This is a genomic window from Mesotoga sp. BH458_6_3_2_1 (assembly GCF_003664995.1).
Taxonomy (GTDB): domain Bacteria; phylum Thermotogota; class Thermotogae; order Petrotogales; family Kosmotogaceae; genus Mesotoga.
Genome location: NZ_JFHL01000009.1, coordinates 57,672 through 115,342 on the forward strand (window position 1 = coordinate 57,672; position 57,671 = coordinate 115,342).

Genomic DNA, 57,671 nt, shown 5'->3' on the forward strand with positions numbered 1-57,671 from the left:
CAAGCTCGTAGTAATAAGCCCAACTTACGCTTGTAATCTAAACTGTGTCGGTTGTTATGCTGGTCTCTACGGTAGAAAGTACCAGCTTTCAAAGGAAGAGGTCAGTTCTATAATCCGGCAGGCAAATGAACTGGGGATTTACTTCTTCATCATCACCGGCGGTGAGCCGTTTGTATGGCCGCATCTTCTCGAGATCTTCGAGGAGTTCAACGATTCTTACTTCCAGGTCTACACCAATGGTACTCTAATTACAAAAGAAGTGGCACAGAAATTGGCTGAACTCGGCAATGCCACTTTTGCAGTCTCCGTTGAAGGTTTCGAAGGCGAGACCGACTGGAGAAGAGGACGCGGTGTTTTCCAGAAAATTAAGCAGGCTTGGGCAAATCTGCGAGAAGCCGGAGTCATTTACGGTACTTCGGTTACCGCAACCAGACTGAATCACGAAGTAATGATGAAGGACGAGTTCTGGCAGTTCTTGAAGGATGAAGGCGTATCTTACGCCTGGGTCTTCCAGTTTATGCCAGTGGGCATGAATCCTTCGATGGATCTCGTACCGACGCCTGAACAGAGGTACGAGCGATTCTTCAAGACTGAGCAAGAGAGGCTTGGCGGAGACTTTGCATTCGTTGCAGATTTCTGGAATCACGGATTCCTTACGAATGGCTGTCTTGCAGCCGGCGCAAAGTATTTACACGTTAATGCAAAGGGTTACGTTGAACCTTGTGTCTTCCAGCAGTTTGCGGTTGACAGTATAAGAGAGAAGAGTCTTCTAGAGATTTTGAAGTCTCCGTTCTTCACGGCATACAAGAGAATGGTGCCCTACAGCAATAATCTCTTCAGACCCTGTCCGATCATTGACAATCCCAAGGTTCTCAGAGCCATGGTGAACAAGTTCAATGCGATCCCACAGCATGATGGAAGCGAAAACGTTGTCACAGAGCTTGCCGGACAGCTTGATGAACTTGCAGCCGGCTGGAAGGAATACGCCGATAAACTGTACTACGAGGAAGGCTTTGCCGAGACCCACCCGGCCCACAGAGGGGTTTACGATTTCGATGTTAGAATGAGAAAGTACGCTAACAACGAAGAAAAGCTTGCTATAGACAAAAAACCTTGAGGGGACGGTGGATCCGGTGCGAGCGAAATTGTCTTCTAGAGAGAGGATTATAAAAGCCGCCCGGAAGGCCTTTGCGGAAAGAGGTCACGACGGCGTAAGCATGTCTGAGATTGCCCAGATGGCTGGGGTGAAAAAGGCCTTAATATACTATTACTTCCCCAGCAAAGAGGACTTATTTTATGAAGTCTGGCAATACTCGATAGACGAACTTGAAGATCATGTCTTTTCGGAAACCAGAAATGAAAATGTTTATGTGTCGAAGCTCAAGAGGATTCTCAGATCGTACATTGATTTCATAACCAATAAGAATGAGATCAAGAAGATCATGGATCAGGAGAGGGCGAACCTTAGCAGGGAGGACAATGAATCCTGGAAGAGGGTAAGAGACAGGTACCAGCTTCTGAAGGAGAAGCTGTCCTCAGCGATAGACGAAGCAAAGAACGCTCAGGAGATTTCTAAAGACGTGGATCCCGACAGCGCTGCAGACCTCATATTGAATGGTTTCAGCGTAACGGAAGACCCGAACGGGCTAGAAAGTATTAGAGAGATAATCTGGAGGGGCTTGGTCAGCAACTCCGGTGAATGAACCCGATAGTCGATGAGAGGGACTTGGTCCCTCTCATTTTTTTATTCCTCTTCTCTTGAAATCAAGAACTTCTCGAAATCTCGAGTACCTTTCTTCGAACCTTCCGCCTGAGATTTGGAGAAACTTCATGTACAGCACATCTACAATCATCAGCTGGACGATTCGAGTGACGAGGCCGCCTTCTGGAAATACCAGTTTCGAGTAATAGCTTTCCAGGTTGATGCTCGAATAATTGCTTAGCTTCGATCCGGCAGGAGTTATCGTAACCACAGAGGCCCCAGCCTTCTTTGAAAATCTCAAGGCATCCATAAGGTCAACGGAACTTCCTGTACTTGAAATGGCGACTACTGCAGAATTACTTTCCAGACTGTAAGCAGAGATCATCTGCTCGTACCCATTTTCGATGAGCTGTACTCTCTTCCCACTTTGAAGCATCTTTAGATAGAGGTCGTGCCCGGCGATAGCGTCAAAGCCAAAGGCATAGATGTCAATTATTTGAGACGAGGAGAGAACTCTTGCTGCCTCTTCTATTACTTCCTCGCTAACTCGACTATAGGCCTCTCTGATTGTCGTTGAAACGAGTTCATCATATGCTTCTAAGTCTTCGATCAACACGGATGACTTTTCCCTCTGGACCAGTATGTTGAGCTCACTTGCGATCGCCAACTTCAGTTGCGAATAGCCGGTGAACCCGAGCTTCTTAGCAGCCTTAACGATCATCGACGGGGAGATCTCAAGTCGAGCTGCCAACTCATGAATTGAGAATTCCAGAGATTGCTCCGGATTATTTATAACGAAGCTTACAATCTTTTCTTCCGTCTCGGTCAGTAGATGAAGTGCTTCGTTGTAGGACTGCAGAAGGCTACTCATTATCAGCGGGAATTCCCTTCTCCTTCACTCTCTCAAACCAGTTAGCGAGCTCGCTTCGAATCTCTTCCGGAACATTGGACAGAAAGTTAGGATCATCGTGTGTATAATCTATCATTCCGTCGGAAATCCCGACCCTCTTTGAACTGCCAAACGGCAGCTGCCCTTTGCTTGCCTGGATTATTGTCTCCTTCACAAGGAGATCTATATGCTTCAGAAAGCTCGCCAATATAACAGTGGGATTCATCGATATGAGATTTGAGTCGACCGTAATCACATACTTACCCCTGACAGATGCCTCCTCAATCACTCCAACGCCGCTTCCTCCGGCAATTGAAAGAATTACGTCCACACCTGCATCAAACTGTTTTGCAGCCAGCTCGCTCCCTCTCGAAGGGTCGGACCAGCTTCCAACAATGCCGAAAAGTACATCAATCGAGGGATCGACAGTCGCCACTCCCTTCTCGAACGAAGGCCTCATCACATTGGTCATTGCGGGGTACGTATCCCCTGCAACGAGTCCAACCATCTTCTCCTTGTTTGCTCCAGGCATCCGACTAGAAGTGACAAGACCGGCAAAGATCCCGGCTAGAAAGGTCATCTCATCATCTTTAAACGCGACTGAATATGTATTTGGAGGTGAGTTCTCAATCATTCCGTCAAGAAGCGCAAACTTCTGATTAGGGAACATATCGGCAACGCGTCTCACACTTGCCGGCATTCCCTCCGTAAAAGTCATAAGAAGATCATACTTGTTCAGAGCAGCGAGACTGGTTAGAATAGATTCCCATTTTGACTGGTTGTATCCACCTTCGACGATCTTAATCTCGATCTCCTCAGACTCAATTTCGAGGGCACCCTTCTGAACGAGCTCATAGATCGCGTTTCCGCCGATTTCACCCGTGATTAGAATGGCAACGCTGAATTTGGCGCCTGCGAGAGTGGCAATCATAACCATCAGCAAAAGCAAGAATAGTCTTTTCATCTTTTCACGCTCCCAAAAATCTCCTATGAATAGATTATAGTTCTTTCGAACTAAATTCTCAAGAGCGAGAATAATATTCCTGATATCGTCTCACATTGTGGGTGATGAGTCCGGGGTAGGCTTCTTCATGACGAAGCCGTCGTACTGGTTGATGTTCTGATCAAGGAGCTTTACCATCTCAGTAGCGTCTATAAGCCAGTGCAGCGAAAAACCTTCGACAAGCTCGGCGACTCGGCCTCTGATTTCCTCAAGATCCTGACCGGCCATATATGAATGATAAGCATAAGACCATACGTGAGGGGTTCTTGGGCTGGATAGTTCGATTCTCTCCAAGTCGTCGGAAGCCAAGATAGAGTAAACCTCAGCATAATCACCAGGGCTATCCACTTGCCACCCGTTTTCCGTCCATCTGAAGAAGCGTTTGAAGACGGATAATTCTGTCGCTTCATGGGCCTTCACCATGTGATCGTCAACAACCATGAGCTCTGCAACTCCATCGCAGTCAAGATCTATGACATTATTCGTTCTCTTTGGATCTATTGCCACTGTCAATGAGTAAACTTTGGTGTCGATTACGGTAATATAGTAGGCTCCCAGGGGTGCAGAGTAATCATCGGTAAGAAATCTGAATATTGTGGTCTTCTGTCCGGGGTAGGGCACATCGTGGACAATAACGGGTGTCATTATCGTCTTGCCCGCAAGAGTATCTACTACGACCCCCTCCTTGTAGAACTTGACAACATCTGAGATGCCCATTACGGGATCACCAGACTGAAACTCGAACGTGACTCTCCCTGGAAGAAGCCCACTGGTGTATTCCTCGTACTTCCACAGTGCCGTACTTTCGAGAGTCTCTCTATCAAGGGAAGAAGCGTCGACTGTCACATTAGGCGTTTCCACCTCGGTCAGATTGCCCGTGCTTGCCGGAGTGGGAGGAATTGGTAGAGAAGGCGTGATTTCTTCTGCGGGATTCTCATCGAAGAAGCCGTCAAGATTGAAGAGATCGTCAAAAGAATCCATAGCAAGAATCTCTAGTGCCATATCTTCGAAAGAATTCGTGACAGTAGCATCAGAAGAGTCTGAATTATCGCTGTTCCCCGCCAGACTTGTAATTGTTATAAGGACGAACATCATAAAAGATAAATAGTGAAATAAATGCCTTCTCATACTGTCCAATCACCCACATGGCAATTATACGCTATTTTCAGAAACACGAAGCTCATGTTTTGGGGCAGCAAAGACTGGAAGTCCTTCGTTCCAAAGCAAAATCGGTTCATCGTTTCCAGTTAAGATCAAGAACCAATAGCAAGACGTCGAATCACGGCCCAAAGTGACGGGTAGTAACTCTCCTCGGATAGCCTAACATCGTCATTCCGGGCTTGACCAGGAATCTCTCATTAAAGCTGTGGAGATTGTATATGATAACGCTTCTGAAGGGAAAGAGTATCTTCTTTCAAGAACGAAAAACTGCTCTTCATTATCGGTTACCATTAAGAACCAAGAGTAAGATGCCGCATAGATCGTTATGGATCATAGACTTTTCAAAAGACCCCAATGTGTAGTATGATTAGTTGTTCTATGAAGGAGGTGGTGTTCATGGTAGATAACTTCGATGATTTCTTTAACCCCATGGGTTCTTACACCGCGCTTCTTCTGGAATCTAATTGCTGAAAGGCAATTTATTCCGATTATTCGACCACGGCGGTAAGAACCCGTGGTTTTTTTCTTTCTTTAAACCAACTCGAATAATTGGAGGTAAATCATGAATGGTGAGGTAACTAATGTTCAGAAAGGCATGATAGAAGTAAGATCTGAGTCAGGCGAATTCTTTCGCTGTCTTCTAAGAGGAAAGCTTCTTCAAAAGGAAAGAACAGAAAAGAACGTTGTTGCCGTTGGCGACAGGGTGTTTTTCGAAAAGCTTCAGAAGGACCAGGGAATAATTACCGAGGTTCTTCCCCGTGACAAATGTCTTGTCAGGAAAGGGGCAGGCAAAAAAGGGAGACATCTCCATCAGGTTATCGCCGCAAACGTCGATCAGGTTATTATTGTCGTGGCGATAAAGGATCCCCCTTACCATAAGAGCTTGATCGAAAGGTACATTACTGCAGCGAGAGGTTCGGATCTTGACGTCATAATTGTTTTCAACAAAGATGACCTGGGCCTATCTGAAGAAACGAAAGCAGACATCCAGAAATATCGTGATCTTGGATACCGGGTCTTTCTTACGAGTACCTTCTCCGGAACTGGCATAGAAGAGGTCAACTCGGCTCTTCAGGGGAGGTCTTCGGTGCTGGCAGGAAGTTCCGGTGTCGGAAAATCCTCTCTAGTGAACGCGATTTGCAGTTCAAACGTTAAAACCGGCGAAGTAAGTGACTCCACACACAAGGGGAAGCATACAACCACTTCCTCTCAGGTGCATCTTCTTCCTTATGGAGGGAGAATTATTGATGTTCCCGGAATGAGAGAGTTTGCAATAAGTGGAACGGAAGGTCTTGACGAAGCATTTGATGATATAGTGGAACTTTCCGCAAAGTGCAGGTTCAGAGACTGCACCCACACCGTCGAGCCGGGATGCGCGGTTCGCGAGGCTGTAGCCAACGGAATTCTCGACAAAAGAAGACTTCGAAACTACCTGAAAATTAAGACTGAAGAGTAAGGCCCCGGTTCTCCGGGGCTTTTCTTTCGTTCTATGTAATACCGTAAACAGCGGTCACTTTGTCATCTCGGCAGATGCTTTAGGAAGTTACTCGCTTTGCTCTCCCCAAAAGAAGCATTCTTGAAACCTCACAATATCATTCGTAGAACCTGCCCTTAATACAACCTGTTCAGCGCTCCCAAATTGTAATCCCGTGATGTATTTGCACGGGATCTCGGCTTCTGAAGGGCCTCGTAAGGCCGTGGCCGGGGATAGCGGGTAGGGGGTTGGAGAGAGCAAGTAAAACTCGTCCACCGTTGACGGTCCACCGTCCTCGGAGAAGACCGCAGAGCGAGGAACTGTTCCTAGTTCTTGGCTAAGGTCAGAAATCAAGACCTAGATGCTGAAACAAGTTCAGCATGACGAAATAGGACGTTTCCGTGTTGACCAGGCGCTTTCATACCGCTGTGGCATTAAAAAACAAGACCCGGCTAATGCCGGGCCTTTACATAGAAAATACTAAGTATTGCTTCCTCGCTTCACAGCTTCGGTGCAATTAGCTCTAACAGAATTGGTGGAGGCGGCGAGAGTCGAACTCGCGTCCGAAACCAAATTCCTTGCAGGCTCTCCGAGCGCATCCTGTGATCATCGTCAACAGTCAAGACTTCACAGGCAGAGTCCGACTGTCCTAGCCCCTAAGTTTCCCCGAGAATTCGGGGCACATCCACGGGTAAGGTCTGATTTTCTGACGCCCTTCATAGCCCACCAGACCAAAAAGCTATTCGGACGGCTACTTATTAATTATTAAGCAGCAAGTGCAAATTCGTTATTGGCATTTCTGCTTTTCCGGTTTTTTAACGCGGCTCCGGGACCTCGGCTCGCTCCTTCAAGTTCATTGACCCCGTCGAAACCGTTTCGCCCCCAATGATAATTATATCATCGGTCTGTATGGTTGTCAGCGAGACCGTACTTTTCAAGCTTATAGTATAGACTCCTTATGCTTATCCCGAGTTCGTTTGAAGTCTTTGTCTTATTCCAGTCGTTTCTTTCGAGGGCTTCGCTGATGATCTCTTTTTCATAGTCTTCCATCAACACTGTCAGGTTTCCCACCGGCAGTTCGCCGCGCTTCTCCGGTCTTTCAATGACTCCCTTTATGTGAGAAGGCATTATTGTTTTCTCTTCGAGTTCCATACTGATCATTGCCCTACCGATGATGTTTTCGAGCTCCCTAACGTTGCCAGGCCAATCGTGTTTTTTGAACAGTGTTAAGACGGCCGGATCGATTCCCGCGACCATCCTGCCATACTCCTGATTGAGCCTCATTACTACCAGTCTTGCAATCTCGGGAATATCTTCTGGTCGCTCCCTCAACGAGGGGATAACTATTGGAACTACGTTCAAACGGTAGTACAAATCAGGAAGAAACTCTCCGGCTGCAACTAGCTTTTCCAAACTGACATTCGTTGCAGCGATCACCCGTACATCCAGTTTGACTGTCTCATTTCCTCCAACGGGCTTTATCTCTTTATCCTGAAGGAATTTAAGGAATTTCGACTGGACTGAAAGACTCATCTTCGCGACTTCATCCAGGAATACCGTTCCTCCGTTTGCTTCCTGAAGAAGTCCCTTCTTTCCTCCGCGGCGCGCTCCAGTGAAGGCTCCTTCAACATAACCGAAGAGCTCTGACTCAAGCAGAGTTTCGGGCAGCGCGGCGCAGTTCACACTAATAAAGCTCGCATCTCGCCTATCACTTGAATGGTGTATTGCATGGGCAAAGAGCTCTTTTCCCGTACCGCTCTGACCGTTAAGCAAGACCGTCGCCTTTGTAGTCGAGACCTTTCTCGCCTGATCTATTGCGACCTGCATCAATTTAGACGATCCGGCAATGTCATCGAAGGTGTACTTTGCCCTCATGTACCTCAGGAGTCTCTTGGTATCTTCAAGTTCCCTCGCAAGTCTTTCGATTTCTGATATGTCGTGGATAACGCCGACACTTCCTTTGAATGAGCCTTTCACGAAGAGCGGTGTAACATTTACCAATACTTCTTTCTTGTTTGGACCAACCTTGAGCCTTGCGTTATATATAGGCTTCCTTGTCCTCGCCACTTCAAGATGAAGCGAGGAACCCTCCGCTATGTCCACAGTTGCCATCTTTCCAATCACGTAATCTGGGCTCATTCCAGTGATTCTCGTATAAGCTTTGTTTACGAGAACGATCTTCCCCTTTTCATCGGCAACGGAAATCGCATCATAAGTGCTGTCAATAATCGAAGTCAAGAGCCCTTCCATCTCTTTGTGATTAATGACTTCTTCGGCCATTTTCTCGACGTTTGTGATATCTCGAAAGACGGCCATTGCAGCGTGAACTAAACCGTTCGAGTTCACTATCGGAAATCTCGAAGTAACAATGGTCTTCTCTTTCAGGTACTGAATTCTATTCAGCTCAGCTTCGCCGCTTTTCAAGACAATGTGGAGCCTTGTGTTTGGGATAATTTCTCTCACGGGCGCACCAACCGCTTCTTCCCCGTCTACTCCCAGTATGTTGAGTGCCTCGTCATTTATGAACGCTATTGTCTCGTCTGAATCGACGACGATGATCCCCTCGATAAGAGAATTCAGGATCTTTTCGAAAAGCTCTCTTTCCATTACTCACCCGTTTTCGGGTTTACACCACCTTCGGGATACATATTTCTGAACAGCCTAACAAAATCCTCTTTATTCAGCTCTTCGGCTCTCACATCTGCCTCGATTCCGGACAACTGCAACAGACTCTCGGGAAACTCGACCAGACCCTTCAGGTTGTTCTTTAGCTTCTTGCGTCTCTGAGAGAAACATTGCCTGACAAATCTCCTGTAAGCGGTTCTTTCCTCTCTTTCAATCGGAGCATTTCCGAGCAGCGAAAGCTGAATTACCATGGAATCTACCTCGGGCTGAGGAATAAACTCCTTCCTAGAGACATGGAAGAGCTCGGTTACTTCCGCAAACGTGTTGACATTCACCGTCAGTATACCGTATTCCTTCGTTCGAGGTGTTGCGGTCAATCTGTCTGCATACTCCTTCTGAACCATCAAGACTGCCTTATCAAAGGTCGGTCCATCAAACATGATTTTTTCAATGATTGGAGAGGTGATGTAGTAGGGAATGTTGGCAACATAGGTTACGGGTTCGGGCAGCGAGCTTAGATCTGCTTTTAGAAAATCCTCGTACAAGAGTTTGCATCTTTCGCCTTCAAGCCTTTTGTTACCCTCTTCGAATCTTCCGTCAATCTCGAAGCCAATTACTTTGAAGCCTCTCTCCAGCAACACAGCCGTAAGTGAACCTGAACCAACGCCAATTTCGACAACAGTTGAAGAAGTATCCATTTCAGCTGAGTCTACTATCCTTCTAGAAATCTTGTCGGACTTCAGGAAGTTCTGACCCAAAGCTCTATTGAGTCTTATGTTTATCGATCTTTCTGCCATCATCCCTCCGTTTCAGAAAGGGTTCTGTAGGAGCTACCCAATCTAAGCAAAAACCCGTCAGAAAGACGGGTGGTTTTCTGGCGGAGAGAGTGGGATTTGAACCCACGGACGAGTTGTGCTCGTCATACGCTCTCCAGGCGTACGCCTTCGACCGCTCGGCCATCTCTCCAACAGTGACAATTATATAGTCCATACTTTGAGTTGTCAACGAGATTCTATGGTAAACTAAATGATAGGTATAGAAATGTTTATATTCAGGGGTGATTTGATGAAGAAGCTATTCGGAACAGACGGCATCAGGGGAGTTATTAACGAAGAGCTAACGCCCGAACTTGCCATGAAGCTTGGCAACGCAATTGGAAGATACTACCTGGGAAAGTACAACAGGTTTATCATAGCAAAGGATACGAGAAACTCCGGTGACCTTCTAGAAAGTGCAATGGCTGCCGGTGCGGCCTCAGCTGGTATGAACGTTGAATTTGTCGGAGTAATTCCCACTCCGGCTCTTGCATACATTACCAAGAGCGAAAACACTCTGGGAGCAGTTATTTCAGCCTCTCACAATCCGGCTGTCTACAACGGGATCAAGGTGCTGGCTAAAGGGATGAAGATTTCAGACGAAGACGAAGTGGAAATTGAGAACCTGATAATAGACAACCCTTACCATTACACGGTCTTCTCAGGAGTTGGGAAGATCAGACAAGTAGACCATTACAGAGATGAGTATATTGATTACATAGTGGGTCTCTACGGGACTGAAAAGCTTCCTTCAGAAGGGATCGTAGTTGACGGTGCAAACGGGGCAATATCGACCGTGATATCAATGGTATACGAAAGCCTAGGCATTGAGGCCGACCTACGCGGTATCAGACCAAACGGAATAAACATAAACGACGGCTGTGGTTCGCTTTTTCCGGAATACCTGGGAAATTCTCTCCAGCAAGGGCAAATTGGGGTGCTCTTTGACGGTGATGCCGACAGATGTCTCTTTGTTTTACCCGGCTCGAGGTTGATAGATGGAGACATGTTGATGGCTCTAAACTCCATAAAGATGGTTAGTCAGGGAAGACTGAAGGGCAACAGAGTTGTTGCAACTGTTATGTCGAATCTCGGCTTCGAGAAATACCTGACTTCCAGAAATCTTCTCCTGGACAGGACGAAGGTCGGTGACAAGTACGTACTTGAGAGAATGCTGCAGACAGGAGGCGTTCTTGGTGGAGAACAGTCAGGCCATATCATTTTCCTTGACAGAAGCTCAACCGGCGACGGACTGATCACTTCTCTCGAAACTCTCAATACTCTTGAAGAGCTTGGGGAGACTCTTGAACAATTTGTAGACTCTTTTCCCGTTTATCCTCAGTTGTTGAAGAATGTCCCCGTCTCAGACAAAAAGGGTGTAATGGAAGACAGAAAGCTCAAAGATAGGCTTGAAGAGCTCAAGAAAAGAGAGGATTTGCGTGTTGTTCTCAGGCCTTCTGGAACTGAACCCTTCGTAAGAGTAATGGTTGAAGGAATAGAATCATCGCAGGTCGAAACTGTCTGCCAGGAGTTGGTCGAACTGGTCGAGGAGTGCAGTAATGGATAGGTATATATATGTTAAAGGTGCCAGAGTTCACAATCTCAAGAACGTAAGCGTAGCGATTCCGAAGAACTCATTGACAATCATAACGGGTCTTTCGGGCTCGGGAAAATCCTCCCTTGCTCTCGACACGATCTATGCTGAGGGCCAGAGGAGATACCTTGAATCGCTCTCCACTTATGCCAGACAGTTTCTGGGAGAGATGAAGAAGCCTGATGTAGAAAACATCGAGGGTCTTTCTCCGGCAATAGCCATAGAGCAGAAGACAGTGAGTCACAATCCGAGATCAACGGTGGGAACGGTTACAGAGATTCACGACTACTTCAGAGTTCTTTTCGCAAGAGTGGGCGTCCCTCATTGTCCGACATGCGGTCGCGAGGTTCAGAAGCAGAGTCTGGACGAGATCGTCGAAGGAGTTTTAAAGGAGCACGGTGAAGAGGAAAGAATAGCCATCTACGCACCAATTGCCAATGGAAAGAAGGGCGAATTCAAAAAGGAACTCGAAGCGCTCAGAAAGAAGGGCTTTGTGAGAGTTGAAATCGATGGAGAGACATACGATCTCGAGGAGGAACTGAAACTTGACAAGAACAAGAGACATTCAATAAATCTCGTGGTAGATAGATTGAGAGCAGATTCAGACAACTCGTCGAGGCTTGCAGACAGTATAGAGATGGCCCTCCATGAAGGAGATGGTTTTGTAGAAGTCGGTCTAGTTGATTCTCAAGAGAGAAAGATCTACAGTGAGAACTTCGCCTGCCCTGACTGCGGAATTAGCCTTCCAGAAATATCTCCAAAGATCTTCTCCTTCAACAATCCCTTTGGCGCCTGTCCCAAGTGCCACGGATTAGGTTACACGATGGAGTTCTCAAAGGATCTCGTTGTCGATGAGAATCTCAGCGTCGTTAAGGGCGCTGTAAAGACAATGTCCAGCAATAGGGATAGCTTCAATCTAAAGATGATTTTTCGAGTGATCGAGTCTCTCGGGGAAGATCCGGCAAAGCCTTTCAAAGATCTTCGAGAAGATGTTAAGGATGCACTTCTCTTCGGCACTAATAGAGATATCTCGATGAAGTACCAATCTGACCGACTCACTTACGAACTGAAACGTCCGTACGAAGGCATAATCAATAATCTCAACAGGAGATATCAGGAGACGCAGTCCGAAGACATGCGCTACTGGATGGAGAGCAACTTCATGGTTCAGCAAGGCTGCACGCAGTGCAATGGCCAGAGACTAAGACCTGAGGCTCTTGCAGTAACTCTTGGAGGACTGAACATAGCTCAGATATCTGAACTGACGATTCAAGAGATTTACGACTTTATGAGAGAGATACGTTTTAGCGATTATCAGCGTGAGATTGTTGGAGAGCTTCTCAGTGAGATTGAAAAGCGGCTCAAGTTCTTGGTGGATGTAGGACTGGATTACATCACATTGTCCCGTTACGCGATGACGCTTTCAGGCGGGGAGTCACAAAGAATTAGGCTTGCAACGCAGATTGGTTCGGGCCTTACCGGAGTGACTTATGTCCTCGACGAGCCGACCATTGGATTGCATTCAAGAGACAATGACAGGCTTATAAAGACTCTAAAAAATCTCAGAGACCTTGGTAATACGGTTATCGTTGTAGAGCACGATGAAGAAGTAATAAGGAGCTCTGACTACATAGTAGATGTAGGCCCAGGTGCCGGTGTGCATGGAGGTGAGATAGTCTTCCAAGGGACAACACAGTCACTTCTAGACGCACCGCCGGAACGATCGCTGACTGGAAAGTATCTCAACGGAGAAATGTCGGTTCCGAGATTCGAAGTGACAAACAACTCCAACGGAAAGTCGTTGATCGTAAAGGGCGCGAGAAAGAACAACCTGAAGAATATTGATGTTTCATTTCCTCTCGGCAAATTCATTACCGTTACAGGCGTCTCTGGAAGCGGAAAGAGTTCTCTAGTAATGGACACGGTATATCCGGCATTAAAGACAATGCTTGGCGGTCAGAATTCAGCTCCAGAAAAGTTGCCCGAGCTTATGGGTTGGGAGGAGATAGACAACGTAATCGTGATCGATCAGAATCCGATTGGTCGAACCCCAAGATCGAACCCCGCCACTTATACGGGACTGTTTAATCACGTGCGTGACCTCTTTGCGAAGACACAGGAGGCAAGAGCGCGGGGCTACAACAAGGGGCGTTTCTCCTTCAACGTGAAGGGTGGCAGATGCGAGGCCTGCCAGGGCCACGGTCTCATAAAGATCGAGATGCAGTTTCTCCCAGACGTTTACGTAGAGTGTGATGTCTGCAAAGGCAAACGCTACAACAAAGAGACACTGGAGATACGATACCGGGGCAAAACCATCTCCGATGTTCTAAACATGACGGTCGAGGAGGCTTCAGACTTCTTTGAACGCATTCCAATGCTGAACAGAATACTTGTCCTCCTCAACGATGTAGGTCTCGGTTATATCCGCCTCGGTCAGCCGGCTACGACTCTTTCAGGAGGAGAGGCCCAAAGAATTAAGCTCGCCTCCGAGTTGAAGAAGACATCCACAGGAAGAACCTTCTACATCCTCGATGAACCAACCACAGGATTGCATTTCGACGACGTTGCAAAACTCGTGCGTGTCTTGAAACGCCTGGTCGAAATGGGCAACACTGTCGTTGTTGTCGAGCATAATATGGACGTCGTGAAGAACGCCGACCATATAATCGATCTCGGACCCGAAGGCGGAGCAAACGGCGGCGAGATAGTTATTTCCGGAACGCCTGAGGAAGTGGCCGAATACCGCCACAGTCATACGGGATACTATCTGAAGAAGCAGCTTTCACAGCTTGGAGCGTTTTGATCCTGAATTCGGCAGCAGGAGATTAGAAAGCAAGTCTGCTTACGCAGGCCAGTCACCTTCGGTGGCCAGTCTCGCCTACGACGAGGCCAGTTCCGACTCCGTCGGGCAAACAAAGACCATTAAGAAAAAGCGTAGTGGAGAGGTTCGCTGCGCTCACGAGAGAAGAGAGAAGAAACCAGTAAGATTGGCGGTGAAACTTACGCCGGTACATGCATTTTTGATCTCTGCTTGACTAACGAAGAACAGATCCTTCCTCTGCTCTGGAACAAAGAGCAATGTTTTTTCTCTTTGACGGGTGCTCCCTTCTTAGAAAACGGGGGGCCTTTGATGGACAACCTTGTCTTCGCAGCGATCAGCGGGTCTTCGTTTTTAAGCGTAGAGCGGTTTCTAAGTGCGAGATCCCGTGCAGGTACATCACGGGATGACAAAGTGAGTGGATTCCAGGGGAGGCACTACGGGATGACCCTGAATAGGAGCCCCAAACAGAAGCCCTGAACAGGAGCACATCAGGGCAGGCTTTACGTGATGATAGAGTGAGTGGATTGAAGGGCAGTCCCTGCGGAATAACAAAGTTAGTCACTTGAGAAAGTCGCTTTGTGATAGAGATATAGGTTCTTTCGGAAAGGCTTCACCGGGATACGTCTTCATCAGCACTGAGAATGGTTAATGGGTCAATCGCTCTTCTTCGCAACACCCGAGGCCTTTTGCTCGATACTCCTTTTCCTCAGAATTCAGTTTGAGGCATAATAGTGTAAGGAAGTTCTCTTAGCCGCTCATCGATGCTAAATAATGACTGTCAAGAGAACGGATTTGCTAAGGGTTTTTGGAGGGTCTTTTGTGAATATATCAATTGTGAAGGAAAGTGGAATCGAGCTGCTCGTGTCTTTGTTCAGGCTCAATAACCACGAAAGAATGATTCATAACGACCGCAAATCTTCTGATTTTCTATCGGACTGGGTCTCGAAGTCTCGCTTGTCTATGCCGGCAGTTTGCCGTGAATGGCTGGAAAGGTTTTTCAGCTGGGAAGCCTTCTTTGGTCTTAAAGTCGTTCCCTTTCTTTTTCTTGAGGACTCCCCTTCTTCTTCAGATCTGCTTGGCTTGATCAAGAGGACTTCGCCGGAGAGATTGCTTCACATGTTCTTGAGCAGCGATTTCAAAGAGCCGGATGAATTAGGCGACAAGATTATCGAGTCTTTCGAACGCGACGAAAAGGCCGCTCTGGAATTTGCCTTCTCAAACCCTACTCTCACCAATATGGGCAAATGCGAAGCTATCGAGATGCTTAAGAATCAGTCAACAACGCGGGACTCTTTTGTGAAGCTCCTTGAATTCGGAAGTGAAAATTTGCTGCCATCACCGGATTTCACCCTTTCCATTCCCCACTCATCAAAGCTTTTCGAAGATAACTTCAACCATTTCGGAAGAGGTTTCTTGCGCTTTCTCCTTGATCTTGATGCTCCTGACACATCGGTCAAAGAGATGAGGTTACTGTTTTCATTGTTTCTTGGTGGTTCCTCTATAACAATCGAGGTACCCGAAAAGGATTCGATTATCTCTGTTGTCGGCACCGACAGGATAAGCGATCGGAGTCTCATGATCGAAAAGCATGATGCTGCCGGCATAATGAGTACGATGGCTAAGAGAGAATCTATTGAGATCCTTCGCAAGGTTCTACACTCAGGTCAAACTCTCTCGAGTATCGTAGATTTGTCGTGTCTACATCGCCACAAAGCAGTTGAAATTCTCGCAGGATTGTCCAGAGAAGGATTGGTAATTCCTGAGACTCACGGTGGAGAATTGACTTTCCGATCTGAGATGAAGCTGCTTGACGAAGCTCTTGAAGAAATAAGGAAGCAAATATTAGGATAGCGGGCGCCTTGACGCCCGCTACAAAAGGGTCTTACATAGAAAATCAGAGGAAACAGAAAATAGTTCTTCGATCCAGTCGATCCTCTGGTATTTATGGTTCGCTTCTTCCACCGTATGTATATTGAGTCCCCTATGGTCGGCATATTCCTTAACGGGAAGATATGGAACGGATTCGTCTTCGGATCCGTGTATTATTAGGAGATCACCAAGATAGTTCTTCAACTCCTCAGAAGCGTCTACTCTACAACCGTCTTCAAAGAAAATCGAACCCAGCTTCAAACCGAGAACATCCTTGTACTGCTCACCGCAATCGAAAGTATAATCCTCCCTATGGAAAAACTCTTGGTTCATGATAACGGGCGACCAGAGGAGTAGTGTACTAATCTCCGTATGTCTGCCCGCAAAGAGCGATGCTATCATTCCTCCGAGGCTGTACCCGATAACGCCAAATTTCCCAGAGCACCATTTCTGCTTCTGAACAAAGGAGAAGACATCTTCAGCGTCTTGGAGCTCAGTAAGAGGCGACATTTCATTGAACTCACCTTCGCTGTCTCCCGATCCCCTGAAATCAAATCTCACTGTTGCTATTCCCCTTTCAACAAGCCTTCGTGATAGCCGCGGGAATTTGAACGTGGATACTATATGCTCACCCGTAAAGCCATGAAACATCAAGACGGTGGGAAAGCTTTTCCCTGAGGAAGGATACTCACATATTCCGAATATTCTTTTTCCTTCTTCACCAAGTGTGAAACTCTCTAATCTAGACAAATAAATCCCTCACTTCATCTCAAACCTAGCTTCATTTCTATATAGCCCATTGTTCCTTCAGATATCAGCTCACTTCCCGTTGCTTCCTCCCAGGTAAGAATCACCACTCCGCCCCCATCTTCTATTTCAAGATTTCTGGTAATGCTCCCTGATACAGATCTTCCACCTTCTTCAATTCCAACCATCCAGGGGAGCTTCTCAAAGAGAAGCTTGTAACTCTCGATCGAAGGGTGAGTGATCTCCTTCTTTGCAAGCACAATAACCAGGAGCCCGCCGTTCTTAACATAATCAACGATGAAGTCAACCTGTTCTTCAGGAATTTCCATGAAGTCCTTCATAAAAGTGTCGGCATCCGGTAAGGGAAGTATTAGGACTTGACCGCTGAAAGTCGTCTTCTCCGTCAGTTCTCCAATTACGGGCTTCACCTCACCACCAAGATCCACAAAAAGCTGAGTCAACGGCCTCAACTCTGCCAGAAAGTAGTTTTCATGAGAAGTGTCAAGATTGGCAGTGAAGCTAACGAAATCTACGTTAACACTAAATGCCAGTTCATGATCTACAAAGAAGTCAAGAGAGTCTTCTTCAGTCTCAAAGGTCTCGACGATCTCCAGACAGGTCATAGATGTCATCTCATATTGCTTAGAAAATACGACAGTCTTTCCGCTCTTCACTTCAACTGAAATCATTTGATCTTCTCTCAGAGAGTTTATCAGGTCGAAACCGACATCAAATGGGAGTCCCTTAACCGGTCTCGGATCGATCGTTCTTCCATTGAGAAGGTATTTGTTCGTACTGCTCTGAAACCAGATTGGAGAAGAGACCAGCTCATTTCCATCTATCTGATCGATCTTGACGAAGTACCAGTTATATGAAAGAGGATTTTCGACATCTATCTCGACCTCCCACACATCACCGGAGACATCCAGTTCGATTACTCCGTTGTTACTGTAGATCGCAGCTCTCCGAACTCGCTCACCGGGGTCGCTGTACTCAACTTTCAGAGTAGCCCTGGGAACGTCATACAGGGTATCGCCCATCTTTGCACCCTCAGTTGAGAATCCCATGAAAGCGTTACGGTCTTCAGTGGCGTATATATTCCTTGTCTTGAGAGCTTCATACACTTTCTCAGTTGTCAACTCATCAATAACGAAGGCCGTTCTCGCATCATTTACTGTCGCCCAGTTTTTCTGATGATTGTCTTGATTTGCGGATGCTCCTACATGCCAGCCGCGACTGAGAGCTCGCTGATACCTCTCGAAATACTCTTCCTTTATCACATTATTCGAATTCGATCCGGCACCATTTCCTACTTCAATTGTGTTTATATAAAGATCAACTTCGGGAAAGTATTCAAAATCGAAGAAATCACCGTACTTCCTTCCAGGGTGGCAGAACTGAGCCGTTGCCTGTCTTTCCACAATCCACTTGTATATGTCGTAGAGATCCGTTGTGCTTCTATCAATCCATTCCGAAGTGTCGTATATCGTTATGTGTCCCCGACTGGTCAGCGTCCACTCGAAGCCAGAAATTGCTATGAATTCGCCCTCAACAGTGAATCGCTCGGCCATCTCGATTATTCTGTCAAGTTTCCATGAGCCGTCTGGAAGCGGATAGTTCAAATCGTGATCATGATCGGTTATTGCCTGTATGTCAACGACACCTGAATTTCTCGCGTGCTCGAAGGCCTCCTCCGGGGTGCCAAGTCCGTCTGAATAAGAAGTATGGGCGTGAATGTTTCCAAAGAAAACCTGACCGAAAGAGAGAGATGAAGCAACTAATAGAACCACTATCAGAAATCTTTTCATGAAATCACCTCTAAAAAAGGGGGCAGCCAACGACTGCCCCCATATGTCTTTCTATCGATCAAAAGTAGTAATCATCGAGAACGTACTGTGCTTCCTCATGCAGATTCTTCAGAATTGCATCAACGTCTTTTGTCGGGTTAGACATTGCATCTTCCCAGGCAGAAGTGATCATTGCATGGACTTCTGGATATGGTCCGTACCATGGTCTCCTCACAGCGCTGTCTTTCAGCTGCTGATAAGTGAGAGCGTATCTTGGGTCGTCTGTCATGATCTTCTGAATCTCTTGAGATTCGAAGGCAGAGATTCTACTTGTCATGTAACCAGTTGCAAGTGACCATCTCTTCGTGTTCTCAGTAGAAGTCAGGAATTTCAAGAATTCCCATGCTGCTTCCTTCTCTGCTTGTGGTCTCGCAGAGAACATGAAGACATTGGCTCCACCGATCGGAACGACTTCCTTAACCTGACCGGGCATAGTGGTTGCGCCAAGATCGTACTTCGCGTTCTGCTTCAAATAACCAATACTCCCTGTAGAGCGGACAACCATTGCAATTCTTCCGGAGAGATCGAGTTCGTTTCCACCACTGACTCCGAATATGAAGATTCCTTCTCTAACACCCTTCTGGAAGAAATTCCATGCAGCCACTGTCTCAGGCGAGTAAATCAACATCTCTTCGCCGTCTTCCGAAATTATCTGCCCACCGAACTGCCAGATGTAGGCTTCGAGAAGCCAGTCATCGATACCGAATCTGTAACCGAAAATGTCTTCGCCTAACGTCTTGATTTGCTTTGCAGCGGCATAGACTTCGGTCCACGTCTTTGGAGGATTGTCGGGGTCAAGTCCGGCCTGTTTGAAGAGGTCCCTGTTGATGTACATCAAAGGGGTGCTGCAGTTAAGAGGGAATCCAAGCAGACCCTGCTCGTAGGTATTGGCCTGAATGAATCTGGGCCAGAAGTCGTCGAGTGTCGCCTTGAACTCGGGATCCTTGTCGATGAAGTAGTTCAGATCCTGGAACGCACCGCCGTCGACAAACTGACCTATCCTCGACTGCTCTATTTGGGCCAGCGTTGGAACGTCTCCGGCAACAAGAGCTGCAAGAAGCTTCTGCATCGTGTCTTGGTAGTTTCCGGTGTAGACGGCTTCCACTTCGATTTCTCCCTCATGCAGCTTGTTGAACTCCGCCGCAATGTCGAGAAGTGTCTGGGAGTATATGCCCGTCTGGGCATACCACATTGTTACCTTCACCGGCGCCGCGAATCCTATCGCCGCAACGGCTACTACTAGAAGTGTGATTAGAAATGTTCTTTTCACAAAAAAACCTCCCCTTTCAAAATTTGGGTCACTCTTTCAACCCTGAAATACTGATGCCTTCCACAAATTGTTTCTGAACAAAGAAGAAGAAGATTATTATTGGAATTACAGCCGTGGTTGAAGCGGCCATCCTAAGAGTCCATTGTGTCTCCCAGCCGCTAACGAACTGGGAGATACCAACTTGAATCATCTGCTTCTTTGCATCATTGATTACAATCAACGGCCACATATACTCATTCCAGTGTGCGAGGAAAGTGTACAGGGCCATTGTGTATAATGCAGGTTTTGATAAAGGAAGAATTATTCTGAAGAAGATCTTCATTCTACTCGCACCATCTATTATTGCAGCTTCTTCAAGTTCTCTCGGAATCCCCATAAAGAACTGGCGGAGCAGGAAAATCCCGAAGGCGGAACTCATGAATGGCACAATTAAAGCCCTATATTTATCTATAAACCCGAATTGTTTAACGATTACATAAAGCGGAACCATCGTCACTTCAGGTGGCACCATGAGTGTTCCAATAAGAATCAGAAAGACTACGTTAGCGCCCCTGAATCTGATCCTGGCCAGCCCGTAAGCGGCCAGCGAGTTGAAGATCAGTTGGAGCAGAGTCACCGTTAGCGCTACGAAGAGCGTGTTCCCAATGTATCTCGCAAGAGGAATTAGCTCAAAGGCCTTCACGAAATTCCTTAAGTCGAAAATCGTAGGAAGGAAGCTCGGGGGAATTGTGAAAGCAGCATCTTCCGTCTTGAAAGAGGTGACAAGCATCCAGAAAAATGGAAGATTGATAATTACTGCTACGAAAAGAATTGCCAGATAGACAAGTAGTCTAATAGGGAGGGCCGGTTTTCTTCTCATTGATAATGCACCCTCCTTTTGCTGAGTCTGAATTGAATCAGGGTGAATACAATCATCATCGCAAACATAACAACTGCAATTGCTGATGCGTAACCGAATTTCAAGTACCTGAATGCGTTCTCATACAGATAATAGGTAATAACCTGAGTACTCTTCGCCGGCCCACCGCTCGTCATAACAGATACTGAAACGAAAACCCTGAACGATGCGATAAACTGCATAATGAAGACGAAAAGTGTCGTAGGTGAAAGTAGAGGAAGCGTTATACTTTTGAACTTGTTCCAGGGGGTTGCTCCATCTATTTCGGCCGCTTCATAATATGTCTTGGGAATAGTCTGGAGACCTGCCAGGAAGAGGACCATATTATATCCGATACGTTTCCATACTCCCACAATAATAAGCGCCAGAAGCGAGTAATTCGGATCACTCAACCACTTGATGTTGTTAATGCCGAATATCGAAAGAAAGTAATTGACCAATCCGAAATTCGGTTCATATAACCAACCCCAAATAACGGCAGCAGCCGCCATCGAAGTAATGACCGGAATGTAGAACAGTGTTCTGAAGATCCCTCTACCCTTTATCCATTCAATATTGAGAAGAGCGGCGAGCAGAAGCCCAATGACAACTGAAGGAATTACCGTACCAAGAATATAGATGCCTGTTACACTCAGGGAATTCCAGAAATCCGCAGAACTGAAAAGTCTTTGGTAGTTCTGAAAGCCTACAAATCGCATAGGACGTATCATGTTCCAGCTATAAAAGGATACATAAAAAGCCCAAATGAGTGGCAAATAGATGAAGATCACCTGAACTATCAGAGCCGGTAAGACAGTTGCCCAACCGGTGAGAGCTTCCCTGGTTCGGCGCCGCAAACGTATCACCCCACTGTTCACAAATGAAAGAATCTATATCACAGAAATTTGACTCACATGTGCTAACTAAAGATCATCTCAAAACAAAAAAAGCCGCCGCCTCATAACAGGCACGACTTTCTCATCATCTCTGTCACGCTTGATATAGTCTAGCATAATCGGAAATGCAAAATCAACCTAAATGCCATCTACTAAGCCGAAACTCTTCAAGTTCAACACAAATGGTGCAATCAAACAAATGATGTAACCCTGTTCTTACCGTTCTTCTTTGACTCATACAAAGCTTTGTCGACGCGGCGCAGCAAGGCATCGAAATCACTTTCATCCTTATGGAGAACGGAGACCCCGATGCTGATGCTCAGCTTTCCAAAGTTTTTATGCTCCTTCACGCACAGTCCCGCTCTAAGCTTTTCCGCCACTTTGATTGCTCCATCGAAATCTGTATTCGTTACGATAAGTAGAAACTCATCCCCGCCCCATCTCCCTAGATAATCGCAATTCCTGATGCTTGACTGAACGTAAGAACACGTAATTTTGAGAGCTTCATCACCGGCAAGGTGACCATAATTATCATTTATCATCTTGAGATTGTCAAGATCAAACATAAGTAGTGAAAGCGGGCTTCCATAACGCCTTGATCTCTCCGTTTCGGCTCTCAATAACTCGCTCAGTGAGTATCTATTCATTACACCGGTCAGCATGTCCGTAGTCGCTAGTTTCCTGTATTTCTCCTGGCTCTCGCGAAGAGCCTCTTCGATCTGTTTGGTTGGGGAAATATCGATGTGGGTTCCAAGAATGCGAGTGGCTCTTCCATTCTTGTCTCTCTCTGCAGCCTCCCCCCTATCATGAACCCAAATCCAATCACCGCTCTTTGAGAGCATCCTGTATTCTATGTCGAAGTAATCTTTCTCTCCGTTGTAACATCTCTCCATCTCTTCAAGCGAAGGAAGAAGATCTTCTGGATGCACAAACTCTTTCCAGTTCTGAAAGGTTATGAGTAAATCACCGCCAGGATAGCCCATGATCTGATAATATCTTTCGTTGATCGAAAACTCTCCCTTGTCTATATTGAAGTCCCAAAGACCAACATTCCCGCCTTTCACGGCAAGCGCAAGCCTTTCCTCGCTCTGGCGCAGTGCATCTTCGACCTTCTTCCTTTCCGTAATCTCGGTCAGCAAAATGATGTGGCCTCTAATCTTACCTCTGGAGCTGTGGATAATTGTCTTTCTGGCATCGATTATCGCTTTCCCTACCTTCAGCTCAGAATTCGATTGATCAGAATTGAAGAAACTCAGAACAGTTTCTGAATCGCTGAAAGCGTCACTGAAATTTAGCCCGATCAATTTCGGGCATTCCACTCCAAACATCGAGCAAGCCATTGGGTTGATGTCGACAACCGTTCCTCTATCGTCGGTAATAATGACGCCGTCAGGAAGTCTTTCGAAAACAGTCTCCTTAGCAACCGGTCGTATGTCAAATAACCTGTACCTCATAACGCCTATCGCCATGAATACTGAAGCCAGAGTGAAGGCAAACGGAGTCATGTCGAGATAGCCAAAATCAACAAATCCAAAAAGGTAGTTAATATTCACAAGTACGGGAAAAAGAGTCCCAAACAGAATCATTTTCAGCTGACCCCTGTAGGGCCCTTTAGAAAGAACGTATTGATGAGCTATTGAAAATATACTCGAAAGAAGGAGTATATATGTGTAAAACATTCCCAACCAGAAAAGAGGCCCATGGACAAGTCTCTGCACCGGGAAAGATGAACTGAGATCCAGTTCGCTGACAGAGTAATAAAGCCAGTGAATTTCGTTTGTCCACATAGACAGAAGTACTGCAAGTGGGATGACGAAAAGAAATAAGATTCTTTTCCAGCTAAACCACTTTCTCTTGTCTAGAATTGCCATGGAGAAAAGAAAAAAGAGTACCGGCGTGCTTACAATTCCAGGATAAGAAATCTTGTTGAGCAGTCTCATTGTCTCCAAATCATGTCCGAGTAGCTCAACTGCATAAAAGAATGCCCACCAGGCAATTGAGAACATCAAAAGGCTGAGAGTAATTGCCTCAAGCTGTTCTCTTCGGTTCGCAAGGCGTATAGCAATAGCTAAACACACAATCGCTGGGATAAACGTCAATAAAGCATAAATATTCATTTAAGACACTCCATAGTGATCTCTTCTCACAATTATATACTTTGCCCCTGTTCAAAAGCCATTGATCGTTTCACTGCAGCTTGTGTATAGTCAGTTGCAAGATCTTTAATAAGCCCTTCGCGCCTCGTCCTAAGAGCCGTTGTTGGTGGTACGTGGTTTGTCAAGAGCAAGGAGCTAGATCCCGTATCAAGTAAAGAATGATGAAATCCAGTTGTCAGAACCAACTCGGTTCATCATCTGAACTGTCAAATGCCAGAGATTACTTAGAGAGCAAAATGACGGTAGAAGGAGTAGTTGACAGTCACTGGAATGCTCTTGGCCATGATCTAGATCCTTGGATCGTTCTAAATACCAGATCCTGTGCAGAAGCCCTTAACAGGATCCCTGAACAGGAGATTTTCAGGGCAGCCTCTACTGGATGACATTGTCAGACGATTATGCGATTCTTTTGTAGGGGCGAACGGCTGTTCGCCCGAAAAAGGTCCTGGTAGGAATCTCTGCCTTTTACGCGAAAAATGGGACAGACATGAGGAGAATTGTCAGTCCCTATTTTCGCTCTCATCTTCTCGTGAGCGAAGCGAACGTCTCCGACGTGCTCTTTCTCGGTTTTTACAGCGACCAGCGGGTCCTCGTTCATAAGCGTAGAGCGGATATTTCATGCGAGATCCCGTGCAGACCCCCTGAACAGGAGCGCTTCAGGGCAGGCTCTACGCGATGACAATTTAAGATGACTGTGCAGTTCTCTTGTAGGGGCGAACGGCCGTTCGCCCGAAAAAGGTCCTGGTTGGTATCTCTGCCTTTTACGCGAAAAATGGGACATGAGGAGAATTGTCAGTCCCTATTTTCGCTCTCATCTTCTCGTGAGCGAAGCGAACGTCTCCGACGTGCTCTTCCTAGGTTTTTACAGCGACCAGCGGGGTTACGTTCTTAAGCGTTCAGCGGCTCCTAGCCCGCGAAGCGGAACTGGCCACCGAAGGTGACTGGCCTGCGCAGCAGCATCACTTCTGTTCTTGATCTCGGAGGACGGAGAACCGTTGACGGTGGACGTGATAAGGCCTCCTGCCGAAGGCAGCCTTGCGACCTGGCGTGGTCTTCGCCAGCCTTGCGTCCACTGATGCTCTTCAGTGCCTTGCGTCCCGGCATGATCTTTGCCGGCATTGCGTCTTATGTTCTACAGAAGAATCACTCTTAATCTCGGAGGACGGAGAACCGTTGACGGTGGACCATTTTCAAAGGCAATGGCGGAGGGTGTGAATGCTTGGAGAAATAGTGGAATAAATAGGGAGGCCGAAAGAAAAATGAAGACTTCTTCAAACCTCCCTTGTATTACCTCACTCCAGGAAAAGCTCACTCTTTTACTGGCGCCGAATCCTTCTCCTTATTGAGGGCATCGATCAGTTCATCCACAAGTTTGGGATTAATTGTAATTCCCTTTTTCGTTGGTTTATAGTCTCCTTCATCATCCTGATAGTAGATCCTGAGATCAAGGAATTCGTGGCCCTTAAACTCTCTCTTCGAGACTCGAACGATTTCAGTGTCATTCCTCTTTATGTCTGTCAAGCTCTTCACTCCCTTCAATTTTGATCTTTCCTTTTATATCACACTGGAGCAACTTAGGCTATCTCGCTTTTGAAAGTCAGTGTTAGAATTAATTTACAAATGCTGAGGGTGGTAGGTTTTCGTGGTCGATATAATTATGATTGGCGCCGGCAATAGAGGGTACTTTGCGTACGGGGAGGCACTTAAAACGGTTGAGGAATCCCGAGTCGTCGCAATTGCCGAACCGGATAAACTGAGAAGAGAACGTTTTGCAGAGAGGCATGGAATACGTACTGAAGATTCTGTTGCAGATTGGAAAGTCCTTCTTTCGAGGCCTAAATTCGCCGATGGAGTGATAGTTGCCACTCCAGAAACAGTTCATGTTGAACCCACTATAGAGGCCCTTGCACGTGGTTACTCCGTTCTTTTGGAGAAACCAATTTCTGTGGGGCTTAGCGGCGTAGCGGCTTTGACAGAATCGGGTGTGGATATCTCCCGGTTATTTGTCGCTCACGTGCTGAGGTATTCTAGCTTTTTCAAACAGCTTAAGTCCCTTCTCGACTCAGATTCTGTCGGAAGGATCCAGGCAGTTGAGTACACAGAGCAGGTCTCCTTCTATCACTTCGCTCATTCCTACGTAAGGGGAAATTGGAGAGATTCAACACAAACCGGTCCTTCCATCCTCTCAAAGAGCTGTCATGACATGGACATTCTAACCTGGCTTCTTTCTTCGAGGGCTCTCTCCGTAGCATCCAGAGGCGGACTCAAGTATTTCAAAAGAGATAACGCACCAAAAAACTCTACTGAACGTTGCCTGGACTGTCCTCTGAAAGAAAACTGTCCCTATTCTGCTGTGACGCAGTACTTATCAGACAATATTGACTGGCCTGTGAATACGATCGGCAACGACATGTCTCTTGAAGGGCGTAGAGAGATTCTGCGTACGAGCAGTTACGGAAGATGTGTTTTCAGAAGCGACAACAACGTCGCTGATTATCAAAATGTGCTTATCTCGTTTGATAATGCGGTTGAGGCTTGTTTCTCAATGAATGCGTTCACAACTTCAAAGACTAGGAAGATACGTATCAGTGGCAGCCATGGAGAGATAACCGGCGATTTTGAAAAGGACAGTTTAGAAGTTGAACTCTTTTCCGGCGACCACAAGGCTTATCTGACAACAAACGATGGCTCGAGGCACGGAGGCGGCGATAGAGAAATCGTAAGAGATTTCGTGAGATACTTGCAAGGGAAAACGGGGTCGCTATCCACTACATTTGAAAACTCTATTCAGAGCCATCTGATGTGCTGGGCCGCGGAAAAATCCAGGCTCACGGGAGGTATGCCCGTCGATCCCTGGAGTCTTGTGGATCTATGAACTCTCGCCCGTCAACTTGACAAAGACATCTTCCAGAGAGGGTTTTTTTTGCTCAATGTCAATCACTTCAAGTTTCATCCGCAAGACCGCGGGAAGGATATTCTCGATAGTCCATCCCGGCTGAAAGTCAATCTTCACTACCCCATCAACCCTGGTTTCGCTCTGATAACCCTCGATCTTTTCAAAGGAGAAAACAGATGAGTCCTTTACCGTAACTGTGACTCGATCTTTCTTCAGCGAACCCCGAATATCTTCCAGTTTCCCACTAGAGATCAACTCTCCTCTGTGCATTATGCCAACTGACTTCGCAATGTTCTCAGCCTCACCCATCACGTGTGTAGTTAGGATTATTGTAATTCCCGATTCATTGAGCTCTCTCACCATGTTTCTAATAGTCCTCGTCGAATGGGGATCCAGTCCCAGGGTGGGTTCATCCAAAAATAGTATCTCCGGATCATGAAGCAAAGCCCTTATGAAATTCACTCTCTGCTTCATCCCGGTCGAAAAGATTCTGACCGGCTTGTTTTTCCAGTCAAGCATATCCACCTTCTCGAGGAGATCGTAAATCCTCTTCAGAGCGGCCTTTCTACCAACACCGAGCATCGAAGCAAAGAAAAGCAAATTTTCGACCGGAGTGAGCCGATCATAAAGAATAACCCGCTCCGAAACAAGCCCTACCTTCTGCCTAATCTCTCTTACCTCACTGCTCAAATCCATTCCTGAGACTCTCACGTTGCCCGAAGTAGGCTTCATCAGTCCTGTAAGGATCCTTATTAAGGTTGACTTGCCGGCTCCGTTCGGTCCGAGAAGGCAGTAGAGATCGCCATTCCCTATTGAAAGGGAGATATTCTTAAGAGCTTCAAAAGAACCATACTTCTTTACGAGATTCGATGTAACAATCGCAGCCAACTATAACCACCTCAACGAATATTCTACTACATTTCCTGTAAATGGCTCTTGATGTTGTTCCATGTTGAACCACATGACTGCCGTTCAGTCTAAATGTTAGCCTAGATCTTTGACAAGCTACTGGGAGTGGATTTCTATATTTATATTCTCCGTTCATTCATAACTCTGATTGTGTACTATTGACGGCATCCTCAAAATCTGATATATTTAGATTCGTGAGCGGGGAGTAGCGCAGTTGGAAGCGCGCCTGTCTTGGGCACAGGAGGTCGCAGGTTCAAATCCTGTCTTCCCGACCAAGGGTCATTTGTGCGGCTGTAGCTCAATTGGTAGAGTATCGCCCTTCCAAGGCGAATGTTGCGGGTTCGACTCCCGTCGGCCGCTCCAGCGCCCGTGGCTCAATGGATAGAGCACTGGACTTCTAATCCGGGGGTTGCAGGTTCGAGTCCTGCCGGGCGCGCCATGTAACACACATGGTGGTTGTAGCTCAGTTGGAAGAGCGCCTGACTGTGGATCAGGCGGCCGCGGGTTCGAACCCCGCCAGCCACCCCACTTCTTCTTTGTTTTATGCGCCCGTGGCTCAACGGATAGAGCATCGGATTTCGGCTCCGATGGTTGCGGGTTCAAATCCTGCCGGGCGCACCATCCTATATCTCTCTCCCAGTAGCATGACAGATCTCAAGAGGAGGTAGCAGTCATGGAAGTTCTGAAGGTAGCAACCCACTCAAAACCAAATGCAGTCGCTGGCGCACTTGCCGGAGTACTCAGAGAGAAGGGCAGCGCAGAGATTCAGGCTATCGGGGCAGGCGCAGTCAATCAGGCAATCAAAGCAATTGCAATTGCAAGAGGTTACGTTGCTCCCAGCGGCATGGATCTCGTATGCGTTCCAAGCTTTTCGGATGTAGAGATCGACGGGGAAGTGAGAACGGCAATACGGTTTTATGTAGAACCAAAGAAGTAATTTGCAGATAAAAAGAAGGCCCCAGAAGGGGCCTTCTATTTTTACCTGACTTCAGCTACAGCAACCTCTCCGGGACCAAGAGAGAGATGGAAGTCTCCTCCTACATCCCATTCCGATTGCCCATCGAATCCCTTGAGTTTCCACTGAACCTTATGGTTTCCCCTCCACGTGTGAAAACCGAGGTCGATGTGGAACTCCTTCATTGCCTCGAAGTCTCCATTTGCAACCATCAAGAGTCCTTTGACTCCATTCCAGTAGAACAACCCTACAGATGTCTTATCTTCTTCCCAGAGTAGTTTGGGATTGTTGGAATTCAGCAAATCGAGATTACTTCTTCTAATTGAAGAAAGAAGTGAAATCAGGTCGATCAGGTCATCATCTGCATTCCAGTGGAGAACGTAAGGGTCGAAGAAAGCTAGCTTCCCATAAAAAGGATCATTTGGGGGCAGAACATACCGACCCTCTTCATCGTTATCCAGTCCTAGGTTCATCGGTTGAATCTCAAAGATCTCCTGTCCGGAGTTGATATATGTAATGCCGTGGGGCAAGAAGTAATTAAGTATTGTCGCAAAACGGGAAAAACGCCTCCCGTTCTTTCTAGCAGCCGCTCTCGGTGTGTCGGGAGTTTCGATACCTGCCAGAGTCGGCAGTCTCATACTCGGCAGAACCTCATAGAGAAGCTCTTTTAGCTTTCCTTCATTGATTCTTGGTTCCATCCACCACGTATTCCCGAGAATACAGTCGTATCCTGACCGTCTGGCCTTTTCATCATTTCCCATTACTAGTTCTTCTGCGATGATCGCAAAGGAGGGGTCTCTCTCTTTGGCTTTACGGATTATTCTTAATTCCAGCTCCCTTGGAAGGGCATGTCCCATATCCAATCTTGCACCATCAACACCAAACTTCTCATTATAAAAAGGCATGATGTTTTCAATGGACTCCCAGAGATTGCTCATTGGCTCACTACCGGGAAAGAAAGAGGACTTCACTACATCGAATAGTACGTATGGTGGCTGACTCTCCGGAAGGAATCTGCGAGATTCAGTCGGGTGATCCTTGTACAGTCTGAGGAAAGTTATGTCGTCCCATGTGGGCTGGTTGTCATTAATCCAGTCAGAGAATCCTGGAGGTGTTATTAGGCCAAACTCCTTGACAAGCTCGTCAAGAAAGTTCTCGTTACCCTCATGGTGGGAAACAAAGTTTCTCCACTTTTCCGGATTGAGTTTCTCCGGAGAGTCCCTGAACATCGACAGGTGCTTCCTAACGTTCTCATTCGAATAGATAAGAGGCAATGTCTCAACCCTGGCCTGATCAAAGCCTAGACCCTCGATTCTGGGTGGTTTGTAGTCCTTGAGACGAGATGCGTCTATCCAGTAGAACCACTCGGGATTTTTGAGAATCAAAGCCGAGTCACGTGCAGATGTTCTGGGAATGAAATCGAGCACGACTCTCATACCCATAATGTGGGCCGCTTCAACAAAAGCGGTAAATTCCTCTTCGACGTTCATGTCGCCTAGCAGACGATCATGATAACGTTCATCAATTGAAAAAAAGTCTTTTACTGAATAGGGAGAACCGAGCTCGCCCTTCTTGAACTTATCGCTATAACTAGTGACCGGGAGGAAGTAAAGAGTGTCGAAGCCCATCCTCTCGAGATAGGGCAACATAAATATCATTTTAAGGAATGTCCCCGATTCCGAGTACTGCTGAGAATCCAGATCGGAAAAGAATTCAGGATCATGATGTGAATAAGCAGTGGTAGATCTGACGAATGAACCGTATATAATAGCCGAATTCACCCAGGTGCTGTCTTTCTCCATCCTCATTCTACCCAGTGATTTCGAGTAATCTCTTCCCTGATCGGCTCTTGATAAAATGCCTTCTACTATGGTCGAGCTGTACTCGTAAGGATCTACGAATATGTACCGGTCTCTCAGTTTCAGCGTGCCGGAATATCCTGCGGGAAGCCATTCTTTGGGAATAGAGTAATCCAGCTTTTCTTTCCTTCCTTTGAGAAGCCTTAGGACTCTATCGAGGATCACGCTACCACCTCCAAAAAAAATAGGGCGTAACCGCCCTCTGGCGGAGGCGGTGGGACTCGAACCCACAAGGGGCGTCAACCCCACCGATTTTCGAGACCGGCTCCTTAGCCAATTAGGATACGCCTCCGTCCTCGTTATTGATTATATCATGGGCTGTAGTGCTGTCAATATGGTAAACTTGTGCAACGTGAAGATCTCAATAAAGTCAAAACCCTTTCCCGTTCGTAATACAAAAGTTACTCAGAAACTCTCCCCTCATTACTACTTATGATAGAATTTTGATCGCGAGCGGTTTTTTCGTGCTTGAAGCAGGTTTTAAATCCGTTAGGTACCTCGTTTCAGCACATTTCTATTGCATGAGGAGGTGGCTCTTAGTGTACGCCATCATTGAAGCCTCGGGAAGACAGTATAGAGTCGAGGAAGGCATGACTCTCTTCACCGAAAGGCAGAACGGAAAGGAAAACGGAGACGAAATAGTCTTTGACAGAGTTATTCTTGTCCACGATGGACAGGAAGCAACAGTAGGCAAACCTTATGTGGACGGCGCAAAAGTTGTAGGCAAGGTTGTTTCTCACGGTAGAGATAAGAAAGTGCTTGTCGTCAAGTTTGGAGCCCGAAAGAACTTCGACAGAGTCAACGGTCACCGACAGTGGTTCACTGAGGTCTCTATTGATAAAATTGAGACGGGGGTGAAATGAGATGGCCCGAAAAAGCGCTGGTAGAACAAACGGAAGAGATAGTAATCCCAAGTATCTGGGGGTTAAAAGAGGCGAATCTTCAGCCGTAAAGGCCGGATCGATAATCGTCAGGCAGAGGGGAACAAAGATACACGCCGGAAACAATGTAGGGCTCGGCAGAGACCACACCCTCTTCGCTCTCATAGACGGTAAGGTTCACTTCGAAGAGAAGAACAACCGCAAGTACGTCAGTGTCTACAGCGAGTAAGCTGTTCTGTTAAGGAGGATTGCATCTATGAAGATTCAGAAAACACCTGTGTGCAGATGGGCAGTGACCCACTCCAAGGTGCAGACGAAAAGAAAGGGAGAAATCGAGAAAACTCTCGGTTATCTCGTTGATCACAATGGCAACAAAATAGAGAAGAAATGGTACGTAGTCGACGCGACGGACGTTCCCCTTGGAAGACTTGCTGGCCAAATTGCTATGGTACTGATGGGAAAGAACAAACCTTATTACACTCCCCATCTGGATACCGGCGATTTCGTCATTGTAGTCAATGCAGACAAAGTTAAGCTAACCGGCAATAAACTCGACCAGAAAAAATACTACAGATACTCGGGTTATCCGGGCGGCATTAAGGAAAGAACGGCAAGACAGATGATGGAGAAATTCCCGGACAGAGTCGTTAGACTTGCAGTGAAGAGAATGCTTCCCAAGAAGGCTCTTGGCGAACGAATGCTCAAGAAGCTCAAGGTATATGCGGGTCCCGAGCATGAACACGCTGCACAGAAACCCGAATTGATCGAACTGGTTAAATGAGGAGGTTGAGGCATGGCTGACTTTGTAGATTATTATGGAACAGGCAGAAGGAAGACCTCTGTCGCCAGAGTTCACCTAAGACCTGGAACCGGTAAACTTCTAATAAACGGAAAAGCATATTCGGACCTCAAGGAATATCTTTCAAATGACGCATGGGTAAGAAGCGCACTGAAACCCGCTGTCGTTACCAACACAATAGGAAGATTCGACATGTTGATAAGAGTCGATGGTGGTGGACTTGCTGGCCAGGCAGGAGCAATAAGCCTCGGAATAGCCAGAGCGCTTATTAAGTTCAATCCGGATCTCAGGAAGCTTCTTAGACAGAACAGTCTCTTGACCAGAGACCCGAGAGAAGTCGAGAGAAAGAAGTACGGTCTAAAGAAGGCAAGAAGAGCACCCCAGTTCTCCAAGCGTTAACACGTTTTACTATAATACGGCCCGTACTCAGAGCGTATGGGCCTTTTTTTGCCGGTGGTGATTCAGTGTTCACTAAAGAGGAACTCGACGAGATTAAAAAGTCTATAAATATCGTCGAATTCATAGGTCGTTACGTGAACCTGCAGAAGGCCGGAAGCTCTTACAGGGGACTATGCCCATTTCACAGTGACAACGATCCTTCATTCTATGTTCACCCTCAAAGGGGCTTCTTTCATTGCTTTGGCTGCGGTGAAAAAGGTGATATTATCACTTTCTACCAAAAGATTGAGAATCTTTCATTCTCCGAAGCCGTGAAGCGACTCGCAGACTATGCAGGTATCCCCGTTGAAGTCGATACGGCCGAGTCGGAATACGACAGATACACGGCTATTTTGTCTCGTCTTGCGACCATATATAACAGGGAACTGAGAGAAAACAATCATGATATCCTGAAGTATCTCGAGGAGAAGAGAAAGATTACGCCAAACACAATAAGCGAATTTCAGCTGGGTTACTCGCCAGACGAAAGAACTTTTCCCCAGTCATTACAGTCGAAACTAAGGGCTGATGAAAAGTCTCTTCTTCAGTTTGGAGTGTTGTTGAGAAGAGGGACTTCGTTTAAGGACAGATTTGCGGGCAGATTGATGATTCCCATTGACAACGAATCGGGAAGAGTAGTTGGATTCGGTGGAAGAATAATGGTTGCCGATCAGGGGCCTAAGTATATGAATTCCTCCGAATCAAAATACTTTCAGAAGAACAGGCTCTTATTCAATCTTTCACGTGCCAAAGCGGCAATCAAGCAGTTGAACTACGTGGTAATCGCTGAAGGCTATTTCGACGTCATTTCACTTTTCGAAGCAGGCGTTAGTAACGCTGTCGGTTTGCTCGGAACAGCGTTGACGGAAAATCATCTTCGGGTTTTGGGAAATTACACAAGGAATCTGTTGTTCTTTCTCGACTCAGATGCAGCCGGTCAGGCGGCAACACTAAGATCAGTAGACATAGCAGAGAAAATGGACTTCACAACTGCTGTGGTGATGATGCGAGATTACAAGGACCCTGCAGATCTCTTCGTCATGGAAGGGGCAAAGGCAATTAAGGAAGTTCTGGCGGTCGCTATACCAGGGGCTGCCTTCAGGGTCGAGTTCTATTCCAGAAAGCTTGATTTGTCCGTTCCTCAGGGAAGAAAACATCTTATAGAATATCTGAGGCCATATGTTGTGAGTTTCCGGAACTCGGGAAACCTTGCGACTGTTGAGTCAACAATGGCTGCGCTTTCAGAAAAAACGGGTTATTCAGAGCGGGAGCTCCAGTCGGCTCTTCGCAGTGTTGGCTCCAGAAATACTGCAAAGGAGCTCACAAACGGCGTTATCTTGAAACTGAAAGATCATATTAGAATATATCTTCAGCATTCGGCGCTTCGAGAAACAGTTGTGAAGCAGCTCGAGCTTATGGAAGAAAGCAGAGATTTGAAGGAACTTCTCAAGGGAATGAAAAGGGGGTTGGAACTTGAGGAGCTACTCGATCTTGTGGAAGAAAGCATTGGCAGAGAACTGATAGATCTGGCATCCATTTGCATCGATTATGAGACGGCTCAGAGAATACTCCGGACAACCGGTGAGTACGCGAACAGAAGACTCGTAGAAGAAGAAATGGCCGAGATCGATAGAAAGCTGCCAAATGTGAAGGACGAGGGGGCGAAAAGAGCTTTGCTGGTCAGGAGGATCGAGCTCAGAAGACTGCTCGATAGAAAGATGAAGGGTGGCGATTAATTTGGAAAAACAGAAAAGGAAAACAAGGACAAAGGCGAAGGTCATTGAAGAGAACATCAAATCACTCGCCGAAAAAATAGTTGTTGAAGAAACAGATTCCGATGATAACGGTGAAAACAATGTTCTGATTACCAAAGAAGAGATAGATAAGCGAATCAAGAAACTTCTCAGGCAGGGAAAGAAGAAGGGCTTCATTACGTACGAAGATATCGACAGCGCTTTCCCACCAGATTATGAAGGTTTTGATTCAACTCTTGTTGAATCAATCTATGAGGAATTCGAGAAGAACAAAATTAATATCGTTGAAAAAGAACCCGTAGAGGAAGACGATGACATAGAGAACGAAGGCGGCGAAGAACTCGTTTCGATACTAGAGACAACACCGGAAATGTATGACAACATCTCTCTCAAAGACCCGATAAAGATGTATCTGAAGGAGATCGGCAAAATCTCTCTCCTTACTCCAAGTAGAGAAAGAGAGCTTGCACGTCGTGCTCAGAAAGGCGAACCGAAAGCAAAGGAAGAGCTAATCACAGCTAACCTGAGACTTGTAGTTTCTATTGCTAAGAGATATATCGGACGCGGTCTCACATTCCTTGACCTTATTCAGGAAGGAAACATAGGGCTGATCAAGGCCGTCGAGAAATTCGACTGGAAGAAGGGCTACAAGTTCAGCACGTATGCTACCTGGTGGATCAGGCAGGCCATCACAAGAGCTATTGCAGACCAGGCAAGAACGATAAGAGTTCCCGTCCACATGGTTGAAACGATAAACAAGCTGAATAAAGTTATCAGGGAGCACTTACAGGATTTCGGAGAGTATCCGACGATCGAAGAACTGGGCAAGCTTACTGGCAAAACACCTGAGAAGATCGAAGAGATTTTGGCTGCATCGAAGGAGACGGTTTCACTTGAGTCACCAATAAGTGGCGATGAAGAGTCGACAATGGGTGACTTTATTCATGACGATTCTATGGAGCAGCCGGAGGAAGCTGCCATGAAAATGCTGTTGAGAGAACAGATAGATCAGATTCTCGACACTCTTTCCCCTAGAGAAGCAATGGTGTTGAAGATGAGATATGGTCTTCTAGATGGAAAGACAAAGACTCTTGAAGAAGTGGGACAGTTTTTCAACGTGACTAGAGAGAGAATCCGGCAGATCGAAGTAAAGGCTCTCAGAAAATTGAGACATCCTTCTAGAAGCAAACAGTTGAAGGCATTGCTCGGCATGTTAAACACGTCCAAGCGTGACTAACTTAGCGATTTAATTACAGGCTCTTAATTTACGTATCATTTTCGAGCAAAGAGTCTGTGTGTATAATAGTAAACACACGCGAAGGGACGTGAAAACTTGGCCGAAAAAAAGAGAGCAAGACCAGTTGAAACAAGTCCCAGAATTCTTTCCCAAATTGAATTATTGAAAAAAGCAAAGAATGGCGATTTGCTCGCCAACAGGGAGATTTTTAGTCGTTTAAACGATAAGAACGGTAAAGAGGAGCAGTCTCGTGATTGAGGCTGCTCTTTCTCTTGAAGCTTTCTCTCTAATAGTCGAAGGCAAGAAGATGCTCGACAGTATTTCGCTTGATGTACCAAGGGGAAGTATCGCTCTTCTTCAGGGAGCAAGAGGATCCGGAAAGTCAGCTCTTCTGCGGAGTTTCATTCATTTGAATGAAGAACTCTTCGATAAAGTGAGTTATACCGGCTCAATAAAACTCTTCGGTGCGGATATTGACAATCTAGATAGAAAGAGCGTGAGAAAGCGGGTAGCATACGTCGATACAACCTTCCTAGAAGCAATGTCTAACTTCTCGTTGATCGAATTCTTCAGGTTTTTGAAAGGCAAGACCTTTGAGTTCGAGGATTTTGAGGAGAGTGAACTGGATCTGTTTCACGAACTCGACTTGCTCGACCTCCTCTCGGTGAAAGCAGAGACTTCCCTAAAGAGTATTCCGCTCTTTAAGAGGCTTTCATTACTGGTCTTTTCGACTCTGGTTCGCCATCCGGAAATAATCATCCTTGACAACATTCTCGATCACCTTGACGACGATGCATGCACCGAGGTGAAAAACATACTTCTGGAGACAAGAAACAATGTGACTATGATTATCTCTTCCAGGTTTGTTTTGAGACTTCTAGACATTTCTGATTTGTTGATTGTTCTGAAAAATGGTAAAATTTCATATGTCGGAAGTCCAGAGGTTTTCGTTCTGAACAACCGATAATTCCTCTCCATCGGAGGTGAGTGGTGAACGTCCTTACCGTTACTCTCAACCCTGCTCTCGACAGGGAAATTGTTGTTGAGAATTTCAGTATAAACGAATTCCACAGGGTGAAGAATCCCAGTTACTCGGTGATGGATCCTGGGGGTAAGGGTGTAAACGTATCAGTAATTCTCGCCGGCCTTGGAGTTCGAAACGTTGCAATGGGCTTCCTCGGCGGGAATATTGGCAAAGTAGTCGAAGAGAGAATGCGTCTGATAAGTGACCTGATAACCACCGGCTTCGTACATGTGGAGGAAGAAACCAGGGAGAATATTGCAATAGTCGATCCGTTAGGCGACACGATAACCGAGATAAACTCATCCGGCCCCTTGATAAAGCCGGATGACTTACGGATGTTTCTCCGGAGATTCGAAGTGGCTCTTTCACGAGTCAGGCATGTCGTGATTTCCGGCAGCATTCCGAGAGGTGTGGACAACGATATTTGCAAAACACTATGCAAAAAGGTCACTGATGCGGGTAAGTTGGCATTTGCCGAAGGTATCGGTCCTGCCTTCGAAATGGCCGTAGACGCTGGAGTGATAACTGTGGCTCGGCCTGATCTGAGAAGCAGAAAGCTGATTTTCGGAGAGAGTCTAGTCGATCTCAATGATTATATCAAAGCGGCGAAGAAGATCATAGAAAAAGGCGCCAAACTGGCAATACTCTCATACGCCATAGAAGGCGACGTCATAGCAACCAAAGATGGAGTCTGGCTGTTCAAGACCAGGGGTCATATCGACAGATCCCATTTGCTGGGAACCGGCGATGCTTTCATGGCTGGGGTGGTCCACTCCATGATCGAGGATGAAAAGGATTGCTTCTTGGCAGCAAAGAGGGGTATGTCGGCGGCCGTTGCGGAAGCAGAATACATAAGCAAAGAACTAATATCTATTAAGGACATAGATGAGCATATAGATTCTTTCGATGTGCGGGAACTGGAGTGATCTGAATGAAAGTAAGCGAAGCAATGATAAGAGATGTTTCGACAATTTTCGAAGATGAGACAATCGAGGATTTCATCGTCTTCTGTTTGAGGCAGAACAAATCAGGTCTTCCAGTTGTCGACGAGGAGTTCAGAGTTGTAGGGTTTCTGAGTGAAAGCGATGTAATCAAGAGTGCTCTTCCGAGCTACTTCAGTCTTCTTCAATCGGCATCATTCATTCCCGATACGCATCAGTTCGTTATACGATTGGGGAAGATTAAGGACGACCAGGTCTCACAGCACATGGTAAAACCGCCAGTGCTAATCAGGCCCGATGATACTGTAATTTATGCCGCTGACCTTCTCATCAAGAATGGACTCAAGATAATGCCTGTAGTCGATGCCGAGGGGAAACTGATGGGAGTAGTCAACAGGATCCATCTCATTCATGCAGCGACGCAAGGCAAGATCGATAGATGAGGAAAACCGTTTCAATCTATACTTTCGGCTGCAAGATGAACCAGTATGAATCTCAGGCAATGGCCGAGAGATTGGAAGATTACGAAGTGAGTTTTTCTAAGGAACATGCGGATCTCTTCATTCTAAATTCATGCACAGTAACCTCCGAAGCGGAACGAAAACTAAGACAGCTTTTCAGGAGGCTGAAGGGTCTCAACCCGAATTCAAAGATTATAGTTGCAGGCTGTTACTCCGAGCTTTCACCAAATCAATTACGAAAGCTCGGAGCTGATGAAGTGATTGGAGTCAAAGAGAAAACGGCCATACATAGATTCGTCTCAAAGCAGTTGAATCGCCCTGATGGAGTCGAGAAAGGAAGTTTTCTGACTGTTACTTCCAGTATTGAAGGGAGAACTAGGGCCTTCTTGGGAATTGAAGACGGGTGTTTGAACCACTGCTCTTATTGCAGAATAAGATTGGCAAGGGGCAATAAGATTATCAGTAAGCCAGTTGATCTAGTGAAGAGAGAGTTTAGCGGTTTAGTAGAGAGAGGTTATAGAGAGGTAGTATTGACGGGAATCAACATTGGATATTACGGCTTTGACCTAGATACGTCTCTCGCTGAACTCCTTTACGAGCTTGAGAAGATTCGTGGAGATTGGAGAATTCGGCTAGGTTCGATCGACCCGGACACAATGAATGAAAGTTTTCTCGAACTGATAGCTAACTCGTCGAGGCTTGCCAGACATCTCCATCTTTCTCTTCAGAGCGGGTCAGACGCGGTTCTACGATCAATGAGAAGGAACTACACAGTTAGCGAGTATCTTAGAGCCGTAGAGAGAGCCAGAAGTATTGATTCAAGGTTTGCGTTTACTACAGATCTGATAACCGGTTTTCCTGAAGAGAGTGATGATGATCATAGAAGGACATTGAGAATCATAGAAGAGGTGAACTTCTTGAAAGTACACGTTTTTAGATTCTCGAAGAGACCAGGAACTGAAGCGGCGGAAATGACTGGCCAGATAGATTCGGGCGTCAAGAAATCCAGATCTGTGGAACTCATGGAAGAGGCAGTTCGATCAAGAGCGAGCTATCTTGTGAAACAGATTGGCAGGATGAATAGAGTTTTGATCGAGAGATCAGATTCTTTCTGCAGTCACGGATTCGATGAGTACTACATACCTCACAGAATTGCGGGAAAACACGAAGGCTTTGTGGATGCGAAAATAATCGAGTTACAGAGTGATGAGGAGGGTTCCGATGCAGAACTATATTGCCGATCAGTGGTGTGACGAAGGCGCTTCCCGGATTAGCATCCTCATACCGGGAGTAATGAACAGCGAATCGGTCTATGAAGTAGTTCGAACGTATAATGGATTACCTTTTGCGTTCAGAAAGCATTTTGATAGACTGAAGCAATCCGCGAATCTGTTGGGACTCGACTTGCCGTTCACATGCAAGGAGCTGAACTCGCTAATTATTGAAGGGTTGGAGAGAAACAAGGCTGTTCAAACCGAGGATTTCAGAATTCGCATCTCATTGATGAACGACGTTTCTGGAAGCATAATCGCAGTGGTTTTCAGCCGACTTCCTTCAGCTTCGAAGGATATCTATGAATTGGGTGTAAAGATCTCGATCTCACCTTTTTTAAAGCCTTCGGGCGAAATAGTCGATCCTCATTTGAAGATGCCTGGTGCAAGCTGGAATATTAGAACAAGAAAGGCCCTTGGAGATAATTACGACATGATCATTCTAAATGAAAAGGGCAGTCTTTGTGAGGGTTCTTTTTCTAACATTTTCCTTGTTCTCGATGGATCTGTTGCGACACCGGATATTCAGTCCGGGGTGCTGCCGGGAATAACTAGAGACAATGTCATTGGGTTATGTGAGTCACTGGAAATCCCCGTTGAGAAGAGACCAATTCCGGCCTGGGAACTTTTCTGTGCCGATGAAGTCTTCATCACCCATACCAGCGTGGGAATCGTTCCGGTCAGAAGACTGGAGGATAGAGTCCTTATTGAAGACTTCACCGATGGAATGACTCGGCTCTTACTGGACAATTTTGAAGGATACATAATGACAGAAGACAGTAATTGGAGCGGATTAGATGAAGTGGAACCATCGGACTATAGGGCAGATATTTGATGATCTGGTAAGGAGTTCGGGACTGTTCAGAAAGATTAGAGTCTTCGAACTAAACAAAGATTGGGAAGAAATAGTTGGAGAACCAATTGCAAATCATTCCTCTATAGTCGATTTCACCGACGGAACTCTAATTATCAGAGTTGACGACGGTATGTGGCTTAATGAAATGAAACTTAGAGAGAATATTTTTCTGGAGAGAATGAACTCCGTGATAGGAGTAGAAGCAATCAAGAGAATCAGATTCAGAATTGGACGATAGACCTGGAGGTGCTCAATGTCTGATTTATACAACGCTCAAAATATAAAGATCCTTAAGGGGCTCGATCCCGTCAGAAAGCGACCTGGAATGTATATTGGGTCGACGGGAAAGTCCGGTCTTCACCATCTCGTTTATGAAATCGTCGACAATAGCATAGACGAGGCAATGGGCGGTTACTGCGACAATATAAGTATCGTAATAACGGAGGACGGTTCCGTCGTTGTCAGCGACAACGGAAGGGGAATACCGATAGATATCCATCCCGATACAGGGACGAGCGCTCTTGAAGTGGTAATGACGACACTCCACGCCGGAGGGAAGTTCTCGAAAGACTCTTACAAGATAAGTGGAGGCCTCCACGGTGTCGGCGCTTCTGTGGTAAACGCTTTGTCTGAGTGGATGATAGTCGAAGTAATGGTAGATGGCAAAGTCTATCGACAGAAGTATGAACGAGGAAAGGCTCTTGCTCCAGTCGAAATCGTTGGAGAGACAAAAGAAAAGGGAACAATAACGAGCTTCAAGCCGGACCCTCTTATATTCAACATTACCGACTTTGACTTCGACATCCTTGAGGCGAGATTCAAAGAACTTGCCTACCTCAATGGAGGAATAAAAATCACCTTTGAAGACAGAAGAAATGAAGAGAAGAGGAGCTATCACTTCGAAGGTGGAATTGTTGAGTTCGTAAAGGCTCTGACCAAAAACAAGAAATCAATTCATAAAGATCCTATCTACTTAGAAGGTTCATACAATGATGTGAAGATTCAGCTCGCCATGCAGTACACCACTTCATACGACGAGGATGTACTCACCTTCGTGAACAACATAAAGACTATCGAAGGGGGAACTCATCTCACCGGGTTCAAGACGGTCCTCACAAAGACAATGAATGATCTGGGCAGAAAGCACAACATTTTGAAGGAAAAAGATCTGAATCTCCAGGGTGAAGACCTGAGGGAAGGGCTTTCCGCGATTCTGAGCGTTTTTGTAAAGGAACCGCAATTTGAGGGTCAGACTAAAGCTAAACTCGGGAACGATGAGGCCTTCGAAGCAGTGATGAAGGTAGTGAAAGAGAAACTTGAAGAGCACTTCGACTACAATCAGAAGGATCTAAAGTCAATACTTAGTAAGGCCCTTGAAGCTTCCAGAGCAAGGCTTGCAGCTAAAAAAGCAAGAGAGATGATTCGAAGAAAGAACGCTCTCGAGAATACAACTCTTCCTGGCAAACTTGCAGATTGTATCTCCGGGAATCTAGATGAAACCGAGATATTCATTGTCGAGGGAGATTCTGCCGGCGGTTCGGCGAAAATGGCACGCTCTAGAGAGATGCAGGCTATTCTTCCGCTGAGAGGCAAGATACTGAACGTGGAAAAGGCCGGACTGGACAGAATGTTGAAGAGCGAAACAATAAGCAATATTATCGTCGCTCTCGGGACAGGTATGGGCGAGGATTTTAATATGGAATCACTGAGATACGGAAGGATCATAATCATGACCGATGCCGATGTCGACGGCGCACACATAACCACATTGCTTCTTACGCTCTTCTATCGGTATATGACACCGCTGATAACCACTGGAAAAGTCTACATTGCTCAAGCTCCACTTTATAAGATTGAAATGAATCGCCAGAAATTCTATTTTTATAGCGATGAGGAACTTACTACTTTTCTGAAAGAGCATTCTGACCGAAAGCTGAATTACTCGAGATTCAAAGGGCTCGGTGAGATGAATCCCGAGCAGCTTTGGGAGACGACAATGAACCCCAACGACAGGAAATTAGTGCAGATTAGTATTGAAGATGCACAGGAAGCTGATCGTGTGTTCACCATTCTAATGGGTAGCGAGGTGGAGGAAAGAAGGTCGTTTATACAACGACATGCACTAAGTATTTCCAATCTTGACGTATGAGTCTTTCACTTAGAGCCGGGATTTGCGTGGTGGTCCTTTTTACCATTTGGATGTTTTGCATAGCGAATTTCGTACTGGAGTCATTCTTCACGGCTCCCGTTGAGCAGTTGACCAGGATAGTCAATTCGGGAGAGATTCTAGTTGAATTTCCGCTGGCCTTTAGAAGAACATGGAAAACTGATATAATTTACCCACCGGGAAGTATTGATGTTTCCGGAGGTAGGGTCTATTTGAAACCGGGAAAGTTTGTTGTTAGCTATGAAGACAAATACTACTGGGTATCGGAGGATTTTGTTATAGTTGATTACGCCGATCTTACCGAGATTTTCAATCACCCGGTTATTGGCGGGGTAAGATTTCTTCTTACTAATGGAGTTTATGTAGCTAGCGAAAGAGACATAGACATTTTTGCCGGAGCGGTAGAGGGCATTCTTGCTGACAGAAGCGTACTGGCACTGGTATCATACTTTGACTTTGAGAACAACGTACTACTTCTCAGACGCGGGATTCGAGTTAAAGTTATGGACTGGGAGAGCTTAGAAGCAAACAGGGACCTTCTTCTTCAGCTAGAAAACGCCTCCGACAGAAGCGAATATATTTTCTTGAGTGATGGTAAACTGTTGAGAGCGAGGTGACATTGATGGCCAGGGGGAAGGATTATACAGTTTCTCTCGATGTTGGCACGAACACCCTCAAGGGTGTGGTGGTAAGTAGAGAACAGACAGGTCAGATGACTCTTGAGGCTTATGGAAGTGTCAAGACTGTTGGACTTGACAAGGGCGAAGTTAAAGACGCGGTCGCTCTTAAGCAGTCGATTCAGAAGCTGATCGAGGACCTAACGGGTCAGATGGGTAAGAAAGATGTTGAAGCGGACTTCAAGATAAGTTTCACGGACGGAGATTATTCAGTATTTTCCGAAAACATTGAAGAGGTTCTCTCCGAAGACAAACAGGTAATGGTTAGAGAGCAGACGATAATGACCATTATGAGCCGTTTAAAGGCCGAGAAGATGAAGACGGGTAACACTAACATACACAGAAGTTATATACGCAAGTATATTCTTGATGATGACAAAGTCGTCTTCAACCCCGTCGAGATGTATGCTAAGAAACTTAACGTGGAGATGGTCTTTGTTTCCAGCGAAGGAAAGTCAGTCGAAATATTCCGAAGGCTTTTCGAAGAGCTTTTCGGAAGGGGCGACTTTTTCATTTCTCCGGCGTTGATCTCTGCCTCGGAAGCGGTACTCACCGACACCGAAAAGCAGCACGGAGTGGTAAGCGTAGTTTTGGGTCACAGTTTTTCGGAGATTGTTATCTACAGAGAGAATCTTCCTGTTTACATCTCAAGAATTCCTCTTGGAATAAGACACATAGTCCTTGATGTTGCCAGAGTACTGGGCACATCTGTAGATGAAGCCGAGAGACTTCTCGTAAACTATGGTCACTGCAGCATGTTCCCACCGGATTCCGAAGACGTTGTGGAATACTTCGGCCTAGATGAGAGAACAAGAAAGAACGTCTCTGTCAGGAGGCTGTCCACTGTGATATACGCAAGAGTTAAGGAACTCCTGAACAAGATAAGGAAAGAGATTCAACTCTTCGTGATAAACAATCCCGAGTATTCGGAAGAGAGAATTCCCGGCGGAGTGGTCTTTAGTGGTGGGGGTTCAAAGCTGAGAGGATTGACAGATGTGGGAGTAGAATCTCTGAAAATGCCAGTAAGAATTGGAACATACGAAACCAGTTTCAACAAGCGTATTGAGAACAGCCATGATGTTGCTAATGATCCCGTATTCAGTTCGTGTTTGGGCAATCTGGTCTCCCCCGAGGAAGTACAGGGAGAAGCTGTAGAGAGCGTGGTAGAAAGACCTAAAAAAGGTTTCGGATCCTTTATTAAATCCCTCTTCTTTGGAGGTGTAGATGATGAGCTTTGAGATTGACACTGGTAAGAAGAATGCTGAAATCAGATTGCCATCAATAAAAGTAATTGGCGTCGGTGGAGCCGGAGGAAATGCTGTTAACAGAATGATCTCTGAGGGAATACACGGAGTGACATTCATTGCGGCCAATACGGATATTCAGGTCCTCGAAAGCAACAAGGCCGAACTGAAGATTCAGCTTGGAACGGAGCTGACACGAGGTCTTGGAGCCGGCGGAAACCCCAACGTTGGCGAAAGAGCCGCCGAGGAGTCCGTCGACGAGATCGGAACATTTCTTGAGGATACCGATCTTCTTTTCATCACTGCAGGCATGGGGGGCGGTACAGGAACGGGTGCGGCTCCAATAGTAGCTTCGATAGCTAGAGAGATGGGAATTCTTACTGTTGCCGTAGTGACGACCCCCTTCTTCTTTGAAGGAAACACCCGCTTGAAGACTGCCCATGAAGGATTGAGAAGACTAAAGAATTCGGTGGACACACTAATAAGAATCTCGAATAACAAGCTTCTGCAAGAGTTACCGCCGAACACTTCAATCGTAGATGCCTTTGCAAAGGCCGACGAGACTCTTCATCACGGAATAAAGGGTATTTCCGAGCTCATAACAAAGCGCGGGTATATCAACCTTGATTTTGCCGATGTCGAGTCGGTTTTGAGAAATGCCGGAACGGCGATGCTGGGCATTGGAGTAGGCTCCGGTGAGAGACGCGCCGAAGAAGCTGCGCGAAGAGCCCTTGAAAGCCGCTTACTGGAAAAGCCTATCGATAATGCGACGGGAATAATTCTCAACGTCTCCGCCAAGAACATTACGCTCAGAGAGATGAATATTGCTGCCGCAATTGTGAGACAGAACTGCAGTGAGGATGCAGATGTCAAACTCGGACTTATTGTTGATCCTGACATGAACGATGATGAGCTTGATATAACCTTGATAGCGGCAGGCTTGGAACTCGATGAAGGCGAATTGATGGGCGACGCTTCAGACATTCCCGCGATCTACAGATTCGGATTGGATATAAACGAGGAGGAATAGTATTTGAGAGTCTATAAAAGACTCGGAGAGCTACTCATTGATCAAGGTCTCATCAGTGAAGATGCTCTCCAGCAGGCCGTAGCGCTGCAAAAAAAAGTAGGAAAGCCGATTGGAGAAGTTCTTGTCGGAATGGGCGTCATCTCTTGGGAGGACATTTACGATTCTCTTTCCAAACAGTACGGCCTCAAAGTACTGGATGAAGTCCCTAACTTGCTTTCACCAGAAGTCCTAAGAATGATTCCCAAGCCTGTTGCGGATAGGCTGAACGTAATTCCAATCGATTTTTCCCCAGAGGGCAACGTTTTGAAAGTGGTAACAACCGATGTCCTTAAGGTTCCACAAATAGACAGAGAGCTCTCGTTCCTGACTGGGGATAAGATACACACTCTTCTCGTACCTCCTCCCATGTTTGATGCACTTTATAAATCCTCTTACGAGGAGTCTGCTTCTAGTGAGATAATCGATAATACTTTCAGTATAGAACAGCACACGGAAATTGATCTTGAGGATGACAGACAGGACGAAACCGATGATACTCCCGTCGCGAAGTTCATTAACTCCCTTCTAGACAACGGCATCAGAAGCGATGCCAGTGACGTCCATCTAGAGCCCTACGAGAAAATGGCAGTTGCAAGACTGAGAGTCGACGGGGTCTTGAGAAAGGTTCTGAGTTATCCTAGAAAGGCTCACAACTCTGTTGTATCCAGAATCAAGGTCATGTGCAATCTGGATATTTCAGAGAAGAGAATGCCTCAGGATGGAAAGTTCTATATTAGGAGAGGCAATGAGCAGTTCGACATGAGGGTTTCGACGATGCCAACAATTTTCGGTGAGAAAGTTGTTATGAGAATTCTACGGGTCTCAAATGCTAAGAAGAAGCTTGAAGATCTGGGCCTCTCCGACTACAACAGGGAGCGTTTCGAGAGTATTATTAGCTCTCCTTATGGGATCATACTTGTTTCAGGACCTACGGGGAGCGGAAAATCAACAACTTTGGTCGCCGTTCTTAACCAGGTTACTTCCGATAAAGTCAATGTCTTGACCGCTGAGGACCCAGTCGAATACACCATAGAAGGTATTTCTCAATGTCAAGTAAATACGGACATCGGATTGACTTTCGCGAGATACCTTCGATCTTTCTTGCGGCAGGACCCCGACATAATTATGGTTGGCGAAATACGAGATAGAGAGACTGCCCAGCTTGCCATTGAAGCATCTCTCACCGGGCATCTTGTTTTCTCAACGATTCACACGAATAGCGCCGCAGGCGCGGTGGCCCGACTAGTAAATATGGGGGTGGATCCCTTCTTGCTCGGGACCTCACTGATTGGTGTCATGGGACAGCGACTGGTAAGAAAGTTGTGCAACAACTGCAAAGTGAAGATTCCCGTGAGAGAAGAAGTGAGAAAGCTTGCATCTACCCTTTATCCGAACCGCGAGGACTTCACCGAATATATACCGGGAAATGGCTGCCCCGAATGTAGAGGGATGGGATATAGAGGCAGAACAAGCATCAGCGAAATCCTTGTGGTGAACAACAGTCTTCGACAGCTTATCGGCAATAACGCTTCAGAAAGAGAGCTCGCAGCGGCTGCGGTCTCCTCGGGAATGCGAACTCTCTACAATGATGGAGTTCAAAGAGTTCTTGACGGAGTAACATCACTTGAAGAGATCAAGAGAGTGGCAATAGAGTACTGACGAGTCTTCTTTCAGCTGTTAATATCCATACTTGCGCATACTCAAACATACTTGCATAAGGTGTGATTAGTCGTCTTTTATCGCGAATAGCCGCAAATTGCCCAAATAGCCTGCCTTTTTCGACAGTGATAGTATTGGATTGAATAATCTAAACATCGGATTGGAGGTTTCTTTATGGCTTACAGAGTTTTGGTGTGGGGCCTGGGAGCAATGGGAAGCGGAGTGGCTAGAAATATTGTGAAGAAAGAAGAACTCAGGCTGGTAGGTGCAGTTGAAAAGGATCCAGAAAGAATCGGAAAGGACCTCGGAGAGTATCTTGGCGGAGAAAAAACGGGAAGACTTGTTTACTCAGACATCGAGAAAGCTATAGTGGAAACGAGACCGGACATTGTAGTAATCGCCACCAATTCCTTCGTCGAAGAAGTCCTTCCGAAGATAGAAGCAGCTGCCAGACACCATGTTGACATTCTTACGATAGCCGAAGAAATGGCCTTCCCATTCGTCTCGCATCCCGAAGAATCGGAAATACTCGAGAATATAGCCTGGCGTTATGGGGTATCCATCCTCGGCACGGGAATAAATCCCGGATTCGTGCTGGACCTCCTCATCATAGCTATGACTGGGGCGTGTCTCAAAGTTGACAGAATCGAGGCTAGAAGAATCAACGATCTTTCTCCGTTTGGAAAGACTGTGATGGAGACTCAAGGAGTGGGGACCTCTCCTGAAGAGTTCAGAAAGGGTATCGAAAAGGGAGATATCGTCGGTCACATTGGATTTCAGCAATCGATAGCGATGATTGGCAATGCACTGGGCTGGGAGATAGACAGAATTGAAGAGAGTCGTGAGCCAATCATTTCAAATACAGAGAGAAAGACGAGCGTTGCGCATGTGAAGCCTGGAATGGTAGCTGGTTGTAAACATGTAGGACGTGGTTACTGCGGCGAGAAGCTCATGATAGAGTTGGTTCATCCTCAGCAAATTCTACCAGAAACTGAAGGAGTGGACACTGGAGATTACATAGATATCTACGGCGACCCGGAAATCCATCTTTCAATAAAACCGGAAATTCCCGGCGGAAAGGGAACGATTGCTCTTGCGACAAATATGATTCCTGCAGTTATCGAAGCGGCTCCAGGACTTATCGAAATGAGCGAACTCCCTATTCCAAGGTGCCTGTTGGACGAAATAAAGGAGATGTAAGTATGAGTGCAATAAAGGGGCAGTGGGTGCAAATACACCGGATTCTTCTTGATCCTGGAGAGAGGGCTCCCTCAGTACCCGAAGACACTAGAAATCTTCCTCTCGAACTCAGGATAAGAGGTTTTCTGCTGGAAGAAAAGGCCGAAGTCGGTGAATTGGTGACAATAGAGACGGCCGCAGGAAGAAAGGTATACGGAAAAATTGAGTCTGTCGAACCCTCACATGAGCACAATTTCGGAGACTATATCCCGGAGCTGGCTGAAGCTGGAATGGAGCTTACAAAATGGCTAACTGGCGGCGATGAAGATGAATGACAAATCCTATAAGTCGGTTATGTCCAGGAGAAAAGAGATAATGAAGGCCTCTGTGGGAGTCGATTACGACAGGTATGAGCTCGATGGAATCGCTTTTGATTATGAAGGACTTATGAAAGATACATCTTATCCCATTGAAGAGATAAGAAACATTCAGGCAGAGACTGGGGTCGGATGCACTCCTCTCATTGAACTGAAGAACATTACAAGACTCGTCAGATCGATTAGCGAACCGGGTAAGGGAGCCAGAATCTTCCTCAAAGATGAAGCGACAAACCCGTCTGGAAGCTTCAAAGACCGACGAGCCTCGATTAGTGTTGCGAGGGCAAGAGAGTTTGGCTACAAAGGCGTTATTGCAGCAACAAGTGGTAACTACGGAGCCGCAGTAGCTTCTCAATCAATGAAGAGAGCTCTCAAGTGCATAATAGTTCAAGAGTGTTACGATAGCAAAGGGAGAGGCCAGCCGGAGATTCTCGAGAAGGCACGCGCCTGCGAAGCATATGGCGCCGAAGTAGCTCAATTGACAGTAGGCCCCGAACTCTTCTATTACTTTCTGTTGCTGCTCGAAGAGACTGGATTCTTTAATGCCTCGCTCTATACTCCGTACGCGATTGCTGGAATCGAAACGCTGGGTTACGAGATCGTGGAGCAGGCACAAAGTGTTATAGGCAAGAATCCCGATTACGTACTTGCAACGCATGCGGGGGGAGGCAACCTCACGGGAACGGCCAGAGGTCTTCTTAAGGCTGGAGCAGACACCACTGAGATCATAGGCGTGAGTGTCGATCTTTCGGGTCTTCATATGGCAAGCGACTCTGATTTCAATCTAAAGTCCTTCACAACAGGGCATACGGGATTCGGTATTCCCTTCGCCGTTCTTCCCGACAGATCAGATGTTCCAAGAAATGCCGCAAGGGCCTTGAGATATATGGACAGATATCTTCTTGTTACGCAGGGCGAGGTTTTCTATGTCACCGAGATGCTTGCAAGACTCGAGGGGTTGCAGCGCGGTCCGGCCGGCAACACAAGTTTGACTGCTGCAATAGCGCTCGCTAAAGAGTTGCCCGAAGAAAAGACGATAGTTGTTCAGGAGACCGAGTACACAGGAGCGGGCAAATTGCCAAGCGCCCAACTTACATTTGCCAGAAACAATGGAATCGAGATCGTCCGTGGTGATCCGATTGTCGAAGACTATCCTGGTAAGACGATATCTATTCCTGAAGGATACTCACAGATCGCCTACAAAGAAGTAAATATGACCGAACTGAAAGAATCTTATATAAAGCAGCTTCTGAAACAGGGAGTTACGCTGATCGAGAGCGACTATGATTACCTTTCCGCAGAACTGAAGATCAGTGTGGCCGAAGCCAAGCAGTTGGTTAAGGAGGTAAGCGGCAATGTCGATCCAAAGAATTGATGATTTCGAAGAGAGAAGCTTACATCTGCAGAATCTTTCAGATGAAGAGCTTGACAGACGATTCTGGGAACTTGCAGAAAGAATTGTGGAACCCCTGATAGACCTTGCAGAGACCAATACCAGCCCTTCGATCGAACGCTCCGTGCTCCTGAGAATGGGACTGGACAGCTTCCAGGCCGGCTCAATTGTCACCAAGGCCAATGAACATGGCTTGCTGGGTAAGGGAGCCGGAAACCTTGTAATTACTTATGCCAAGAATAACTCGTTAACCTTCGAGAAGGCCGTTGAAGATCTCGTGACTGGAAAGGGCTGGGAACAGCTTGCCTCTTCTTTCAGAGGGGGTGGAAGAAATGCTGCCCGCTAATGAGAAGCTCAAAGTAGAAGAGATTTTGAAAGATCTGGAGCACTACTCTCCAAAGAGAAGAGGTTGGACCTGGAGGAAGAGACTTCCGAAAGGTGCGAAGGTCGACGGTTTCAATTACGACGAGATTTCAGAACCTCTCACGAATAGCATCGGTCTTCCAGCTTCTCACTATTTCGATAACATAGATCCGCAACCCGATTCTGTGATAACTTCCGAGATAGCTTCAGGGAGGTTCGAAGACGACATCAGAAGGATGAGAATGGCCGCATGGCATGGAGCAGACCACATTATGGTTATCAGGACACTAGGCCAGAGTCACATCGATGGCCTGATAGAGGGAACTCCGGAGGGAATTGGTGGAATCCCGATAACCAGGAAGCAGCTAAGGGCTACAAGAAAGGCTCTCGACATCATAGAAGAAGAAGTAGGCAGACCGATTAACTTTCATTCTTATGTGAGTGGAGTGGCGGGACCGGAGATTGCAGTTCTCTTTGCAGAAGAGGGCGTGAACGGTGCTCATCAGGATCCTCAGTACAACATACTATATAGAGGGATTAATCCTGTCAGATCCTTTGTAGATGCAGCCGTTGCGAAAAGAATCATGGCTAGCGTCGATATGCTTCAAATAGACGGTGCACACAACGCCAATGCCTCCGCGAAGAGAGCCTGGAAAGTCATGCCCGAACTTCTTGTTCAGCACGCAATCAATTGCGCTTTTTCCGTGAAGGCCGGCATGAAAAAGGGTTCAATAGCTCTTTCGACAGTTCCTCCCGTAGTTTCTCCGGCTCCGGAATTCAAACTGAATTTCGTTTATGCATTGACTCTTCGAGAACTTTTCAAAGAGTACAGGTTCAGGGCTCAAATGAATACGCGGTATATTGAATCCGATCTCATTGATGCGACCAGGATTCACGTTCTTGACACTCTGATTTCCAGATTGACAAGAGCAGACATCCAATCGACCATAACTCCCGATGAAGGCCGGAATGTTCCATGGCACATAAACTCGATAAGGGGAGTCGAGACTGCAAAGCACACCTTGCTAGCTCTCGATGGAATCAAGGATCTACTGAAGGTCAACGAGGAAGTTGTTAGGCCAAAGATTCGTGAGATGAAAATGAGGGCAATCCTCATGATGGAAGAAATTCTTGAAGTTGGCGGATACTTCGAGGCCGTAGAGAAGGGCTTCTTTGTCGACAACGGTCAGTATCCTGAGCGAAACGGAGACGGAATAGCAAGGCAAAAGAACGGCGGAATTGGTGCGGGCAGTGTCGTTCCAAGAGACCCCGAGTATTTTGCACCAGTATCTGAGCATTTCGGATACAACAACATTCCCGAAGGCTTCTCCTCCCCCGACGAACCGATAGGCGGCTGCACCCTCCAGGACAGATCAAAGATAAAGTACATAGACGAATTGGATGAATCTGACAACGTCAATCTAAGGATTTCTCAGCAACTGCTGGACAGAGAAAAGGGTCTCATTAGTCCCGAGGTTGAATGGTGGGGTGACGGATGGATTCAACTAGATATGACAATCCCAGACGATCCCGATCATTCGGAAGCGGCAGCTTTAGAGATAGCAAAAAGAATGGGCTTCACCGACGCATCCGTTATAAGCAAGACGGTACTGCACCCTGTTGAAGGTACATATCTTGAATTGAAGGCAAAGGTGCCATTCAAGATCGAGAGAGACTCTCTAAAACTGCCCGAAAAGCCAGATTTACTGAGTGAAGAGGAAATCACTTCTTTCGTCCAAGAACATCCTATGAGAGTCGTTGCGGGAACTGTAGGTAACGATGAACACTCGGTTGGAATCAGGGAGATTCTAGACATCAAACATGGCGGAATCGAGAAGTTCGGCTTCAAGTACACCTATCTAGGAACGAGCGTCAGTCCCGAAAAGTTCATTGACGCGGCCGTGGAGACCGGCGCAGAAGCGATTCTCGTATCAACGATTATCACTCACAACGAAGTTCATGTGAGCAATATGACGAAAATTGCTCAACTCGCTGTTGAAAAAGGTGTACGGAACAAGGTCATCATTATTTCCGGAGGAACTCAGATTACAAATGACCTTGCAGTTGCTTGCGGAATGGACGCTGGATTTGGACGTGGTACGAAGGGGATTAACGTAGCTTCATTCCTTGTGAAGAAGAAACGAGCACTTCTAGGATAGGATCCATTAACATCGAAGGCGGCATATGCCGCCTTCTTTGCGTTATACTAGAAAAGATGAGCGCACAGATAGAGAACCTAATAGATAGGACTATAGATGAGATCAGGGAATTGACAGAGAACGGAAGGCTTACGGTTGCCTTTTCGGGAGGTCTCGATTCCACTCTTGTCGCCTTCCTAGCTTCAAAGGCTCTTGGAACCGATAATGTGAAACTTGTCAATGTCTGTTTCGGTCCTTACTCTTACAGCAAAGGTCTTGAAATAGTGACATCGCTGGCAGACGAGCTGGGTCTTCGACTCGAATTCACTCCGGGATACGAGGCTCAAGAAAGAGTCTGGAGGACTGGCCCCTCCTGCAACCGATGCACGCGCCTTGCGAAGCTGCCCGCAATAAGAAGCGGGGTTATTGGTCTTATTGCGACAGGAGCAAATCAATCCGACAGCTGGGGAAAAACTGGAATAGTGATTAAAGACGGCTTCTATGCGCCACTGAGAGAGTGGACGAAGGATGAGATAAATCTGGCTTTGACACGTTTTGGAATCGATGTTCCGAGAATTGGAGAGGCTCCTGTAAGGGAAGGCTGTAAGCTGAAACATCTTTTGAAGATCATGGCAAATCCCTCATACCACGGTTACTCGGTCGCGATCGCAAATGAAGTCCTCCTGGATGAAGTCGAGGACTTCCAGCATTTTCTGGCGAACGTGAAGATAATCGGTCCTCTCTCGAAAAACATCGCATTAGTCAATGTGTCACCTTTTCCGCCGGAAGAAAGTAGAACACGAATCACGAAATCTCTCGAAGGGATAGATTCGATTGATGAAGTAAGATGGGTAGGCGAAGCTACCGTTCTTAAGATAATGGCAAATCCCGGATTGTACAATAGCCCTGAAGCGAGGGAATGGGTTTTGAACGGAAGATTAGCCCCGGAGTTTGCCTTCCCGATTCAGGCCAGATGGGTGAACTCGAAGAATAATCGGCTCGAGACATTTCAGGTTATAGATTGCTGGAGGTTGGAAGATGATACGGCTAATAGTGATTGATCTAGATGGCACACTACTGGATAATGAGAAAAAGATATCTAAGGAAAATGAAGATGCAATAAGACTGGCCCTTAGTATGGGGGTGGCAGTTTCAATATCGACCGGTAGAAGCTATGTTTCTGGCCACGAGTACGTTGAACAGCTGGGAATAGATGTTCCCGTCTCCTACCAGAACGGGGCACTAGTCACTTTCGGCCACGGAGAAGAGATTGAGATTATATCGAAATCTCTTCTGGAAGCGAGTCGTGCCAGATTAATCTATACCAGAGCAAAGGAGAAATCTTTGAACATCCTTGTCTTCTATGACTTCTTCAGACTGCCGGACATTTCCACAGTTGGTCCTTCCGACTCCCCTTACCGAGAATACTATAGACACAACAAGTACAGAATGATCTTTGAAGATGATCCCCTGGCACGAATTTCAGATGAAGGTATTCCCGAGATCGCGCTTGAGGGAAAAGAGAGTATTATCAAGGAGTTTCTCTTTGAGTCAAACTCACATCTTGATAATGTTACCGTTGTCAAGAACGACAGCGTAGAGGAACATGCCTTCTACGAGTTTTTTGGACCGGGTGTCGGAAAGGAGAACGGACTTGAGCATGTTCTCGACCACCTGAATCTCGACTGGAGTAGCGTTGCCTACATCGGCGACAACTTCAATGACCTGGAGATACTTAAAAGGGCAGAACTTCCCGTAGTCATGGCAAACGGACCAGACGAGGTCAAGAGGCACGCGACGTTAGTGACCACCCGAGATAATAATAACTGTGGTGTTTCCGAAGCGATTAACAGTATTCTCAAGATCCGGGGTGAGAAATAGTGGTCCTGATACTTTTTTCGGCGGTACTTACGGCTCTCGCAATGCCAGGGATGCTCTGGGGTTACCTGATCTGGGTCTCATTGATTCCATTCTTCATAGCGATGAAGGAAGTGACGCCTCTGAAAGGCGCTCTAAGGGCCTTTGTATGGGGCTTGGTCTATCTACTTATCACACACTACTGGGAACTACCCGTTCTCACAGTGAACGTTCCCGAGGTCTTGAACTCATTTCCTAATTTCATCGGAATAATCGTTTACTTTTTGATGGGCCTGGTAATTGCCATTCCATTCCTGGCGTTTGGTTTTATTTACGGTCTCTACCAAAGATTCTTCGAGAGGTACCCTGTTCTTCTTGGCCTCTTTGCGGCTTCATTCTTCACAGTAATTGAATACCTGAGGGAGATCGGTCCGCTTGGATTTACGAATGGGAGGTTGTCCGACGCTCTACTAAATAATCAGCTTGGAATTTCTCAACTATTCGTTCTGGGAGGACCCCTATTATTGGTCTTCATAATCGTTTTCATCAACCACTACTTATCGCATTTGTATCTGGAGAAAACGAGAGATAGAGCCGTTCTGATCATAGTATCTGTCTCATTAATTGCTCTTTTTAATTCCATAATGAGCAGTTTCATCCCGATTCCTCATTCCTCCAACAAGTATGAGAGCACAATTTATGCTCTTCAAACCAACATTTCCATGCAGATGAAGTATTACCAGCCGCCTGAAGAGACTCTAAGGATTGTATCGAGAGCATTGAGAGAAATACCTGAGGGTTCTTTAGTCGTTATGCCTGAGGCGACCTTCATGAGCGACATAAGAAGTAATTCGACTGGAAGCCAATTGCAGGAGATCGCTAGAGAGAGGGACTTGAAGATACTAGTCGGCTTCCCAACATATAACGATGACAATTTCAATCAGGTAAGATTCGTAGACAGTGAGGGCTTTTCTGAGGAGTTCTACGCGAAAGTTCAGTTAACTCCGTTTGTTGAATTTCTTCCCTGGCCCAGGGTATTCGGAGTGTTCAGTTTCTTGAAATTTCTTGACTACTTTGATCCGGGCAAGCAATATACGATTTTTTCTGTGGACGAACACAGGATCGGTGCTCAAATCTGCTTTGACTCCCTTTACAGCAACGTTGCCAGAAGACTTACTCAAAACGGAGCAACTGTAATAGTTACATCAACTAACGATGGTTGGTTCAACTTCTCGACTGCCCTCCAACAACATCTTTCAAAAAGCATTGCAAGGGCGATTGAAAACCGCCGATATGTGATTCAAGTATCTAACACGGGAATTTCCGCCGTAATCGATCCATATGGGAGAATAGTTAAACGTTTGCCATCATCTAAGGAGCTCTCAGCAGAATATGTCATTGGGGAATTCGAGTATCTTCCAAGGGTGACTACAACCCCTTACACTAAATTCGGGAACTGGTTTTTCTGGTTCTCTCTCCTGCTAGGAATAGCTTTGATAATACTTGGAGGTGTTGTTCTTTGAATTACACTGAAAACGCGAAAAAGATCCTCGAAAGCTTCAACAGAGTGATAGTCGTAGGCTTTTCAAAGAATGTCGAAAAGGCAGCCAACTACGTTCCGACTTATCTGATCGAAAAAGGCTATCGCGTCGTCCCCGTAAATCCAAGTATGGAAGAGTACAGCGGCCTCAAAGTATACCCAGACCTCGAAGCAGTGGTATCAGACGGTGTTGAACTCCAAATTGTAGATATATTCAGACCCTCAGAAGAGGCCGAAATCATTGCTTTGAAGGCGATAGAACTGGGAGCGAAGGCTGTTTGGTTGCAGAAAGGCATAACCAGCGAAAAGGCCGCTAAGGTTGCGGCGGAAAAGGGAGTTCTTTACGTAGAAGACCTGTGCATGTTCGAAGAACATAGGAGAATATCGGTTTGAACGCGCTGAGAACCGTCATTGGTGGTACGTGGTTGGTGGTTGGCAAGTGCTTATAAACAAATAAGTGAACAATCACGATCAGAATGATTCGGGAAAACCATCCGGAGACCCAAGGTTGGGCAAGAACGGCCCAGGTCGCAATGCCGGTGAAGAACATGCCGGGACGCAAGGCTGCCTTCGGCAGGAGGCCTTATCAGGTCCACCGTCAACGGTTCCCCGTCCTCCGAGATTAAGAGCAGAAGTGATGCTGCTGCGCAGGCCAGTCAGGCTGCGCCTGGCCAGTCTCGCCTTTGGCGAGGCCAGCTCCGCTTCGCGGGGAAAGATCCGCTGAAGGCTGTACGCTGGGAAGACCAAAATCTGTTGGGCTTCATCCGTTCTTCGAAAAGATCGAGAGAGCGGGTTGACTGGGGCGGGTTATCAGAACCGGGTTATGATGATCGGGTGTGGTAAGATAAAAGCCCAGGCTCTACGGGACAACAATTCCTGCCTGTCTGCGATTTTCGATTCTATCCTTGTTCTTGCCAACGACTAACAACGGGCTACCAAGAATCTTTCTACTAGAGCATTTCGGGATAGGCTATCAGTGGATGGTGTTGGCAGGTTGTTCGTCCAATGTGAGTTATTCTAATTGAATCGGCACGTCAATCAGTCGTATAAGACTTTCTCTCGAAATTCCTTTACCAATTCTGGTGAGTTGTTGGCAACGAGAACATTAGGACTGAATAGGTCGAAAGATTCTTCGACACAGCTGCCTACATATCCTCCGGCTTCTTTTACTAGCAGAACACCGCTTGCGACATCCCAGGGTTTGAGAGTCTCTTCCCAAAAAATATCTGCTCGGCCCGACGCGACATATGCAAAATCGAGACAGGCACTTCCGGTTATTCGTAGTCCCCTGCATATCTTTATTGCTCTATTTATTCTTCTGGTTATCCGCTCAAAGGCCGTTTCAGAAGAGTACTGCATACCCACATGACTAGTAGCTTCACGGAGATCTCCAGTCTTGCTTACCCATATCCTTTTGTTGTTCAGGTAAGCGCCCTGGCCTTTAATTGCGTGAAAGGTCTCTTTTCGGTTGTGGTCATAAGTAACTGCCAACACAACTCGATTCTCCGAATATAAAGCAATCTGCGTAGAATAATGGGGATTAGACTTCGAAAAGTTTGTTGTTCCATCAACGGGATCTACTATCCACATGGTTGACGACCTCACGTCCGAACCTGACTCTTCACCCAGATAATCTGCCTCTGGAAAGAGATCATGAAGAAATACTCGAAGTCTGTCCTCGATCTCGAGATCGACCGAGGTGACAATGTCCTTATATCCTGTTTTCCGTTCCACTGAAAACTCTTCCTTTGAAACCTTTCGCCAGAGTTCGGGAAGATACGCCCTTATTTTCCTGCTGAAGGTATTGAGAAGAAGGTTATCCACGCAACTTCACACCAATCTTCTCCGTTTCTCTCAAGACAAGATCAACAAGATAGTTTATTTCTTCATCAGTTAGGGTTCTGTCGAAAGTCTCAAAGGCCAGAGTAACGGTGATGCTCTTGTATCCAGGCTCTATTCCCTTTCCCTTGTAGAGATCGGA

General features: G+C 46.4%; 51 protein-coding genes, 7 tRNA genes and 1 other RNA gene (2 of these 59 cut by a window edge). 40 read left to right on the top strand and 19 right to left on the bottom strand.

The window, feature by feature from the left end:
* Positions 1-1,117: the 3' portion of a radical SAM protein gene (locus tag Y697_RS06170; protein ID WP_121550779.1), read on the top strand. The gene continues 329 nt to the left of window position 1, outside the view; the window shows 1,117 of its 1,446 coding nt (coding positions 330-1,446); its start codon lies off the left edge, out of view; the stop codon is at positions 1,115-1,117.
* 16 nt (positions 1,118-1,133) lie between these two features.
* Complete coding sequence (locus tag Y697_RS06175) at positions 1,134-1,703, top strand: TetR/AcrR family transcriptional regulator (RefSeq protein WP_121550845.1); 570 nt, start codon at positions 1,134-1,136, stop codon at positions 1,701-1,703.
* A 33-nt stretch (positions 1,704-1,736) separates the two neighbouring features.
* Here Y697_RS06175 and Y697_RS06180 read toward each other — a convergent pair whose 3' ends face one another.
* From Y697_RS06180 to Y697_RS06190, 3 genes are all read right to left on the bottom strand, one after another.
* Positions 1,737-2,573: a MurR/RpiR family transcriptional regulator gene (locus Y697_RS06180; RefSeq protein ID WP_121550780.1), complete on the bottom strand. Its 837-nt coding sequence runs from the start codon at positions 2,571-2,573 to the stop codon at positions 1,737-1,739.
* Complete coding sequence (locus tag Y697_RS06185) at positions 2,566-3,555, bottom strand: BMP family ABC transporter substrate-binding protein (protein ID WP_121550781.1); 990 nt, start codon at positions 3,553-3,555, stop codon at positions 2,566-2,568. The genes Y697_RS06180 and Y697_RS06185 overlap by 8 nt, the downstream gene beginning before the upstream one ends.
* Positions 3,556-3,645: 90 nt before the next feature.
* Positions 3,646-4,689, bottom strand: a complete 1,044-nt coding sequence (locus Y697_RS06190) for a hypothetical protein (RefSeq protein WP_259462341.1) — start codon at positions 4,687-4,689, stop codon at positions 3,646-3,648.
* A gap of 628 nt (positions 4,690-5,317) precedes the next feature.
* Between Y697_RS06190 and rsgA the strand changes: the two genes are divergently transcribed.
* Positions 5,318-6,211, top strand: a complete 894-nt coding sequence (gene rsgA / locus Y697_RS06195; RefSeq protein WP_121550783.1) for a ribosome small subunit-dependent GTPase A — start codon at positions 5,318-5,320, stop codon at positions 6,209-6,211.
* 551 nt (positions 6,212-6,762) lie between these two features.
* Here the strand turns inward: rsgA and ssrA are convergent.
* The 4 genes from ssrA to Y697_RS06215 form a co-directional block, all read right to left on the bottom strand.
* Positions 6,763-7,113, bottom strand: a transfer-messenger RNA (tmRNA) gene (gene ssrA, locus Y697_RS06200).
* Positions 7,114-7,126: 13 nt separating this feature from the next.
* Complete coding sequence (locus Y697_RS06205; RefSeq protein ID WP_121550784.1) at positions 7,127-8,836, bottom strand: sigma-54-dependent Fis family transcriptional regulator; 1,710 nt, start codon at positions 8,834-8,836, stop codon at positions 7,127-7,129.
* Positions 8,836-9,651, bottom strand: coding sequence for a 16S rRNA (adenine(1518)-N(6)/adenine(1519)-N(6))-dimethyltransferase RsmA (gene rsmA, locus Y697_RS06210; RefSeq protein WP_121550785.1), 816 nt, complete (start codon positions 9,649-9,651; stop codon positions 8,836-8,838). The genes Y697_RS06205 and rsmA overlap by 1 nt, the downstream gene beginning before the upstream one ends.
* Positions 9,652-9,729: 78 nt before the next feature.
* Positions 9,730-9,820, bottom strand: a tRNA-Ser gene (locus Y697_RS06215).
* A 99-nt stretch (positions 9,821-9,919) separates the two neighbouring features.
* Between Y697_RS06215 and Y697_RS06220 the strand changes: the two genes are divergently transcribed.
* The 3 genes from Y697_RS06220 (at position 9,920) to Y697_RS06230 (ending at position 15,935) form a co-directional block, all read left to right on the top strand.
* Positions 9,920-11,236, top strand: coding sequence for a phosphoglucosamine mutase (locus tag Y697_RS06220; RefSeq protein ID WP_121550786.1), 1,317 nt, complete (start codon positions 9,920-9,922; stop codon positions 11,234-11,236).
* Entirely contained in the window at positions 11,229-14,066 is a 2,838-nt protein-coding gene (gene uvrA / locus Y697_RS06225) for an excinuclease ABC subunit UvrA (protein WP_121550787.1), read from the top strand. The genes Y697_RS06220 and uvrA overlap by 8 nt, the downstream gene beginning before the upstream one ends.
* A gap of 837 nt (positions 14,067-14,903) precedes the next feature.
* A complete protein-coding gene (locus tag Y697_RS06230) occupies positions 14,904-15,935 on the top strand; it encodes a hypothetical protein (RefSeq protein WP_121550788.1) in 1,032 nt (343 codons plus the stop codon).
* 18 nt (positions 15,936-15,953) lie between these two features.
* On the opposite strand, the gene Y697_RS06235 is transcribed toward Y697_RS06230, so the two are convergent.
* The 6 genes from Y697_RS06235 to Y697_RS06260 all read right to left on the bottom strand — a co-directional run bounded on the left by Y697_RS06235 (position 15,954) and on the right by Y697_RS06260 (position 23,707).
* Positions 15,954-16,703 carry a S9 family peptidase gene (locus tag Y697_RS06235; RefSeq protein ID WP_121550789.1) on the bottom strand — a complete coding sequence of 250 codons (750 nt, stop codon included), beginning with the start codon at positions 16,701-16,703 and terminating at the stop codon, positions 15,954-15,956.
* Positions 16,704-16,717: 14 nt separating this feature from the next.
* Positions 16,718-18,508: a CehA/McbA family metallohydrolase gene (locus tag Y697_RS06240; RefSeq protein WP_121550790.1), complete on the bottom strand. Its 1,791-nt coding sequence runs from the start codon at positions 18,506-18,508 to the stop codon at positions 16,718-16,720.
* A 58-nt stretch (positions 18,509-18,566) separates the two neighbouring features.
* The gene (locus tag Y697_RS06245) at positions 18,567-19,817 is read right to left on the bottom strand and encodes an ABC transporter substrate-binding protein (RefSeq protein ID WP_121550791.1); all 1,251 of its coding nucleotides are present in this window, start codon (positions 19,815-19,817) and stop codon (positions 18,567-18,569) included.
* Between the two features lie 28 nt (positions 19,818-19,845).
* Positions 19,846-20,676, bottom strand: a complete 831-nt coding sequence (locus tag Y697_RS06250; RefSeq protein ID WP_121550792.1) for a carbohydrate ABC transporter permease — start codon at positions 20,674-20,676, stop codon at positions 19,846-19,848.
* On the bottom strand, positions 20,673-21,413 hold the full coding sequence (locus Y697_RS06255; protein ID WP_183083738.1) for a carbohydrate ABC transporter permease: 741 nt from the start codon (positions 21,411-21,413) through the stop codon (positions 20,673-20,675). The genes Y697_RS06250 and Y697_RS06255 overlap by 4 nt, the downstream gene beginning before the upstream one ends.
* 368 nt (positions 21,414-21,781) lie before the next feature.
* Complete coding sequence (locus Y697_RS06260) at positions 21,782-23,707, bottom strand: histidine kinase N-terminal 7TM domain-containing protein (protein WP_121550794.1); 1,926 nt, start codon at positions 23,705-23,707, stop codon at positions 21,782-21,784.
* A 275-nt stretch (positions 23,708-23,982) separates the two neighbouring features.
* Between Y697_RS06260 and Y697_RS14615 the strand changes: the two genes are divergently transcribed.
* Complete coding sequence (locus tag Y697_RS14615) at positions 23,983-24,129, top strand: hypothetical protein (protein ID WP_183083739.1); 147 nt, start codon at positions 23,983-23,985, stop codon at positions 24,127-24,129.
* Between the two features lie 925 nt (positions 24,130-25,054).
* Here the strand turns inward: Y697_RS14615 and Y697_RS06270 are convergent.
* Positions 25,055-25,267, bottom strand: coding sequence for a transcriptional coactivator p15/PC4 family protein (locus tag Y697_RS06270; RefSeq protein ID WP_110990449.1), 213 nt, complete (start codon positions 25,265-25,267; stop codon positions 25,055-25,057).
* A 121-nt stretch (positions 25,268-25,388) separates the two neighbouring features.
* Here Y697_RS06270 and Y697_RS06275 point away from each other — a divergent pair, with 121 nt between their 5' ends.
* On the top strand, positions 25,389-26,621 hold the full coding sequence (locus tag Y697_RS06275; protein ID WP_121550796.1) for a Gfo/Idh/MocA family protein: 1,233 nt from the start codon (positions 25,389-25,391) through the stop codon (positions 26,619-26,621).
* Here the strand turns inward: Y697_RS06275 and Y697_RS06280 are convergent.
* Positions 26,616-27,530, bottom strand: a complete 915-nt coding sequence (locus tag Y697_RS06280; RefSeq protein WP_121550797.1) for an ABC transporter ATP-binding protein — start codon at positions 27,528-27,530, stop codon at positions 26,616-26,618. The two genes, Y697_RS06275 and Y697_RS06280, sit on opposite strands and share 6 nt — an antisense overlap.
* Before the next feature lie 220 nt (positions 27,531-27,750).
* Here Y697_RS06280 and Y697_RS06285 point away from each other — a divergent pair.
* The 6 genes from Y697_RS06285 (at position 27,751) to Y697_RS06310 (ending at position 28,488) form a co-directional block, all read left to right on the top strand.
* Positions 27,751-27,826 (top strand) — tRNA-Pro (locus Y697_RS06285).
* Between the two features lie 12 nt (positions 27,827-27,838).
* Positions 27,839-27,914 (top strand) — tRNA-Gly (locus tag Y697_RS06290).
* Positions 27,915-27,990, top strand: a tRNA-Arg gene (locus Y697_RS06295).
* Positions 27,991-28,003: 13 nt separating this feature from the next.
* Positions 28,004-28,079 (top strand) — tRNA-His (locus Y697_RS06300).
* A 17-nt stretch (positions 28,080-28,096) separates the two neighbouring features.
* A tRNA-Arg gene (locus Y697_RS06305) sits at positions 28,097-28,172 on the top strand.
* A gap of 52 nt (positions 28,173-28,224) precedes the next feature.
* Complete coding sequence (locus Y697_RS06310) at positions 28,225-28,488, top strand: stage V sporulation protein S (protein ID WP_121550798.1); 264 nt, start codon at positions 28,225-28,227, stop codon at positions 28,486-28,488.
* A 41-nt stretch (positions 28,489-28,529) separates the two neighbouring features.
* On the opposite strand, the gene Y697_RS06315 is transcribed toward Y697_RS06310, so the two are convergent.
* Both Y697_RS06315 and Y697_RS06320 read right to left on the bottom strand, forming a co-directional pair.
* A complete protein-coding gene (locus tag Y697_RS06315) occupies positions 28,530-30,530 on the bottom strand; it encodes an alpha-amylase family glycosyl hydrolase (RefSeq protein ID WP_121550799.1) in 2,001 nt (666 codons plus the stop codon).
* 38 nt (positions 30,531-30,568) lie between these two features.
* A tRNA-Ser gene (locus tag Y697_RS06320) sits at positions 30,569-30,657 on the bottom strand.
* 247 nt (positions 30,658-30,904) lie between these two features.
* Between Y697_RS06320 and rplU the strand changes: the two genes are divergently transcribed.
* The 26 genes from rplU (at position 30,905) to Y697_RS06450 (ending at position 56,083) form a co-directional block, all read left to right on the top strand.
* On the top strand, positions 30,905-31,228 hold the full coding sequence (gene rplU, locus Y697_RS06325) for a 50S ribosomal protein L21 (RefSeq protein ID WP_121550800.1): 324 nt from the start codon (positions 30,905-30,907) through the stop codon (positions 31,226-31,228).
* 1 nt (position 31,229) lies between these two features.
* Positions 31,230-31,475 (top strand): 50S ribosomal protein L27, encoded by a 246-nt coding sequence (gene rpmA / locus Y697_RS06330; protein WP_121550801.1) that lies wholly within the window; start codon positions 31,230-31,232, stop codon positions 31,473-31,475.
* A gap of 27 nt (positions 31,476-31,502) precedes the next feature.
* Positions 31,503-32,027 (top strand): 50S ribosomal protein L13, encoded by a 525-nt coding sequence (gene rplM / locus Y697_RS06335; RefSeq protein ID WP_121550802.1) that lies wholly within the window; start codon positions 31,503-31,505, stop codon positions 32,025-32,027.
* A 12-nt stretch (positions 32,028-32,039) separates the two neighbouring features.
* Positions 32,040-32,444, top strand: coding sequence for a 30S ribosomal protein S9 (gene rpsI / locus Y697_RS06340; protein WP_121550803.1), 405 nt, complete (start codon positions 32,040-32,042; stop codon positions 32,442-32,444).
* Positions 32,445-32,509: 65 nt separating this feature from the next.
* Positions 32,510-34,219, top strand: a complete 1,710-nt coding sequence (gene dnaG, locus Y697_RS06345) for a DNA primase (RefSeq protein ID WP_121550804.1) — start codon at positions 32,510-32,512, stop codon at positions 34,217-34,219.
* Position 34,220: 1 nt separating this feature from the next.
* Positions 34,221-35,474 carry an RNA polymerase sigma factor RpoD gene (rpoD, locus tag Y697_RS06350; RefSeq protein ID WP_121550805.1) on the top strand — a complete coding sequence of 418 codons (1,254 nt, stop codon included), beginning with the start codon at positions 34,221-34,223 and terminating at the stop codon, positions 35,472-35,474.
* 250 nt (positions 35,475-35,724) lie between these two features.
* Positions 35,725-36,441 carry an ATP-binding cassette domain-containing protein gene (locus tag Y697_RS06355; RefSeq protein WP_121550806.1) on the top strand — a complete coding sequence of 239 codons (717 nt, stop codon included), beginning with the start codon at positions 35,725-35,727 and terminating at the stop codon, positions 36,439-36,441.
* 23 nt (positions 36,442-36,464) lie between these two features.
* Positions 36,465-37,424 (top strand): 1-phosphofructokinase family hexose kinase, encoded by a 960-nt coding sequence (locus Y697_RS06360; RefSeq protein ID WP_121550807.1) that lies wholly within the window; start codon positions 36,465-36,467, stop codon positions 37,422-37,424.
* A gap of 5 nt (positions 37,425-37,429) precedes the next feature.
* Positions 37,430-37,882 (top strand): HPP family protein, encoded by a 453-nt coding sequence (locus Y697_RS06365; protein WP_121550808.1) that lies wholly within the window; start codon positions 37,430-37,432, stop codon positions 37,880-37,882.
* Positions 37,879-39,153, top strand: a complete 1,275-nt coding sequence (mtaB, locus tag Y697_RS06370; protein ID WP_121550809.1) for a tRNA (N(6)-L-threonylcarbamoyladenosine(37)-C(2))-methylthiotransferase MtaB — start codon at positions 37,879-37,881, stop codon at positions 39,151-39,153. Before Y697_RS06365 ends, mtaB begins: the two co-directional genes overlap by 4 nt.
* Positions 39,122-40,006, top strand: a complete 885-nt coding sequence (locus tag Y697_RS06375) for an aminotransferase class IV (RefSeq protein WP_121550810.1) — start codon at positions 39,122-39,124, stop codon at positions 40,004-40,006. The genes mtaB and Y697_RS06375 overlap by 32 nt, the downstream gene beginning before the upstream one ends.
* Positions 39,969-40,265 carry a DUF721 domain-containing protein gene (locus Y697_RS06380; RefSeq protein WP_121550811.1) on the top strand — a complete coding sequence of 99 codons (297 nt, stop codon included), beginning with the start codon at positions 39,969-39,971 and terminating at the stop codon, positions 40,263-40,265. Before Y697_RS06375 ends, Y697_RS06380 begins: the two co-directional genes overlap by 38 nt.
* 15 nt (positions 40,266-40,280) lie before the next feature.
* Positions 40,281-42,176 carry a DNA topoisomerase (ATP-hydrolyzing) subunit B gene (gene gyrB / locus Y697_RS06385; RefSeq protein WP_121550812.1) on the top strand — a complete coding sequence of 632 codons (1,896 nt, stop codon included), beginning with the start codon at positions 40,281-40,283 and terminating at the stop codon, positions 42,174-42,176.
* Positions 42,173-42,811: a DUF4894 domain-containing protein gene (locus Y697_RS06390; protein ID WP_121550813.1), complete on the top strand. Its 639-nt coding sequence runs from the start codon at positions 42,173-42,175 to the stop codon at positions 42,809-42,811. Before gyrB ends, Y697_RS06390 begins: the two co-directional genes overlap by 4 nt.
* 5 nt (positions 42,812-42,816) lie before the next feature.
* Positions 42,817-44,109, top strand: coding sequence for a cell division protein FtsA (gene ftsA, locus Y697_RS06395; protein ID WP_121550814.1), 1,293 nt, complete (start codon positions 42,817-42,819; stop codon positions 44,107-44,109).
* Positions 44,099-45,145, top strand: a complete 1,047-nt coding sequence (ftsZ, locus tag Y697_RS06400; RefSeq protein ID WP_259462342.1) for a cell division protein FtsZ — start codon at positions 44,099-44,101, stop codon at positions 45,143-45,145. Before ftsA ends, ftsZ begins: the two co-directional genes overlap by 11 nt.
* A 3-nt stretch (positions 45,146-45,148) precedes the next feature.
* A complete protein-coding gene (locus tag Y697_RS06405) occupies positions 45,149-46,843 on the top strand; it encodes a GspE/PulE family protein (RefSeq protein ID WP_121550816.1) in 1,695 nt (564 codons plus the stop codon).
* A gap of 174 nt (positions 46,844-47,017) precedes the next feature.
* A complete protein-coding gene (gene ord / locus Y697_RS06410; protein WP_121550817.1) occupies positions 47,018-48,043 on the top strand; it encodes a 2,4-diaminopentanoate dehydrogenase in 1,026 nt (341 codons plus the stop codon).
* 2 nt (positions 48,044-48,045) lie between these two features.
* Positions 48,046-48,357 carry a 2-amino-4-oxopentanoate thiolase subunit OrtA gene (ortA, locus tag Y697_RS06415; protein ID WP_121550818.1) on the top strand — a complete coding sequence of 104 codons (312 nt, stop codon included), beginning with the start codon at positions 48,046-48,048 and terminating at the stop codon, positions 48,355-48,357.
* Positions 48,350-49,774: a 2-amino-4-oxopentanoate thiolase subunit OrtB gene (ortB, locus tag Y697_RS06420; protein WP_121550819.1), complete on the top strand. Its 1,425-nt coding sequence runs from the start codon at positions 48,350-48,352 to the stop codon at positions 49,772-49,774. The genes ortA and ortB overlap by 8 nt, the downstream gene beginning before the upstream one ends.
* On the top strand, positions 49,755-50,138 hold the full coding sequence (locus Y697_RS06425; protein ID WP_121550820.1) for an ornithine aminomutase subunit alpha: 384 nt from the start codon (positions 49,755-49,757) through the stop codon (positions 50,136-50,138). The genes ortB and Y697_RS06425 overlap by 20 nt, the downstream gene beginning before the upstream one ends.
* Positions 50,125-52,314 carry a D-ornithine 4,5-aminomutase subunit OraE gene (oraE, locus tag Y697_RS06430; protein WP_121550821.1) on the top strand — a complete coding sequence of 730 codons (2,190 nt, stop codon included), beginning with the start codon at positions 50,125-50,127 and terminating at the stop codon, positions 52,312-52,314. Before Y697_RS06425 ends, oraE begins: the two co-directional genes overlap by 14 nt.
* 56 nt (positions 52,315-52,370) lie before the next feature.
* Positions 52,371-53,354 carry an ExsB family protein gene (locus Y697_RS06435; protein ID WP_121550822.1) on the top strand — a complete coding sequence of 328 codons (984 nt, stop codon included), beginning with the start codon at positions 52,371-52,373 and terminating at the stop codon, positions 53,352-53,354.
* Entirely contained in the window at positions 53,332-54,174 is an 843-nt protein-coding gene (locus Y697_RS06440; protein ID WP_121550823.1) for a Cof-type HAD-IIB family hydrolase, read from the top strand. The genes Y697_RS06435 and Y697_RS06440 overlap by 23 nt, the downstream gene beginning before the upstream one ends.
* Positions 54,174-55,673: an apolipoprotein N-acyltransferase gene (lnt, locus tag Y697_RS06445; protein WP_121550824.1), complete on the top strand. Its 1,500-nt coding sequence runs from the start codon at positions 54,174-54,176 to the stop codon at positions 55,671-55,673. The genes Y697_RS06440 and lnt overlap by 1 nt, the downstream gene beginning before the upstream one ends.
* On the top strand, positions 55,670-56,083 hold the full coding sequence (locus Y697_RS06450; RefSeq protein ID WP_121550825.1) for a CoA-binding protein: 414 nt from the start codon (positions 55,670-55,672) through the stop codon (positions 56,081-56,083). Before lnt ends, Y697_RS06450 begins: the two co-directional genes overlap by 4 nt.
* A gap of 645 nt (positions 56,084-56,728) precedes the next feature.
* On the opposite strand, the gene Y697_RS06455 is transcribed toward Y697_RS06450, so the two are convergent.
* Together Y697_RS06455 and pheT are read right to left on the bottom strand one after the other, a co-directional pair.
* The gene (locus Y697_RS06455) at positions 56,729-57,514 is read right to left on the bottom strand and encodes an inositol monophosphatase family protein (RefSeq protein ID WP_121550826.1); all 786 of its coding nucleotides are present in this window, start codon (positions 57,512-57,514) and stop codon (positions 56,729-56,731) included.
* Positions 57,507-57,671, bottom strand: partial view of a phenylalanine--tRNA ligase subunit beta gene (pheT, locus tag Y697_RS06460; RefSeq protein ID WP_121550827.1) — the final stretch only. It continues 2,205 nt past the right edge of the window; the window shows 165 of its 2,370 coding nt (coding positions 2,206-2,370); the start codon falls outside the window, past its right edge; it ends in the stop codon at positions 57,507-57,509. The genes Y697_RS06455 and pheT overlap by 8 nt, the downstream gene beginning before the upstream one ends.

Coding starts and splice junctions, on each gene's coding strand:
- Y697_RS06390 (WP_121550813.1), top strand. CDS start 42,173: ATGAGTCTTTCACTTAGAGCCGGGATTTGCGTGGTGGTCCTTTTTACC.
- Y697_RS06255 (WP_183083738.1), bottom strand. CDS start 21,413: ATGCGATTTGTAGGCTTTCAGAACTACCAAAGACTTTTCAGTTCTGCG.
- Y697_RS06250 (WP_121550792.1), bottom strand. CDS start 20,676: ATGAGAAGAAAACCGGCCCTCCCTATTAGACTACTTGTCTATCTGGCA.
- rsmA (WP_121550785.1), bottom strand. CDS start 9,651: ATGGCAGAAAGATCGATAAACATAAGACTCAATAGAGCTTTGGGTCAG.
- Y697_RS06375 (WP_121550810.1), top strand. CDS start 39,122: ATGCAGAACTATATTGCCGATCAGTGGTGTGACGAAGGCGCTTCCCGG.
- Y697_RS06185 (WP_121550781.1), bottom strand. CDS start 3,555: ATGAAAAGACTATTCTTGCTTTTGCTGATGGTTATGATTGCCACTCTC.
- Y697_RS06220 (WP_121550786.1), top strand. CDS start 9,920: ATGAAGAAGCTATTCGGAACAGACGGCATCAGGGGAGTTATTAACGAA.
- ftsZ (WP_259462342.1), top strand. CDS start 44,099: ATGAGCTTTGAGATTGACACTGGTAAGAAGAATGCTGAAATCAGATTG.
- Y697_RS06190 (WP_259462341.1), bottom strand. CDS start 4,689: ATGATGTTCGTCCTTATAACAATTACAAGTCTGGCGGGGAACAGCGAT.
- rplM (WP_121550802.1), top strand. CDS start 31,503: ATGAAGATTCAGAAAACACCTGTGTGCAGATGGGCAGTGACCCACTCC.
- oraE (WP_121550821.1), top strand. CDS start 50,125: ATGCTGCCCGCTAATGAGAAGCTCAAAGTAGAAGAGATTTTGAAAGAT.
- Y697_RS06435 (WP_121550822.1), top strand. CDS start 52,371: ATGAGCGCACAGATAGAGAACCTAATAGATAGGACTATAGATGAGATC.
- gyrB (WP_121550812.1), top strand. CDS start 40,281: ATGTCTGATTTATACAACGCTCAAAATATAAAGATCCTTAAGGGGCTC.
- ftsA (WP_121550814.1), top strand. CDS start 42,817: ATGGCCAGGGGGAAGGATTATACAGTTTCTCTCGATGTTGGCACGAAC.
- Y697_RS06180 (WP_121550780.1), bottom strand. CDS start 2,573: ATGAGTAGCCTTCTGCAGTCCTACAACGAAGCACTTCATCTACTGACC.
- rpsI (WP_121550803.1), top strand. CDS start 32,040: ATGGCTGACTTTGTAGATTATTATGGAACAGGCAGAAGGAAGACCTCT.
- ortA (WP_121550818.1), top strand. CDS start 48,046: ATGAGTGCAATAAAGGGGCAGTGGGTGCAAATACACCGGATTCTTCTT.
- Y697_RS06440 (WP_121550823.1), top strand. CDS start 53,332: ATGATACGGCTAATAGTGATTGATCTAGATGGCACACTACTGGATAAT.
- rpmA (WP_121550801.1), top strand. CDS start 31,230: ATGGCCCGAAAAAGCGCTGGTAGAACAAACGGAAGAGATAGTAATCCC.
- Y697_RS14615 (WP_183083739.1), top strand. CDS start 23,983: ATGACGGTAGAAGGAGTAGTTGACAGTCACTGGAATGCTCTTGGCCAT.
- ortB (WP_121550819.1), top strand. CDS start 48,350: ATGAATGACAAATCCTATAAGTCGGTTATGTCCAGGAGAAAAGAGATA.
- Y697_RS06310 (WP_121550798.1), top strand. CDS start 28,225: ATGGAAGTTCTGAAGGTAGCAACCCACTCAAAACCAAATGCAGTCGCT.
- ord (WP_121550817.1), top strand. CDS start 47,018: ATGGCTTACAGAGTTTTGGTGTGGGGCCTGGGAGCAATGGGAAGCGGA.
- uvrA (WP_121550787.1), top strand. CDS start 11,229: ATGGATAGGTATATATATGTTAAAGGTGCCAGAGTTCACAATCTCAAG.
- mtaB (WP_121550809.1), top strand. CDS start 37,879: ATGAGGAAAACCGTTTCAATCTATACTTTCGGCTGCAAGATGAACCAG.
- Y697_RS06425 (WP_121550820.1), top strand. CDS start 49,755: ATGTCGATCCAAAGAATTGATGATTTCGAAGAGAGAAGCTTACATCTG.
- Y697_RS06260 (WP_121550794.1), bottom strand. CDS start 23,707: ATGAATATTTATGCTTTATTGACGTTTATCCCAGCGATTGTGTGTTTA.
- rsgA (WP_121550783.1), top strand. CDS start 5,318: ATGAATGGTGAGGTAACTAATGTTCAGAAAGGCATGATAGAAGTAAGA.
- Y697_RS06240 (WP_121550790.1), bottom strand. CDS start 18,508: ATGAAAAGATTTCTGATAGTGGTTCTATTAGTTGCTTCATCTCTCTCT.
- Y697_RS06365 (WP_121550808.1), top strand. CDS start 37,430: ATGAAAGTAAGCGAAGCAATGATAAGAGATGTTTCGACAATTTTCGAA.
- Y697_RS06205 (WP_121550784.1), bottom strand. CDS start 8,836: ATGGAAAGAGAGCTTTTCGAAAAGATCCTGAATTCTCTTATCGAGGGG.
- Y697_RS06380 (WP_121550811.1), top strand. CDS start 39,969: ATGAAGTGGAACCATCGGACTATAGGGCAGATATTTGATGATCTGGTA.